This window comes from Sphingomonas sp. GM_Shp_2, assembly GCF_026540875.1.
GTDB classification, from domain to species: domain Bacteria; phylum Pseudomonadota; class Alphaproteobacteria; order Sphingomonadales; family Sphingomonadaceae; genus Sphingomonas; species Sphingomonas carotinifaciens.
Genome location: NZ_JALNUQ010000009.1, coordinates 1 through 57,081, shown reverse-complemented (window position 1 = coordinate 57,081; position 57,081 = coordinate 1). Strand labels below are relative to the sequence as shown.

Annotated in this window: 51 protein-coding genes and 3 tRNA genes (1 of these 54 only partly in view); 33 read left to right on the top strand and 21 right to left on the bottom strand. The window is 68.3% G+C overall.

The genetic code is table 11. The features are described 5' to 3' along the window. From treY to OXR08_RS05310, 10 genes are all read left to right on the top strand, one after another. A protein-coding gene (gene treY, locus OXR08_RS05355) for a malto-oligosyltrehalose synthase (protein WP_267348345.1) crosses the window boundary here: on the top strand, nucleotides 1–2,275 show its 3' portion. 113 nt of this gene lie to the left of the window's left edge; the window shows 2,275 of its 2,388 coding nt (coding positions 114–2,388); its start codon lies off the left edge, out of view; its stop codon occupies nucleotides 2,273–2,275. Nucleotides 2,276–2,284: 9 nt separating this feature from the next. Further along, the gene (locus tag OXR08_RS05350; protein WP_267348343.1) at nucleotides 2,285–3,247 is read left to right on the top strand and encodes an alpha/beta hydrolase; all 963 of its coding nucleotides are present in this window, start codon (nucleotides 2,285–2,287) and stop codon (nucleotides 3,245–3,247) included. Between the two features lie 10 nt (nucleotides 3,248–3,257). Beyond that, nucleotides 3,258–4,562 carry a nicotinate phosphoribosyltransferase gene (pncB, locus tag OXR08_RS05345; RefSeq protein WP_267348341.1) on the top strand — a complete coding sequence of 435 codons (1,305 nt, stop codon included), beginning with the start codon at nucleotides 3,258–3,260 and terminating at the stop codon, nucleotides 4,560–4,562. Then, nucleotides 4,559–5,128, top strand: a complete 570-nt coding sequence (locus tag OXR08_RS05340; protein ID WP_267348339.1) for a DNA-3-methyladenine glycosylase — start codon at nucleotides 4,559–4,561, stop codon at nucleotides 5,126–5,128. Before pncB ends, OXR08_RS05340 begins: the two co-directional genes overlap by 4 nt. A gap of 51 nt (nucleotides 5,129–5,179) precedes the next feature. Continuing rightward, nucleotides 5,180–5,368, top strand: coding sequence for a hypothetical protein (locus tag OXR08_RS05335; RefSeq protein ID WP_112383971.1), 189 nt, complete (start codon nucleotides 5,180–5,182; stop codon nucleotides 5,366–5,368). Nucleotides 5,369–5,509: 141 nt separating this feature from the next. Beyond that, nucleotides 5,510–6,139 carry a TIGR02281 family clan AA aspartic protease gene (locus tag OXR08_RS05330; protein WP_267348335.1) on the top strand — a complete coding sequence of 210 codons (630 nt, stop codon included), beginning with the start codon at nucleotides 5,510–5,512 and terminating at the stop codon, nucleotides 6,137–6,139. A gap of 45 nt (nucleotides 6,140–6,184) precedes the next feature. Further along, nucleotides 6,185–9,259 carry a PAS domain-containing protein gene (locus tag OXR08_RS05325; protein ID WP_267348333.1) on the top strand — a complete coding sequence of 1,025 codons (3,075 nt, stop codon included), beginning with the start codon at nucleotides 6,185–6,187 and terminating at the stop codon, nucleotides 9,257–9,259. 128 nt (nucleotides 9,260–9,387) lie between these two features. After that, nucleotides 9,388–10,242 carry a manganese catalase family protein gene (locus tag OXR08_RS05320; RefSeq protein ID WP_164727753.1) on the top strand — a complete coding sequence of 285 codons (855 nt, stop codon included), beginning with the start codon at nucleotides 9,388–9,390 and terminating at the stop codon, nucleotides 10,240–10,242. A gap of 116 nt (nucleotides 10,243–10,358) precedes the next feature. Beyond that, nucleotides 10,359–11,096 carry a Crp/Fnr family transcriptional regulator gene (locus tag OXR08_RS05315; RefSeq protein WP_112382307.1) on the top strand — a complete coding sequence of 246 codons (738 nt, stop codon included), beginning with the start codon at nucleotides 10,359–10,361 and terminating at the stop codon, nucleotides 11,094–11,096. Further along, nucleotides 11,089–12,387: an HWE histidine kinase domain-containing protein gene (locus tag OXR08_RS05310; RefSeq protein ID WP_267348329.1), complete on the top strand. Its 1,299-nt coding sequence runs from the start codon at nucleotides 11,089–11,091 to the stop codon at nucleotides 12,385–12,387. The genes OXR08_RS05315 and OXR08_RS05310 overlap by 8 nt, the downstream gene beginning before the upstream one ends. Here the strand turns inward: OXR08_RS05310 and OXR08_RS05305 are convergent. The 5 genes from OXR08_RS05305 to OXR08_RS05285 form a co-directional block, all read right to left on the bottom strand. Continuing rightward, nucleotides 12,366–12,791, bottom strand: a complete 426-nt coding sequence (locus OXR08_RS05305; RefSeq protein ID WP_267348327.1) for a response regulator — start codon at nucleotides 12,789–12,791, stop codon at nucleotides 12,366–12,368. The two genes, OXR08_RS05310 and OXR08_RS05305, sit on opposite strands and share 22 nt — an antisense overlap. Nucleotides 12,792–12,795: 4 nt before the next feature. Continuing rightward, entirely contained in the window at nucleotides 12,796–13,914 is a 1,119-nt protein-coding gene (locus OXR08_RS05300; RefSeq protein WP_112382310.1) for a histidine kinase dimerization/phosphoacceptor domain -containing protein, read from the bottom strand. Nucleotides 13,915–14,072: 158 nt separating this feature from the next. After that, nucleotides 14,073–14,148, bottom strand: a tRNA-Ala gene (locus OXR08_RS05295). A gap of 44 nt (nucleotides 14,149–14,192) precedes the next feature. Beyond that, nucleotides 14,193–14,268 (bottom strand) — tRNA-Ala (locus OXR08_RS05290). A 114-nt stretch (nucleotides 14,269–14,382) separates the two neighbouring features. Then, nucleotides 14,383–14,700, bottom strand: a complete 318-nt coding sequence (locus OXR08_RS05285) for a TIGR02300 family protein (protein ID WP_112382623.1) — start codon at nucleotides 14,698–14,700, stop codon at nucleotides 14,383–14,385. Between the two features lie 100 nt (nucleotides 14,701–14,800). On the opposite strand from OXR08_RS05285, the gene aroA reads away from it, so the two are divergent. From aroA to OXR08_RS05250, 7 genes are all read left to right on the top strand, one after another. Beyond that, nucleotides 14,801–16,135 (top strand): 3-phosphoshikimate 1-carboxyvinyltransferase, encoded by a 1,335-nt coding sequence (gene aroA, locus OXR08_RS05280; RefSeq protein WP_267348323.1) that lies wholly within the window; start codon nucleotides 14,801–14,803, stop codon nucleotides 16,133–16,135. Continuing rightward, entirely contained in the window at nucleotides 16,132–16,770 is a 639-nt protein-coding gene (gene cmk, locus OXR08_RS05275) for a (d)CMP kinase (RefSeq protein ID WP_267348321.1), read from the top strand. Before aroA ends, cmk begins: the two co-directional genes overlap by 4 nt. A gap of 426 nt (nucleotides 16,771–17,196) precedes the next feature. Next, nucleotides 17,197–18,906: a 30S ribosomal protein S1 gene (rpsA, locus tag OXR08_RS05270; RefSeq protein WP_112382313.1), complete on the top strand. Its 1,710-nt coding sequence runs from the start codon at nucleotides 17,197–17,199 to the stop codon at nucleotides 18,904–18,906. Nucleotides 18,907–19,044: 138 nt separating this feature from the next. Beyond that, nucleotides 19,045–19,323, top strand: coding sequence for an integration host factor subunit beta (gene ihfB, locus OXR08_RS05265; RefSeq protein WP_112382624.1), 279 nt, complete (start codon nucleotides 19,045–19,047; stop codon nucleotides 19,321–19,323). Between the two features lie 67 nt (nucleotides 19,324–19,390). Further along, nucleotides 19,391–19,474 (top strand) — tRNA-Leu (locus OXR08_RS05260). 59 nt (nucleotides 19,475–19,533) lie between these two features. After that, nucleotides 19,534–20,889, top strand: coding sequence for an ABC transporter substrate-binding protein (locus OXR08_RS05255; protein WP_267348317.1), 1,356 nt, complete (start codon nucleotides 19,534–19,536; stop codon nucleotides 20,887–20,889). A gap of 5 nt (nucleotides 20,890–20,894) precedes the next feature. Next, on the top strand, nucleotides 20,895–21,308 hold the full coding sequence (locus tag OXR08_RS05250; RefSeq protein ID WP_267348315.1) for a DUF4112 domain-containing protein: 414 nt from the start codon (nucleotides 20,895–20,897) through the stop codon (nucleotides 21,306–21,308). Nucleotides 21,309–21,317: 9 nt separating this feature from the next. Here OXR08_RS05250 and OXR08_RS05245 read toward each other — a convergent pair whose 3' ends face one another. The 7 genes from OXR08_RS05245 to rhmD form a co-directional block, all read right to left on the bottom strand. After that, nucleotides 21,318–22,031 carry a ribonuclease T gene (locus OXR08_RS05245; protein ID WP_267348405.1) on the bottom strand — a complete coding sequence of 238 codons (714 nt, stop codon included), beginning with the start codon at nucleotides 22,029–22,031 and terminating at the stop codon, nucleotides 21,318–21,320. A gap of 2 nt (nucleotides 22,032–22,033) precedes the next feature. Further along, complete coding sequence (locus OXR08_RS05240) at nucleotides 22,034–22,426, bottom strand: hypothetical protein (RefSeq protein WP_112382316.1); 393 nt, start codon at nucleotides 22,424–22,426, stop codon at nucleotides 22,034–22,036. Nucleotides 22,427–22,487: 61 nt separating this feature from the next. Further along, nucleotides 22,488–23,333, bottom strand: coding sequence for a carboxylating nicotinate-nucleotide diphosphorylase (gene nadC / locus OXR08_RS05235; protein WP_267348312.1), 846 nt, complete (start codon nucleotides 23,331–23,333; stop codon nucleotides 22,488–22,490). Nucleotides 23,334–23,402: 69 nt separating this feature from the next. Further along, nucleotides 23,403–24,308 carry an amidohydrolase family protein gene (locus OXR08_RS05230; RefSeq protein ID WP_267348310.1) on the bottom strand — a complete coding sequence of 302 codons (906 nt, stop codon included), beginning with the start codon at nucleotides 24,306–24,308 and terminating at the stop codon, nucleotides 23,403–23,405. 11 nt (nucleotides 24,309–24,319) lie between these two features. Next, nucleotides 24,320–25,069: an SDR family NAD(P)-dependent oxidoreductase gene (locus OXR08_RS05225; RefSeq protein ID WP_267348308.1), complete on the bottom strand. Its 750-nt coding sequence runs from the start codon at nucleotides 25,067–25,069 to the stop codon at nucleotides 24,320–24,322. After that, on the bottom strand, nucleotides 25,066–25,923 hold the full coding sequence (locus OXR08_RS05220) for a fumarylacetoacetate hydrolase family protein (protein ID WP_267348306.1): 858 nt from the start codon (nucleotides 25,921–25,923) through the stop codon (nucleotides 25,066–25,068). Before OXR08_RS05220 ends, OXR08_RS05225 begins: the two co-directional genes overlap by 4 nt. A gap of 17 nt (nucleotides 25,924–25,940) precedes the next feature. Further along, nucleotides 25,941–27,134: an L-rhamnonate dehydratase gene (gene rhmD, locus OXR08_RS05215; RefSeq protein ID WP_267348304.1), complete on the bottom strand. Its 1,194-nt coding sequence runs from the start codon at nucleotides 27,132–27,134 to the stop codon at nucleotides 25,941–25,943. Nucleotides 27,135–27,254: 120 nt separating this feature from the next. Here rhmD and OXR08_RS05210 point away from each other — a divergent pair, with 120 nt between their 5' ends. The 7 genes from OXR08_RS05210 to OXR08_RS05180 are packed head-to-tail and all read left to right on the top strand — an operon-like array spanning nucleotide 27,255 to nucleotide 35,249. Beyond that, entirely contained in the window at nucleotides 27,255–28,025 is a 771-nt protein-coding gene (locus OXR08_RS05210) for a (Fe-S)-binding protein (protein ID WP_267348302.1), read from the top strand. Further along, nucleotides 28,022–29,416, top strand: a complete 1,395-nt coding sequence (locus tag OXR08_RS05205) for a lactate utilization protein B (protein ID WP_267348300.1) — start codon at nucleotides 28,022–28,024, stop codon at nucleotides 29,414–29,416. Before OXR08_RS05210 ends, OXR08_RS05205 begins: the two co-directional genes overlap by 4 nt. Beyond that, nucleotides 29,416–30,033: an LUD domain-containing protein gene (locus OXR08_RS05200; RefSeq protein ID WP_267348298.1), complete on the top strand. Its 618-nt coding sequence runs from the start codon at nucleotides 29,416–29,418 to the stop codon at nucleotides 30,031–30,033. The genes OXR08_RS05205 and OXR08_RS05200 overlap by 1 nt, the downstream gene beginning before the upstream one ends. A gap of 39 nt (nucleotides 30,034–30,072) precedes the next feature. Then, a complete protein-coding gene (locus OXR08_RS05195; RefSeq protein WP_267348296.1) occupies nucleotides 30,073–31,689 on the top strand; it encodes an NAD(P)/FAD-dependent oxidoreductase in 1,617 nt (538 codons plus the stop codon). Then, nucleotides 31,686–32,228 carry a pseudouridine synthase gene (locus OXR08_RS05190; RefSeq protein ID WP_267348294.1) on the top strand — a complete coding sequence of 181 codons (543 nt, stop codon included), beginning with the start codon at nucleotides 31,686–31,688 and terminating at the stop codon, nucleotides 32,226–32,228. Before OXR08_RS05195 ends, OXR08_RS05190 begins: the two co-directional genes overlap by 4 nt. Further along, nucleotides 32,225–32,587 (top strand): hypothetical protein, encoded by a 363-nt coding sequence (locus OXR08_RS05185; protein WP_267348293.1) that lies wholly within the window; start codon nucleotides 32,225–32,227, stop codon nucleotides 32,585–32,587. The genes OXR08_RS05190 and OXR08_RS05185 overlap by 4 nt, the downstream gene beginning before the upstream one ends. Before the next feature lie 37 nt (nucleotides 32,588–32,624). Further along, nucleotides 32,625–35,249 carry a M1 family aminopeptidase gene (locus OXR08_RS05180; RefSeq protein WP_267348291.1) on the top strand — a complete coding sequence of 875 codons (2,625 nt, stop codon included), beginning with the start codon at nucleotides 32,625–32,627 and terminating at the stop codon, nucleotides 35,247–35,249. A 21-nt stretch (nucleotides 35,250–35,270) separates the two neighbouring features. Here OXR08_RS05180 and OXR08_RS05175 read toward each other — a convergent pair whose 3' ends face one another. Beyond that, nucleotides 35,271–35,741, bottom strand: a complete 471-nt coding sequence (locus OXR08_RS05175) for an Lrp/AsnC family transcriptional regulator (protein ID WP_162527073.1) — start codon at nucleotides 35,739–35,741, stop codon at nucleotides 35,271–35,273. Nucleotides 35,742–35,835: 94 nt separating this feature from the next. Between OXR08_RS05175 and phhA the strand changes: the two genes are divergently transcribed. Beyond that, complete coding sequence (gene phhA / locus OXR08_RS05170) at nucleotides 35,836–36,693, top strand: phenylalanine 4-monooxygenase (protein ID WP_267348287.1); 858 nt, start codon at nucleotides 35,836–35,838, stop codon at nucleotides 36,691–36,693. 252 nt (nucleotides 36,694–36,945) lie between these two features. Here phhA and OXR08_RS05165 read toward each other — a convergent pair whose 3' ends face one another. From OXR08_RS05165 to OXR08_RS05155, 3 genes are all read right to left on the bottom strand, one after another. Then, on the bottom strand, nucleotides 36,946–37,641 hold the full coding sequence (locus OXR08_RS05165; protein WP_112382329.1) for a carbonic anhydrase: 696 nt from the start codon (nucleotides 37,639–37,641) through the stop codon (nucleotides 36,946–36,948). Nucleotides 37,642–37,709: 68 nt separating this feature from the next. Next, complete coding sequence (locus OXR08_RS05160; protein ID WP_267348285.1) at nucleotides 37,710–39,047, bottom strand: ATP-binding protein; 1,338 nt, start codon at nucleotides 39,045–39,047, stop codon at nucleotides 37,710–37,712. Further along, the gene (locus OXR08_RS05155) at nucleotides 39,044–39,754 is read right to left on the bottom strand and encodes a response regulator transcription factor (protein WP_112382331.1); all 711 of its coding nucleotides are present in this window, start codon (nucleotides 39,752–39,754) and stop codon (nucleotides 39,044–39,046) included. Before OXR08_RS05155 ends, OXR08_RS05160 begins: the two co-directional genes overlap by 4 nt. 215 nt (nucleotides 39,755–39,969) lie before the next feature. Between OXR08_RS05155 and OXR08_RS05150 the strand changes: the two genes are divergently transcribed. Further along, entirely contained in the window at nucleotides 39,970–40,737 is a 768-nt protein-coding gene (locus OXR08_RS05150) for a class I SAM-dependent methyltransferase (RefSeq protein WP_267348284.1), read from the top strand. A 9-nt stretch (nucleotides 40,738–40,746) separates the two neighbouring features. Here OXR08_RS05150 and OXR08_RS05145 read toward each other — a convergent pair whose 3' ends face one another. Continuing rightward, a complete protein-coding gene (locus OXR08_RS05145) occupies nucleotides 40,747–41,274 on the bottom strand; it encodes a gamma carbonic anhydrase family protein (RefSeq protein WP_267348403.1) in 528 nt (175 codons plus the stop codon). 149 nt (nucleotides 41,275–41,423) lie between these two features. Between OXR08_RS05145 and OXR08_RS05140 the strand changes: the two genes are divergently transcribed. Then, nucleotides 41,424–42,353: a DUF808 domain-containing protein gene (locus OXR08_RS05140; protein ID WP_267348282.1), complete on the top strand. Its 930-nt coding sequence runs from the start codon at nucleotides 41,424–41,426 to the stop codon at nucleotides 42,351–42,353. Between the two features lie 246 nt (nucleotides 42,354–42,599). Then, nucleotides 42,600–45,089 carry an EAL domain-containing protein gene (locus OXR08_RS05135; protein WP_267348280.1) on the top strand — a complete coding sequence of 830 codons (2,490 nt, stop codon included), beginning with the start codon at nucleotides 42,600–42,602 and terminating at the stop codon, nucleotides 45,087–45,089. A gap of 4 nt (nucleotides 45,090–45,093) precedes the next feature. On the opposite strand, the gene OXR08_RS05130 is transcribed toward OXR08_RS05135, so the two are convergent. Further along, entirely contained in the window at nucleotides 45,094–46,023 is a 930-nt protein-coding gene (locus OXR08_RS05130) for an AEC family transporter (protein ID WP_267348278.1), read from the bottom strand. A 13-nt stretch (nucleotides 46,024–46,036) separates the two neighbouring features. Then, a complete protein-coding gene (locus OXR08_RS05125) occupies nucleotides 46,037–47,512 on the bottom strand; it encodes an FAD/NAD(P)-binding protein (protein WP_267348276.1) in 1,476 nt (491 codons plus the stop codon). A gap of 160 nt (nucleotides 47,513–47,672) precedes the next feature. Between OXR08_RS05125 and OXR08_RS05120 the strand changes: the two genes are divergently transcribed. From OXR08_RS05120 to OXR08_RS05100, 5 genes are read left to right on the top strand one after another with little or no spacing between them, the layout of a single operon-like run. After that, complete coding sequence (locus tag OXR08_RS05120; protein ID WP_205411590.1) at nucleotides 47,673–48,134, top strand: MarR family transcriptional regulator; 462 nt, start codon at nucleotides 47,673–47,675, stop codon at nucleotides 48,132–48,134. A 3-nt stretch (nucleotides 48,135–48,137) separates the two neighbouring features. After that, the gene (locus tag OXR08_RS05115) at nucleotides 48,138–50,060 is read left to right on the top strand and encodes an FUSC family protein (protein WP_267348272.1); all 1,923 of its coding nucleotides are present in this window, start codon (nucleotides 48,138–48,140) and stop codon (nucleotides 50,058–50,060) included. Further along, entirely contained in the window at nucleotides 50,057–50,290 is a 234-nt protein-coding gene (locus OXR08_RS05110; RefSeq protein WP_112382337.1) for a DUF1656 domain-containing protein, read from the top strand. The genes OXR08_RS05115 and OXR08_RS05110 overlap by 4 nt, the downstream gene beginning before the upstream one ends. Continuing rightward, the gene (locus OXR08_RS05105; protein ID WP_112382338.1) at nucleotides 50,287–51,159 is read left to right on the top strand and encodes an HlyD family secretion protein; all 873 of its coding nucleotides are present in this window, start codon (nucleotides 50,287–50,289) and stop codon (nucleotides 51,157–51,159) included. The genes OXR08_RS05110 and OXR08_RS05105 overlap by 4 nt, the downstream gene beginning before the upstream one ends. Next, nucleotides 51,156–52,580, top strand: a complete 1,425-nt coding sequence (locus OXR08_RS05100; RefSeq protein ID WP_267348268.1) for an efflux transporter outer membrane subunit — start codon at nucleotides 51,156–51,158, stop codon at nucleotides 52,578–52,580. Before OXR08_RS05105 ends, OXR08_RS05100 begins: the two co-directional genes overlap by 4 nt. Here the strand turns inward: OXR08_RS05100 and OXR08_RS05095 are convergent. Together OXR08_RS05095 and OXR08_RS05090 are read right to left on the bottom strand one after the other, a co-directional pair. Further along, nucleotides 52,577–54,877, bottom strand: coding sequence for a S9 family peptidase (locus tag OXR08_RS05095; RefSeq protein WP_267348266.1), 2,301 nt, complete (start codon nucleotides 54,875–54,877; stop codon nucleotides 52,577–52,579). The two genes, OXR08_RS05100 and OXR08_RS05095, sit on opposite strands and share 4 nt — an antisense overlap. Continuing rightward, on the bottom strand, nucleotides 54,847–57,081 hold a 2,235-nt coding region (locus OXR08_RS05090), incomplete at its 5' end, for a glycoside hydrolase family 2 TIM barrel-domain containing protein (RefSeq protein WP_267348264.1). The genes OXR08_RS05095 and OXR08_RS05090, both read right to left, overlap by 31 nt.

Genomic DNA, 57,081 nt, shown 5'->3' with positions numbered 1-57,081 from the left:
GCCGATCACCGTCGCGGCCAAGGGTTCGACCCACGGCTATGACGTGATCGATCCCACCCGGATCAATCCCGAACTGGGCGGCGAGGAGGCGTTCCGGTCGCTTGTCGCGGCACTGCGCGCGCGCGGCATGGGCGTCATCATCGACATCGTCCCCAACCATATGGGCGTCGCGGGCGGCGGCAATGCCTGGTGGAACGACGTGCTGGCGAAGGGACAGGACAGTCGCTACGCGCGGTTCTTCGACATCGACTGGTCGCACCGCCTCGTCCTGCCGATCCTGGGCGCCCCGCTTGCCGAGGTATTGGCGGACGACCAGATCGCGGTGGAAAGCCATGACGGCCGCGCCTGCCTCGTCGCCTATGGCGAACACCGCCTGCCCATCCGCGACGACGACCAGGCCGCCGCACGGACGCTCCCCCTCCCCGAACTCCTCGCCCGCCAACACTACCGCCTCGCCTCCTGGCGCACCGCCAACGACGAACTGAACTGGCGCCGCTTCTTCACGATCAGCGAGCTTGCCGGCCTGCGCATCGAAGACCCGGCCGTGTTTGAGGAAACGCATGCGCTCTACTTCCGCCTGTACGAAGAGGGCATGATCGACGGCGTCCGCATCGACCATGTCGACGGCCTGACCGACCCGGCTGGCTATTGCCGGATGCTGCGCGAACGGCTCGACGCACTGCCGCGCGCGGCGGACGCTCCGGCGGGCCCCGCCTATATCGTGGTGGAAAAGATACTTGCCGCCGACGAGCCGATGCCCACCGACTGGGGCGTCGACGGCACCAGCGGTTATGACTTCATGGAGGAGGTCGCCGCGCTGCTCCATGACCCGGACGGCGCGGAGCCCCTCGGTACGCTATGGTCCGAGATCAGCGGCGGCAGCGAGGATTTCGCGCCGGAGGAACTGCGCGCGCGACAGGACATGCTCGCCTGGCAATTCTCCGGGCAACTCGACGGATGCGTCGCTGCGTTCGTAAAGTTCGCCGGCACCGCAGCCGAAACCTCCGCGCACACGCCCGCCATGTGGCGCCGCGCCATCGAACGATTGCTCTGGGTCTTTCCGGTGTACCGCACCTATGGCCCCGATGCGCCGGCAACCGACAAAGCTATCCGGGCCGAGGCCCGTCGGCGCGTCCAGCGCTTCATCCCGCCCGGCGAGACCGCCATTCTCGAACAGGTGCTGGAGTGGCTGTCCGGCGAAGGCCCCGGCGATCCCGCATTGAAGGCGGAGGCGGTGCGTCGCTTCCAGCAACTCTCCGCCCCGATCGCTGCCAAGTCGGTCGAGGACACCGCCTTCTATCGCTATGGCCGGCTGCTCTCGCGCAACGACGTCGGCTTCGATGCCGCGCGTATGGCGCTCGATATCGCTACGTTCCATCACCGGATGCAGGGGCGCGCCGAACAGTTCCCGCGCGCGATGCTGACCACCGCCACGCATGATCATAAACGCGGCGAGGATGTCCGCGCCCGCCTGTCGGTGGTGAGCGCGGTGCCGCACCTGTGGCGTGATCAGGTACAGCAATGGCGCTACCTCACCCGGCAGGATGCCGAGGGTGTCGACCCGGCCGACTGGTACATGCTGATCCAGACGCTGTTCGGTGGATGGCCCGATGACGACGACCTCGCGACCTTTGCGGAACGCGTTCAGGGCTGGCAGGAAAAGGCTTTGCGCGAGGCCAAGCTGCGTTCGTCCTGGGAGGCACCGGACGAAGCCTATGAAGCACGCGCGCAAAAACTGGTGGAGGCGCTGCTCACCGAACCGACCGGTGCCGAGTTCCGCCGATCGATGGCCGATTTCATTCAGCGGCTCGCCCCCGCCGCCGATGCGACGGCTCTGGCACAGGCGGCGCTGCGCTGCACGGTGCCCGGTGTCCCGGACTGCTATCAGGGCAGCGAGGACCGCGACCTGAGCCTTGTCGATCCCGACAACCGCCGCCCCGTCGATTATGCGCGGTTGCAGCGTCTGCTGGATACCCGCGGCAGCGCCAAGCAGGCGCTGATCGCCGATCTGCTCGACCTGCGTCGCGAACAGGCCTTTGAGGGGTATCAGCCGCTTTCCGTCACCGGCACCCGGCAGGACCGGGTGATCGCCTTCACCCGGACGCTCGGCGCCCGCCGCTTTGTGTGCGCCATCGCGGTTCGCCATGCCGAGGCGCTGATCGATGGCGGGCGACCCGACTGGTGGGGCGATACCGCGGTCATGCTGGACGGCGAGGCCTTGTCGGCCGCCACCCTGTTCGCCGACGGCCCCGTCTGGCACCGGGTCGAAGGGTAAGGCGCCGATATGACCCGAAACCGTCCCCTGATCACCGGCGGCTTCGCCGCAGCGCTCGGTATGGCGGGACTGGCGGCCTATTCGCGCCATGTCGGTCGTGTCGCCGAAGCGCTCGTCCCACCGGACGGCGATTTCGCCGAGGTCGAGGGCGCGCGCCTCCATTATGTCGACAAGGGGCCCCGGGGTGCCCAAGCCCCCGTTATCGTGCTGATCCACGGACTTGCCGGCCAGATGCGCAACTTCAACTATGAGGTTGCCGACCGGCTGGCCGACACCCACCGTGTCGTCCTTCTCGATCGCCCAGGGTCGGGGCATTCGCTGGCCGCCCCCGGCACCCATCCCGGGCTCCGCGCGCAGGGGGCCCTGATTGCGGCGTTTCTCGATCGGCTGGAGATCGAACGCCCGCTGCTGGTCGGTCATTCGATGGGCGGTGCCGTGTCGCTGGCGGCCGCGCTGGCAGCACCCGGCCGGATTGGCGGCCTGGCGCTGCTTGCTCCGCTCACCCAGCCACAGCCCTTCGGTTCGGCTGCGGTGCAGGAGTTCTTCCGCGGTGGTGCCCCGCTTCGCCGGCTTGTCGCGCACACCATCGCGGTCCCGATCCTCCAGTTACGCAGTCGCCGTGCCGTGCGCCGCGCATTCATGCCGGAACATGCGCCGGACGATTTCGCCATTCGTGGCGGCGGCATATTGTCGCTGCGACCCGAGACGATCGACATCGCAGCCACCGAACTGGTCCATGCCAATCCGGACCTGAGCGAGATGGCCGCGCTCTACCCGACCCTGGATCTGCCGAGTGCGATCCTGTTCGGTGCGCAGGACGCGGTGCTGGACCCGGAAAGGGACGGCGCACCCACCGCAGCAGTGATCCCCGACTGTCGGTACGAGGTGATCGAGGGTGGCCACATGATCCCGGCAACCCAGCCGGATCGCATTGTGCGATTCATTCTGGACACGGCCGCCCGCATCCGCTGACAGGAATTTCATGGCGTTCACCGATATCGCGACCCGCGTCTGGGACCATGGCTGGCGGCTGGACCCCATCGTCCGCAGCCTGCTCGACACCGATTTCTACAAGCTCCTGATGCTGCAGATGATCCGGCAGCGTCATCCGGACGTACGCGCCACCTTCTCGCTCATCAATCGCACCACGCGCATCCGGCTGGCCGACGATATCGACATCGCCGAACTGCGTGCGCAACTCGATCATGCGCGAACGCTGCGCTTCTCGCACAAGGAACTGATCTCGCTGGCCGGCAACAGCTTCTATGGTCAGAACCGCATGTTCGCGCCCGACTTTCTCGCATGGCTCGCCCGCTTCCGCCTGCCCGAATATGATCTGCGCGTCGTCGATGGCCAGTTCGAGCTGCATTTCGAGGGGCTGTGGTGCGAAACCACGATGTGGGAGATCCCCGCACTCGCCATCGTCAACGAACTGCGCTCCCGCGCAGCGATGGCGGACAAGGGACGTTTCGCGCTCGACGTGCTTTATGCCCGCGCCAAGGCCAAGCTGTGGGACAAGGTGGAACGGTTGCGCGAACTACCCGACCTCGCCATCTCCGATTTCGGTACGCGGCGGCGGCATGGGTTTTTGTGGCAGCGTTGGTGCGTGGAGGCGTTGAAGGAGGGGCTGGGGGACCGTCTGATCGGGACGTCGAACGTCCTGCTCGCCATGGACAATGATCTGGAGGCGATCGGCACCAACGCGCATGAATTGCCGATGGTCGCCGCGGCCCTGGCGGACAGCGACGAGGAACTGGCGCAGACCCCCTACCGCGTCCTGCGCGAATGGCAGGAGCTGTATCAGGGCAATCTGCTGATCGTCCTGCCCGATGCGTTCGGCACCGCCGCCTTCCTCCGCGATGCGCCGCCCTGGGTGGCGGACTGGACGGGATTTCGCCCTGACAGCGCGCCGCCGATCGAGGGGGGCGAGGCGATACTCGACTGGTGGCGCACACAAGGCCGCGACGCCCGCCAGAAGCTGCTGATCTTTTCCGACGGCATGGACGTCGACAGCATCGAGCAGGTCTATCGCCATTTCCATGGCCGGGTGCGGATGAGCTTCGGCTGGGGCACCAACCTGACCAACGACTTTCGCGGCTGCGATCCCGACGGCGACGACGGTCTTTCCCCCATCTCTCTGGTCGCCAAGGTCATCAGCGCCAATGGCCGCCCGGCGGTCAAGCTGTCCGACAATCCGGCCAAGGCAACCGGCGCGCCCGAGGAAATCGCGCGCTATCTGCGCGTCTTCGGCGATGACGGGCGGCAGGCGCGCACCCCCGAGATATGACGCTGCCGGCCGATTTCTTCGCACGCGACGTGGTCACCGTCGCGCGCGCATTGATCGGCGTCACGCTGCTGGTGGACGGGGTCGGCGGCCCCATCGTCGAGACCGAGGCCTATGCCGCGCACGAACCCGCCTCGCACAGCTTCCGCGGCCCCTCCCCCCGCAATGCCGCCATGTTCGGACCGGTCGGCCACGCCTATGTGTACCGCATCTACGGGCTGCACTGGTGCCTGAACACGGTATGCGGCGCCCCCGGTAGCGCGGTGCTGATCCGCGCGATCGAGCCGGTGCACGGCATCGACCGGATGACCGCGCGACGCGGCGACATGCCGCTGCGCCAGCTTTGCGCCGGGCCGGGCCGGCTGTGCCAGGCCCTGGGCATCGGCGGCGCGCTGGACGGCCACAGGCTCGACGCCGCGCCCTTCGATCTGGTCGATGCGCCGTTGACGCCGGACCTGCACATCGGCCCGCGCATCGGCATCACCAAGGCTGCCGAACTGCCCTGGCGCTTCGGCCTAGCCGGCTCCCCGTTTCTCAGCCGTCCATTCCCCCGCGAACAAGCGTCTTGATCTTTTCGAAGCGACGCGGGAAGCTGTTCGAATAATAATAAGGATGCGAACATGGAGTGGATCAAGATTCTGGCGCTCGCCGCCATGGTCTATGGCGTGTGGGCGACGTACAAGGCGCTGGGGACGCCGGTCCGGTATCAGGGCCATCGCTACTTTCCCCAATCCGACGGCACCTTCAAGCGCTGGTATGGCGGGCGGCGTTTCGCCCCCAGCGAAATCGGGATGGCCGATCCGGGCTGATCGCGCCCGATCCACGAACGATTTCGGCCATCGACGGTCCGTACGCTCTGCCGAGGGCTGGCATTTGCGGGGCGCATCGCCATCTGTTGATGGACGCTGCAGCCGCCGCCTTGCCGTAGGATAGCCGATCCCGTGTTCGTGATGCCCGATCTGGGTCCCTATGGCCCCTTGTACCTGCTGCTCGCGGCCGTCCTGCTGGCCGGGGTGATCGTGCGGCGGGTGCCGATCCTGCGCACGATCGTCAACCTCACCAGTTGGGGACTGGTCGCGCTCGTGCTCTTTATCGCCATCGACCAGCGCGGCCGTTTCGATCCCTATTTCCAGCGCATCACCGAGCGGATCTTTCCAGACCAGCAACAGGTGGTCGGGGACGAGGTCCGCATCCGCATGTCGCCGGACGGGCATTTCTGGGCGCGGGCCACCGTCGACGGGGTGGAGCGCCGTATGTTGATCGACAGCGGTGCGACGCTGACCGCCCTGTCGGAGGATACCGCCGCAGCCGCCGGACTGGAGCCGCGCGACGAACTCGTCCCCGTGCTGCTCAACACCGCCAACGGCACGATCCGCGCCAAGACGGCGACGGTCGCCCGGCTTCAGCTTGGCGCCATCCGTGCAGGGGGACTGCCCGTCGTCGTCTCCCCCGCATTCGGGCGGACCGACATCCTCGGCATGAATTTCCTGTCCCGGTTGAAATCCTGGCGCGTGGAGGATCGCACGCTGATCCTGGTGCCGCATCATCCCCGGCCCGTCGCATCATCGACCCCGGCCTGACCGGTTACATTGACACGTTTTCTCGGGTTTAGCATGCGATCCTCCATGACAGTCCGCCCTTCGCACACCATCACCCTTTCACCCGGTACGGCCCGGCTGCTCGATGCCGCGGTCGCGGGCGGCCAGTATGACGGGGCGGATGCAGCCATCGCTGCGGCACTGGCCGGGCTCGGCCGGGCCACGCCCGCGCCGCAGGATTGGCTGCCGGGCGGCGGGGAATGTGGCGACCTGATCCGCGCGCGCGACTGGAGCGCGACGTCGCTCGGCCCGCGCGAGCACTGGCACCCGGCACTGCGCTCCACCGTGTCCAACATCATCAACTCGCCGATCGCGAAGGTGCTGATGTGGGGGCCCGACCACATCATGCTGTATAACGACAGCTACCGCGAGATTGCCGGGGCCCGTCACCCCCAGGCGCTGGGCGGCACGGTGCCCGGCATCTGGCCCGAGATCTGGGACTGGAACCGTCAGGTCCTCGCCGCCGGCTTCCAGGGCGAGGTCCTGTCCTATCGCGACCAGCGCATGGTCCTGACCCGCAACGGCATGGCGGAGGAGGTCGTGTTCGACCTGTTCTATACGCCCATCTATCAGGACGGTGCGGTCGCCGGCGTCATGTGCACCGTGCTGGACAATACGCCGCGCATCGTGGCGGAACGACGCCTGGCGGACAGCGAGGCCGAGTTGCGGATCATCACCGACTCGCTGCCGGTGCTGGTCGCCTTTGTCGACCGGGACGGCGTGTACCGCTTCGCCAACAGCTTCTATCAGGACTTTCTCGGCATCGCGCCGGAGCAGGTGGTGGGTCGCACCATCGCGCAAGTGCTGGGCGAGGAAAGTCATGCCGTCCGCCAGCCACTGATCGCCCGCGCCCTGGCCGGGGAGACGGTGGTCGCCGACGTGTCGATCCGCCACCGCGACGGTGGCATCCGCCGGGCCGAGACCCGTTACCTGCCCCGCCGCGGCGACGATGGCGAGGTTCTCGGCTTCCACGTCCTGGTCTTCGACGTCGACGAGCGCATTCGCCATGCCGCGGCGCTGGAACAGAGCAACGGCCGTTTCCGCGCGGCGATGGATGCGGTGCACGGCGTGCTGTGGACCAACAGCGCCGATGGCCAGATGCTGGGCGAGCAGCCCGGATGGGCGGCGCTGACCGGACAGGCCTTTGAGGAATATCAGGGCTTCGGCTGGGCGCAGGCGGTCCATCCCGACGACATGGCCGCCACCGTCGCCGCCTGGCGGACCGCGGTCGCCGAGCGGTCGATGTTCGTCCACGAACACCGCGTCTGCCGGCATGACAAGATCTGGCGCACCTATGCGATCCGCGCGCTGCCCATCTTCGGGGCGGACGGCGCCTTGGTCGAGTGGGTCGGCGTCCACACCGACATCACCGAGCAGCGCGAGGCGGAGCAGGCGCTGCGCGATCAGGCCTCGATCCTGGCGCGGCAGGTCCGTCACCGCGAACGCGCCGAGGCACAGCTACGTCAGTTGAACGAGACGCTGGAGGCCCGCGTCATCGCCGAGATCGCCGAGCGCCGGCAGGCGGAGGTGGCGCTCGCCCAGGCGCAGAAGATGGAGACGATCGGCAAGCTGACCGGCGGCGTCGCGCATGACTTCAACAATCTGTTGCAGGTCGTGTCGGGCAATCTCCAGCTTCTCGCCACCGACGTGCACGGCAACGAGCGTGCCGAGCGCCGCATCACCAATGCCATGGCCGGCGTCACGCGCGGATCGAAGCTGGCGGCGCAACTGCTAGCCTTCGGTCGGCGTCAGGCGCTCGAACCCAAGGTCGTCAACGTCACCCGCTTCGTGCAGGGGATGGACGACATGCTGCGCCGTGCGATCGGCGAGGGGATCGAGATCGAGACGGTCGTCGGCGGCGGGTTGTGGAACACCTTTATCGATCCGACGCAAATCGAGAATGCGTTGCTGAACCTGGCGATCAACGCGCGCGATGCGATGGAGGGTACCGGCAGGCTGACCATCGAACTCGGCAATGCGCATCTCGATGACGACTATGCCCGCACCCATGACGAGGTGGTCCCCGGCCAATATGTCATGCTCGCCGTGTCCGATACGGGCAGCGGGATGAGCGCGGAGGTGATGGCCAAGGTGTTCGAGCCGTTCTTCTCGACCAAGAGCGAGGGCAAGGGCTCCGGGCTTGGCCTGTCGATGGTCTATGGCTTCGTCAAACAGTCCGGCGGCCATGTGAAGATCTATTCCGAGATCGGGCACGGCACCACGATCAAGCTGTACCTGCCGCGTGCGATGGAAGCCGAGGATATCGAGGTCGCGGTCGATACCGGGCCGATCGCCGGCGGCACGGAAACGGTGCTGGTGGTCGAGGACGACGATGCGGTGCGCGCCACCGTGGTCGAGCTGTTGTCCGAACTCGGCTACCGCGTGCTGAAGGCGGTGGATGCGCAAAGTGCGTTGAGCGTGATCGAAAGCGGCATTCCGATCGACATGCTGTTCACCGACGTGGTGATGCCCGGCACGCTGAAAAGCCCCGAGCTGGCGCGCAAGGCGCGGGAGCGGCTGCCCGACATCGCGGTGCTGTTCACCTCCGGCTATACCGAAAACTCGATCGTCCATGGCGGCCGGCTCGACAAGGGGGTCGAGCTGTTGTCCAAGCCCTATACGCGCGAGGCGCTGGCGCGGAAGTTCCGCCACGTTCTCGCCAATCAGAGCCAGCGGCGCCTGGCCGAACGCCCGCGCATGCCCGCCACCGCGACACCGCTGGCGGACGGCCTCACCATCCTGCTGGTCGAGGATGACGAATTGATCCGGACCAGCACGGCCGAGGCACTGCAGGCGGGCGGCTTCGTCGTGGTCGAGGCGGGCAGCGCGGAGGAAGCGCTGACCGCGCTACAGACCGCGCCGATCGACGTGCTGGTCACCGACATCAACCTGCCCACCATGTCCGGGATCGAGCTGGCGCAGCGGGCACGCGCGGTGCGGCCGCTGGCGGGGATCGTCTTTGCCACCGGCGATGCCGCCGCCGTCCGCGACGCCATGCCGCCCGAGGCGATGCTGCTCACCAAACCCTATGGCGCGGACCGGATGATCGAGGCGATCCGCAGTGTCGCGGCGCGGCGCGAGCGGACCGGCGCGACCGTCTGAACATCTTCCACATCATCTTAGATCAATGACCTACGTTACTGATAAATAACGCAGCCATGCTGCGACTTCGCTTGGCGTAGACGGTTTATCCTTCGCACGGACGTGTGAAACGTTGCGGAGGACCACCCATGTATTATCACGACAAGCGGCTTCAGTATCCGGTCACCGTCGACAAGCCCGATCCCGCCTTTGCACGCATGCTGCAACAGGCGATCGGCGGCGTGGAGGGCGAGATCCGCGTGTGCATGCAGTATTTCTTCCAGGCCTGGGGCAACCGGGCGCCGACGCCGAAATATCGCGACATGCTGCTCCACACCGCGACCGAGGAGATCGGCCATATCGAGATGCTGGCGACCGCGGTCGCGCTCAACCTCGACAAGGCGCCTGCCTCGCTACAGGAAGAGGGTGCCGCCGACGGCATCGTGGGCGCGGTGATGGGCGGCGGCAATGGCCGCCACGCGATCGAGGGCATGATCCACAAGAACCTGCTGTCGACCGGTCTCGCCGCGATGCCGGTGGACTCCGACGGCGTACCCTTCAACATGAGCCACATCTATGCCAGCGGCAACATCGCCGCCGACATGTATTGCAACGTGGCGGCGGAAAGCACCGGGCGCGTGCTGGCGGTGCGCCTGTTCAACGCCGCGCATGACGAGGGCATGAAGAAGATGCTCCATTACATGATCGCGCGCGACACCATGCACCAGCAGCAGTGGCTGGCGGTGCTGGAGGAACTGGGCGGCCCCTCGGCCAACCTGCCGGTCCCCAACTCCTTCCCGCAAGGTATGGAGGATCAGGCGAACAACTACAACTTCTACGCCACCGCCGCCGACGGATCGGTGCCGGAGGGACGCTGGACCGATGGCCCGACCATCGATGGTCGCGGCGACTTCACCGTCTTCCAGAACAAGCCGCTGGGCGAGGAGCCCATCCTCGGCCCCGCCCGCCCCGACAGCGCGGCGCAAAGCCAGCAGATCGGGTGAGGTTGTGCGCGGCCCCCATCATCGGGGCCGCGCATTTCAGTTCATTCCCAAGCCATTAACCTATGTACGAGCGGCAGTTTCTGTGCCCTTCATGATCGATCGTGAAGGGACCTACCATGAATAACCCACTGATCCGGAAGCTGGAACAGTTCACGCGACTGTCCGGCTCGGACCGCACGATACTCGACGAATTGGCCAGCACCGGCATCCGCCGGCTCTCGGCCCGTCGCGACCTGGTTCGCGAAGGCGAAAAACCACGCGCGATCAATCTGATGCTCGATGGCTGGGCGTTCCGCTACAAGATGCTGGAGGATGGCCGGCGGCAGATCATCTCGTTCTTCCTGCCCGGCGACCTGTGCGACCTGAACATCTATCTGCTGCGCGAGATGGACCATTCCATCGCCGCGCTCACCCCGCTGACCTTCTGCGAAATCCCGCGCGATACGTTCGAACAGGTGACCGAGCGCCCGCGCATCGTGCAGGCGCTGTGGTGGGATTCGCTCGTCGCCGCCGCGATCCAGCGCGAATGGACGGTCAATCTTGGCCAGCGCAACGCGCTGGAGCGGATCTCGCACCTGATCTGCGAACTCTTTTTCCGCATCCGCGGCGTCGGCCTGAACGACGACACCAGCTTCTTCTGCCCGATCACCCAGAACGACCTGGCGGAAGCGACCGGCATGACCTCCGTCCACGTCAACCGCACCTTGCAGGAACTGCGCGGGCGCGGCCTCGTCCACTGGAAGGGCAAGCAGGTGGAGATACCGGACCTCGGGGCCTTGTGCCAACTGGCTCTCTTCAACCAGAACTACCTCCATCTCGACCGCGAAGGAGCGCATCTGGACGCCAATGACTGAAACGCTGCGCCTCCAGCCCGGTCCATCCCCCGAAGCCAGGACATGGCGCGTGCTGGCGCGTGCCGAGGCGGAGGGCTCGGATCTCTGGCAGGTGCTGGCCGATCAGATCGCCCGGTCGGGGCTGGCGGAGTCGGTTGCGGTGGCGGCGAACAGACCTGAGCCACAGTGGATCGCCCATACCGGCCCGTGGCGCCCGGCGGGGGGCGTCGCCCCGCCGCGCCTGCCCGACCGATGCGGCCTGCGGTCCGCCGAAGCGGCGGAACCGGCAGCTTTTCGGCCCGAGGGTTCGATCGACCGCGCCATATTGGTGGTTTCGCCTGGGGCCGCGTCGCAAACGGTCTGGCTGTTCGCGGACAGCTTCACGCCCGCCGCGACCACGCTCATCGTCCGGCTGGTCGAGGGGATTGCGGATGGCGATGATCCCCGCTGCGTGGTCGGTTACGGCGTCGACGGCATCCCCGTGGTGCGCGAGGTCAATGCCGCCTTCTGCCGCCGCACCGGTCTGGCCGTCTGGCCGGGAACGCCGTTGTCCGGCGTTTCGCCCCGCTTCCTTCAGATGGGCATGCGCAATCCGCTGACCGTGATGGTGGAGGGCTGGCCACAACCCTTCCGCCTGTTCGCCTGTCCCGTCGCCGGCGATCCCGAGCCTTTGGTGGCACTGGTTCCCGCACCATGCTGGGGAACATCGCCGACGCACGCCACCACCATCGCGACGCCGCAGCCGCGCGTCGATCATCAGCATCACGTCCGCAACATGCTCGCCGTCGTCCGCTCGATCGCGCGGCGGACGCGCAGCAGCGACGGCGAGGCCTGGGATCATCTGGACGGGCGCCTGAACGCCTTTACCCGTATCCAGGCGCTGATGACCTATGGCACCGACGACGCCATCGACCTGCACGCGATCGTCGACGACGAACTGCGCGTGCAACCCGGCGACCGGGTCAGCGTCAGCGGTCCCAGGGTCTGCCTGCCGCCGCGCATCGCGGAACGCCTCGGCCTCGCCATCCATGAATTGACCACCAATGCGGTGAAGTTCGGCGCGATGGGACAGGACGGCGGGCGGTTGGCGGTGCGCTGGACGGCCGGCGAGATGCTGACGCTGCACTGGCAGGAAAGCGTGATCGACCCCCTGCCCCCGCCCGGACCGCCGGGGTTCGGCACAGAACTGATCGAGGAGCTGCTACCCTATGAGTTGCAGGCCGAATGCACGCTGGACCTGCATGCGCGCGGCCTTTCCTGCACGATCACCATACCCCTGCCGCAGGGCGCTCAGGCGGGCAGTTCGCGATAAAGCCGCAAGGCGGCGGGCACCTGTTCCGGCGTCTCACCGCGTGCGATGGCGTAGGCGGCCTGCACGGCCGCGCCCAGGCTGCCGGTATGGAACGGCTTGGCGACGCAGCCGATGATCAGCGGATGGCCGCCATCCGCCGGACAATTGCCGCTGAGGAATATGCACGGCACGCCGCGATCGGCCAGCGCCGTGGCCGCCGTAATCCCGCTGTCGCCATCGGCCAGCTTCACGTCGCACACCACCAGATCGGGCCGATCCTGTTCGGCCAGGTCGAGCGCGCTGGCAACGGTATCGGCGATGCCGACCACCCGGTGCCCGTGCAGCGTCAACGCATCCTCGACCAGCATCGCGACCAGCGCCTCGTCCTCGATCACCAACAGGTCGAGCGTCCGCGCGTCGGTCATCAGATCAGCCGCGATCGGCATAGGGCATCACGACGACCAGCCGGTCGTCCCCTTCGGCATGAACGTCGGCGCGCACCTGATGCCGCAAGCCGGCGAACATCCGGGCGTCCGCACCGGACAAGGTATCTAGCCCCCACATAGCGCCGTCAAACGACAGGCGCATGGCTTCGTTCCCGCTGGGGCCGACGCTTATCCGTGGTTTGTCGCCATGCCGCTTCAACAGCGCGTGGAAAAGCAGCGCCGCCGCCGCGGCCTGTTCCACCGGCGCCTCGAACCGCCCGGCCACGGCGATGCCCGCCTCCGCGCCATGCACCTGCTGGAAAACCCCGGTGAACAGCGCCGCCAGATCGACCTCGCCCAGCCCGACCGTGTCGTAGAGCGGGCGATGGGCGCTCGCCAGCACCTGCAGCCGCTCGGTCGCCCGGTCGAGCGCCGCCCGCGCCGGCTGGTCGGCCTGGGCACGTGCATCGACCGCCACCAGCCCGATCGCCACCTGCAGCGCGTTACGCACCCGGTGGTTCAACTCCTCCAGCAACCGCGCCTGCGTCTCGATACCGGCCCGCAACGCTTCCTCGATGCGCAGGCGATGTTTCGCCAGGGCGACATAGTGGCAGATCGTGTGGAGGAACCGCAGTTCGTCCTCGGTGAACCGATCCGCCCAGCGCCGGCCGAAGCCCAGCGTACCCAGCAGGTCGCTGCCATGGATGAGCGGCGCACAGGCATAGGCATCCAGTCCCAGGTCGCGCACGAAGTCATAGAGCGAGTCGCTCGACCGCTGCACGCCGACCGCGTGAATGGCCTTTCGCGTGCTGGCGGCACAACCGCACACCGCCTGCCCCAAGGCCAGTTCGCGGCCGTGCTCGGCCTCCTGCGCCGTCAGCCCGCCATGCGCCTCCAGGACCAGGCGATCGCCCTCCAACCGATAGTTGAAAAAGACGTCCAGTCGCAATTCGGTACGGATCAGTTCGAAAAGTTCGTCGATCATCCGGGCGGGATCGTCCGCGCCCATCAATCGGTCGGTCACCTCTGCGATCAGCGTCAGATATCGCCGCGGAAGCGAGGGGTCGATCGCTGCATCGTCAGTCGGCGTAGCGGTGGTATCGTTCCACACAGGTCCAGCCATGGATGTGCGGATAATCCCATCGGGTCATGCTGCGCAACCGTTTCGACGAGAATAATTATCGAGCTATTGCAGCAGCTTGCCCGCATCTCGGCGCGAAAGCCGCCGTGCGGCATCACCGTCATAGGTCGGCGCGCGGCCGGATCGGGTCAGGATTGGAATGGTGGAGCCGAGGGGGATCGAACCCCTGACCTTCGCAATGCCATTGCGACGCTCTCCCAGCTGAGCTACGGCCCCGGTTTCGCGCGGAACCACGCGAAGATATGGTCGGACGGTCGGGATGGTGGAGCCGAGGGGGATCGAACCCCTGACCTTCGCAATGCCATTGCGACGCTCTCCCAGCTGAGCTACGGCCCCTTATCCGTCCGGGAGGCAGCCCAGTAGCGGGGCCGCCCGATCTTGGCAAGCGCCCTTTCGGGGCGCCTGCCAAGTTATCCACAATTATCGCGGATCAACCGCGATATCGGTCGATCAATGCTCGTCGTCTTCCTTGGACGCCTCGACGCCCAGATCGTCGTCACCGCCCAGATCGACCTCGTCATCGGCCGAGGGCTCTTCGTCCTCACCGGTGATGTCCAGATCCTCGTCGTCCCCGCCCAGATCGGAATCGGGCTTGGCATCGGGCTTGGCCTGCTCGAAGGGCAGCGGCTGCTTGGACTTCAGGATCGGTTCCGGCTCCCACTGCGTGCCGCAGTTGATGCAGGTGACGGGATCGTCCTTTTCGAGGTCGTAGAAACGCGTCGCGCATTTCGGGCACGTACGCTTCGTGCCCCATTCCGGCTTGATCATGCCGTTCAACACCTTTCGGATTGGGATTTCGCGGGAGGTTCCCCCACGAACTGGTGCGCGCCTTGCCATAGCGCAAGGCGGCTGTCAAAAGCCCGCGCCCATGGCGCATTCTTCTTCGCAACCCCGCACGATCGCATCCCGCGGCCCCTTGAACGGCACCGTCGCGGTACCCGGCGACAAGTCGATCAGCCATCGCTCGCTCATGCTCTCCGCGCTGGCGATCGGTGAAAGCCGCGTCGACGGCCTGCTGGAGGGCGAGGATGTGCTTGCCACCGCCGCCGCGATGCGGGCGATGGGGGCGGACATCGTGCGCGAGGACAGCGGCACCTGGCGTATCCACGGCGTCGGCGTCGGCGGGCTGCTCCAGCCGGCGGGCGCCCTTGATATGGGCAATTCCGGCACCTCGACCCGGCTGCTGATGGGTCTGGTCGCCTCCCATCCGATCACCGCCACCTTTGTTGGCGACCCTTCGCTCTCCGCGCGCCCGATGGGCCGGGTGATCGAACCGCTGGCCGAGATGGGCGCCAGCTTCTCGGATACGCCGGGCGGGCGCCTTCCGCTGATGGTGCGCGGCATCGCACCGGCAGTGCCGATCCGCTACACGCTGCCCGTGGCTTCCGCCCAGGTGAAGTCGGCGATCCTGCTCGCCGGGCTCAACACGCCCGGCGTGACCGAGGTGATCGAGCCGATCGCGACGCGCGATCATAGCGAGCGCATGCTGCGCGGCTTCGGCGCGGACCTGACCGTGGAGGATATGCCGGAGGGCAAGCGGATCGCGATCCGCGGGCAGGCGGAACTGCGTCCGCAGGCGATCACCGTCCCGGGCGATCCCTCGTCCGCCGCATTCTGGCTCGTCGCCGGCTCGGTCGTGCCGGGATCGGACATCACCATCACCAATGTCGGCATGAACCCGACGCGCACCGGTATCATTACCGCGCTGAAGATGATGGGCGCGGACATCACCGAGATCGCGCCGCGCACCGTCGGCGGCGAGCCGGTGGCCGATCTGCGCGTCCGCCATGCGAGCCTGACCGCGATCGAGGTGCCGCCCGAACTGACGCCGAGCATGATCGACGAATATCCCGTGCTGTTCGTCGCCGCCGCCTTTGCGACCGGCACCACCGTGGCGCGCGGCGCGCACGAACTGCGCGTCAAGGAGTCGGACCGCATCGCCACCATGGCCGCCGCCCTGAACGCCTGCGGGGTCACCACGCGCGAGTTCGAGGACGGCCTTGCCGTCGACGGATCGGGCGGCGATCCCCTGCCCGGCGGCGCGACCATCGCCACCAGGCTCGACCACCGCATCGCGATGAGCATGACGGTCGCGGCGCTTCATGCGCGAGCGGCGATCACGCTGGACGATGCCGCGCCGGTCGGCACCAGCTACCCGATCTTCTTCGCCACCCTCGATCGCCTGATGGGAACGGACGCATGATCATTGCCGTCGATGGACCCGCCGCCAGCGGCAAGGGAACGATTGCCAAGGCGCTCGCCCGCCATTTCGGCTTGCCGCATCTGGATACCGGGCTGCTCTACCGGGCGGTCGCCGCCACCGTTCGCCGGCTCGACCTCGACCCCACGCGCGAGGCGGATGCGGTCGCTGCCTGCGATTTCGACGAACTGACGCTGGCCGATCCGGCGCTGCGCGATGACGAAACCGGGCAACTCGCCTCGATCGTGTCGGCGCATCCGCTGGTCCGTGCGGCCCTCCTCCAGCGGCAGAAGCGGTTCGCGCATCAGCCTGGCGGCGCGATCCTGGACGGGCGCGACATCGGCACCGTCATCGCGCCCGACGCCGATGCCAAGCTGTTCGTGAAGGCCAGTCCCCAGGTGCGCGCCCGCCGCCGCCACGCCGAACTTGCCGGCCGCGGCAGCGAGGCGAGCTTCGACCAGGTGCTTGCCGACATCCGGGCCCGCGACGCCCGCGACAGCGCCCGTGCCACCGCCCCCCTCACCCAGGCCGCCGACGCCGCCGCGCTCGACACCAGCAACCTGACGATCGACGCCTCCGTCGCCCGCGCCATCGCTCTGGTCGAGGCCCGCCTCGCCGCCCGCGCCGCCGACGCCTGAGAGGCTGCTTGGAAATTGGCGAAAGAGCCAATTTCGGGCGGTGCCGGCCCGCTCCCCCACCCGACCTCCCATCAAGGATACTCTGTGGGAGGTCGGGTGGGGGAGCGGGCTGGCACCGCGAAATCCGCTCACAGCGCATTTCCAAACGGACTCTGAGTCCACGCCGGGGCCGACCTTGCCCCGGGCTCCGATTTGACGTATATCAATGGCATCCTGCGGGCTCGGACTCGCGGAGGCAGGCGCGTCGGGCATGGCCCCACGCGCCATTTTCGCATTGATGACCGAATGATCGTCGGTGCGGGCCTTTGCGGGAAAACGGTCCGTATGGATGCCGCATCGGCATGGGGCCGGCGCGGCAGTTTGTGGCCAAGACCAGCGGAACCAACCGCTTGGCCGGAAACGACCAACCAGGAACGTTAAACCCTTATGGCAACCCAGGTACAGCCCACCCGCGACGATTTCGCGGCGATGCTCGATGACATGTTCGGCGGCGCCGACAGCTTCGAGGGTCGCGTCGTGCACGGCACCGTGACCGCGATCGAAAACGACCTCGCCGTCATCGACGTCGGCTTGAAGTCCGAAGGCCGCGTGCCGCTCCGCGAGTTCGCCGCCCCCGGCCAGAAGGCCGATCTGAAGGTCGGTGACGAAGTCGAAGTCTATGTCGACCGCGTCGAGAACATGCATGGCGAAGCGATGCTCAGCCGCGATCGCGCACGCCGCGAAGCCGCATGGGACAAGCTGGAACTCGAATTCTCGAAGTCGGCCCGTGTCGAGGGCGTAATCTTCGGCCGCGTGAAGGGCGGCTTCACCGTCGACCTCAACGGCGCGGTGGCCTTCCTCCCCGGCAGCCAGGTCGACATCCGCCCCGTGCGCGACGTCACCCCGCTGATGGACATTCCGCAGCCCTTCCAGATCCTGAAGATGGACCGCAAGCGCGGCAACATCGTCGTGTCGCGTCGCGCCGTTCTCGAAGAAACCCGCGCCGAGCAGCGTTCGGGCCTCATCCAGAGCCTGGCCGAGGGTCAGATCATCGAGGGCGTCGTCAAGAACATCACCGATTACGGTGCGTTCGTTGATCTCGGCGGCATCGACGGCCTGCTGCACGTCACCGACCTCAGCTACAAGCGCGTCAATCACCCGTCCGAGATGATCAACATCGGCGACACGGTGAAGGTGCAGATCATCCGCATCAACAAGGACACGCAGCGCATCTCGCTGGGCATGAAGCAGCTCGAGAGCGATCCGTGGGACGGCGCGAGCGCGAAGTACCCGGTCGGCGCCAAGCTGTCGGGCCGCGTCACGAACATCACCGAATATGGTGCGTTCGTCGAGCTGGAGCCGGGCATCGAGGGCCTGGTCCACGTGTCGGAAATGTCCTGGACCAAGAAGAACGTCCATCCGGGCAAGATCGTGTCGACTTCGCAGGAAGTGGACGTGGTGGTGCTCGAGGTCGATCAGGACAAGCGCCGCATCTCGCTGGGCCTGAAGCAGGCACAGGCCAATCCGTGGGAGGCGTTCGCCGCCGCGCATCCGATCGGCTCGACCGTCGAGGGCGAAGTCAAGAACGCGACCGAGTTCGGCCTGTTCATCGGCCTGGACAACGATGTCGACGGCATGGTCCACATGTCCGACATCGCATGGGGCGTCTCTGGTGAAGACGCGCTGGCGCTTCACCGCAAGGGTGAGAGCGTCCAGGCGATCGTGCTCGACATCGATCCGGAGAAGGAGCGCATCTCGCTCGGCATGAAGCAGCTCGAGCGTGGCGGCCCCGTCGTCGGCAGCCCGGCAGCCGCCGGCGACCGCCTCGGCAAGAATCAGGTCATCACCGTCACCGTTCTCGAAGTCCGCGACGCGGGCCTCGAAGTGCAGGCGGGCGACGATGGTTCGACCGGCTTCATCAAGCGTACCGATCTGGGTCGCGACCGTGACGAGCAGCGCCCCGAGCGCTTCCAGGTCGGCCAGAAGTTCGACGCCATGGTGACCGGCTTCGACCGCTCCAAGAAGCCGACCTTCTCGGTCAAGGCGATGCAGATCGCCGAAGAGAAGCAGGCTGTGGCGCAGTATGGCTCGTCCGACTCGGGCGCGTCGTTGGGCGACATCCTGGGTGAGGCACTGAAGGCCCGCGGCCAGAAGTAATTTACCGTCGAGGCGGGCGTCTTGTGTCGTTATGGCACAGGGCGCCCGCCTTTTTTTATGGGTGAAGAGATTTTCATGCAGCAAAATATTCATTATAACGTTTGCATAAGGGGCTGATAATCGGAGGGGTTGTTGTCGATGATCCGGTCGGAATTGGTGCAAAAGATCGCGGGCGAAAATCCGGAACTCACGCCACGCGAAGTTGAGTTGATCGTGACGACGTTTTTCGACTCGATCATCCGGCGTTTGAGCGAGAATGGTCGCGTGGAACTGCGCGGCTTCGGCGCCTTCTCCACCCGCCCCCGCGATGCCCGCACCGGCCGGAACCCGCGCACCGGCGAACAGGTCGCCGTCGATGCCAAGCGGGTGCCTTATTTCAAACCCGGCAAGGAAATGCGCGCACGCCTGAACGTGTGACGGGTGGATGCCGATGTCGATCACGGCTTGACGCGCGCGCCGCGCTCGTCTTGGTCAGACATCGTGTGCGGGCGTGGCGGAATCGGTAGACGCTGCCGACTTAAAATCGGCTTCCCATGGAGTGCGGGTTCGAGTCCCGCCGTCCGCACCATTGCGGTCGCGCTGGCTCTTTTGTTCTCCGGCTGCGAGCGCCGCCGTGACAGCGGCCCGGTGATCGTCAGTGCCATCGGGCAGCCGCCGGCTGCCGGTCACCGCGATTGGCCGCAGCGACTGCTGGTCGACGCCACCGCCCAGGGGCTTGTGCGCTTCGATGCCGCTGGCCAGATCGAGCCGGGGCTGGCCGAGCGATGGATCGTCACCGACAATGGTGGCTCCTACATCTTCCGCCTGCGCGAGGCGAGCTGGGCGGATGGTCGCCCGGTGACCGCCGAACAGGTGGTGGATATCCTGCAGGGTCGCCTGCGCGCCGCGGCCGATCATGCGCTGCTGCCGTTCCTGACCGCGATCGACGAGGTCGTGGTGATGACGCCGCAGGTGATCGAGGTCCGCCTTGCGCGACCCCGCCCCGATCTGCTCAAGCTGTTCGCACAGCCCGAACTCGCCATCATCCGTTCGCGCACCGGTGGCGGCACCGGGCCGATGCGCGTCTCCGCGCTACGCTCCGCCGCTCCCCTCCTCCGCCCCATCTCCGACCCCACCCGCGCCGAACCCGAAGACAGCCCCACGCCCACGCCGGAGGAAGAGGTCAGCCTGATCGGCGAGCGGGCGTCGCTGGCGTTGGTACGGTTCGGGCGGCGGGAGTCGGATCTGGTGAGCGGGGGCACGATCGCCGACTGGCCGCTCGTCGCACTGAGCGGAGCGCCGCCGGCGACGGTGCGGCTCGATCCGGCGGCCGGTCTGTTCGGGCTGGCGGTGGTGCGGCGCGAAGGCTTTCTGGCCGATGCGGCGAACCGTCAGGCGCTGTCGCAGGCGTTCGACAGGGCGACGCTGGTGGCGAGCCTGGCGCGCGGGTGGGAGCCGATGGACAGGCTGCTGCCCGAGACGCTGGACTCGGGCGCGCCGCCGCAAGTGCCTGGCTGGTCGCTGCAAACGCTGGATCAGCGCCGCGCCGATGCGCGCACAAGGGTCGCCGGCTGGGGCAGCCCGGTGCGGCTGGCAATCGCCCTTCCCGACGCGCCGGGCACCCGGCTGCTTTATGCGCAGATCGCCGCGACCTGGCAGGCGATCGGCATCGGCAGCGTCCGGGTCAAACCCACCGAGCCGGCCGATCTGCGACTGGTGGATGCGGTGGCGCCGTATGACAGCGCGCGCTGGTATCTCGCCACCGCCTGCCGCCCGTGCAGCGAGGCGGCGCAAGCGGCGCTGGAACAGGCGCGGCTGGCCCCGACACTTGGCGACCGGGCACAGGCGCTTGCCGCTGCCGATATCGCGATGAACCAGGACGCGGCCTTTATCCCGCTGGCACGCCCACTGCGCTGGTCGCTGGTGGCATCGCGACTGCGGCAATGGCAACCCAATGCGCGCGCCTGGCATCCATTGAACCGGCTGCGTGCCGACACCAATTGATCGTCATGACCGCACGCATCGATCCCCGCATCTTCGACAGCCTTCCCATGGGTCGCGACGTGGCTTCGGTCCGGCGCCGGATCGAGGCGCTGGAGGCGGTGCTGGAGCGGATGTTCGTCATTCCCGGCATCAACCGTCCGGTCGGGCTCGACGTGATCGTCGGCCTGATCCCGGTGGTCGGCGATGTCATCGCGGCGGCCATGGGCAGCTGGTTGGTCTGGGAAGCACGCAACCTGGGGCTGTCCAGGTTCCAGATGGTGCGGATGATGGGAAATGTCGGCTTCGACGCCGTGCTGGGCCTGGTGCCGTTCGTCGGCGATGCGGCCGACATCTATTTCCGGTCGAACACCCGTAACCTGCGCATCATCAGGCGCCATCTGGACAAGCATCACCCCGCCGGCGTCGTGCTGGAGGGGTGAGCCGGTCGGTCAGCGTCCGCCGCGCCAGATCCTGAGCGACGACGAGGGGCTGACCCCGCCCTGATGCGCCGGGCAGCGCGTGTAGCGGAACGCGGTATCGAGGCAGATCCACAGTTCGTCCAGCCAGCCGTCACGGGTGGCGGTCACCCGCATCATGTCCGCCCGCAGGCCCGGATTGGCGCGTGCCATCGCCTGCGCAAAGCCCCCCGCGGTCAGGTCGCGCCGCGACAGCGCCTCCATGTCCGGATAGCGCAGCCGCCCGTAAAGCGCGTTGGACTGACGGAAGTAGCGCGCCGGGCTGTACCCGCTCATGCAGGTGCCATGCTTGGCCCATTCATGCTGCATCAACTGCGCCGACGGGGTCGCACAGATATGCCGGCGAACCACCGCAGCCGGGATTAGCCCGGTCGGGCGGCAATATTGCGGCCATGTTGCTCCCTTGCCGTCAGGCCAAAGCCCATGCAGCGTGAAGCCGAAGCGGTTGGCCGAGCCGCATTGAAACGACCCGCCATCGCCATGATCCCGGCAATATTGCGGGCTCCAGGTGATCGCCAGCGTATAGCTGCCGATCGGAACCACGCGGCGCGGCTGCTTGTCGGTGGGCAGGTCGGGCCGGATACGCTGCGGCGCCTGCGGCGCGGAGCAGCTATAGGCCTGCGCCTGCGCCGCGACCGGCGACAGCAGCGCGGCGGCGGCCAGCCCGCGCAGGATCATGTGCTTCATCGTCATGCCACAGCCTCCGCCCGGGCCCGGAACCAGGCGCGCGCATTGGGCCGGAACAGCAGCACCAGCCCGGCAAAGGTCAACAGCCCCTGCACCGTGTTGAGCACGCCGAGCAGCCCGATCGCCAGCACGCCGGTGGCGACCTGATACAGCAGCGACACCAGCCCCAGCACGGTGAGCGCCGCAAGCAGCCCCAGCGCCACCCGGCTGCCGCCCCGCGTCGTGCACAGGATCAGCAGGATATACAGGCCGACCAGAAAGGCGGTGATGCCCGCGGTCAGCCCCGCACCGTACAGCGCCACCATCTCGCTCCACGCCATCGCCGATGTTATGATCAGCAGCAGCGTCGCGGCGAGGTACAGCCACTCCGCCGATATGATTGCCTTGGGACGCACCCGGATAGTCTCCCTTGATTGATGGCGGACGATAGCGCCGCCGGACCGGAGCACGCAATCGTCAGAGCGCGGCGAAATCCAGTCCGATGTCGGCGGCCGGCGCGGACTGGGTCAGGCGGCCGACGCTGACATAGGTGACACCCGTCGCCCCGATCGCGCCGATCGTCTCCAGCCGGACACCGCCCGAAGCCTCGGTCGGCACGCGGCCACCTACCAGTGCCACCGCCTCCCGCAGCGTCGCGGGGTCCATATTGTCGAGCAGCAGGTGGGTGGCGCCGGCGGCGATCGCCGGCTCGACCTGGTCGATCCGGTCGACCTCCACGATGATGCGGGCGATGCCGGCGGCGCGCGCCCGCTCCACCGCCGGTGCGACGCCGCCTGCGACCGCGACATGGTTGTCCTTGATCATCGCCGCATCCCACAGTCCCATGCGGTGGTTCTGCGCACCGCCGGTCCGGGTGGCGTATTTTTCCAGCAGACGCAGGCCGGGGATCGTCTTGCGGGTGTCGAGCAGGATCGCGCCCGTGCCAACCAGCGCATCCACATAGGTCGCGGTCATGGTGGCGATGCCCGACAGATGCTGCACCGTGTTGAGCGCGGAGCGCTCCGCGGTCAGCATCGCCCGCGCGCGCCCCTCCAGCCGGAGCAGCGGCGTGCCGGGTTCGACGCGGGCGCCGTCCTCCGCCAGCCGCGTGATGGCGACCTCCGGATCGAGATGGCGAAAGAACGCCTCGGCCAGCCAGAGCCCGGCGACGACGATCGCATCGCGGCTCGCCATCGTGCCGACGAACCGCGCATCGGCAGGAATGACCGCGGCTGAGGTGATATCACCCGCCGGCCCCATATCCTCGGCCAGCGTGGCGGCGACGAATGCGTCCCGGTCGAATCCGGGCAGGTCGGGGGTCATGGCAGCGAACACCTATTGCAACTCTCGGGCCGTGCCGATGCCACGCGCGGACGGCCTGCGCCAGTCAGATCATAGCGCCAGCCCGACCCGGTAGATGCGATTGGCATTGCGGCCGAACAGGTCGCGCCGTTCGTCATCGCCGAAATCCGACAGGATGGCGTGAAGCGCGTCCATGTAGCGATCGATGGGCGCGAACAGCATGTCGGTGGGCGCGTCGCTGGCGACCATGCAACGCTGTGTCCCGAACAGGTCGATGGCCTGGCGGAGGAACGGGCGGACCTGTTCCTGCGTCCAGTCGCGCGCGATGAAGCCGAGGCCCGACAGCTTGATCGACACCTGCGGCAAGGCCGCAAGGGCGGCAAGGCCGGCGCGCCATGTTGCAATACCGTCCGGATCGGACAGCACCGGCATGCCCAGATGATTGACGATGACGGGCACCCGGGGATTGTCGGCGAACAGCGGCACCAGCCCCGCCATCTGCCCGGGATAGCATTGCAGGTCGAACGACAGGCCATGATCCGCCAGCTTCCCGAAGCCCGCACGCCAGCCATCGTCCCGCGTCAGGTCGCGCGGCGTGTAGCTGCGCCCGGCATCGGGGTGCCAGTTGACGATGTGCCGGATGCCGCGCACGCGGGGGTGCCGGGACTGGGCGGCCAGATGCTCGTCGATCGCGGGATCGTCCAGCGCGGCAAAAGCGACGATCGCGTCGGGCAGTCCCGACGCCCCCGCCACCTCCTCCAGCCACGCCGTCTCCGCCAGCGCATCGCCGGGGTCGGCCCCCGCATCAACATGCACCGCGCCGACGACCTGCCACCGCGCCAGCGCCGCCCGGTAGTCGGCGGCGCCGAAATCCTGCGCGATCGCGGCCACGCTGCCGTTCGGCCCGTCCTCGGCAAAGGGTGGGGTCAGCCATGGGTAGCGCAGGCGCGACAGGTCCCACAGATGGATATGCGCATCGAGAAAGGAAACCGTCATGCCCCGCGCCCTCAGAAGGTGGTTCGCCCGCCCGACGTGTCAAAGGTCGACGCCGTGGTGAAGCTGCATTCCTCCGACGCCATGAAACACACCATCGCGGCCGATTCATGCACTTCGCCCAACCGGCCCATCGGGATCTTGCCGCGCATGTAATCGACCTGACTTTGCGGCAGTTGCGCCAGGATCGGGCTTTCGAAGGTGGCCGGGGTCAGCGCATTGGCGATCACCCCCTTGCCCGCCAATTCCTTACCCAGCGACTTGGTCAGGCCGATCACCGCGGCCTTGCTGGCGGAATAGGCGGAGGCGTTCGGGTTGCCCTCCTTCCCGGCCACCGAGGCGACGTTGACGATCCGGCCATAGCCATGGTCCAGCATCAGCGGCACCACCGCGCGACAGCAATAGAACAGGCCGTTGACGTTGATGTCGATCACCCGTCGCCAGCTCTCCAGCGGATATTCGTGGACGGGTCCGGTCGCCCCGGTGATCGCCGCCGAGCAGACCAGGATGTCGACCCGGCCCAGCGCCTCCGCGCTCGATGCCGCCGCGGCCGCGACCGCATCCGCATCGGTCACATCGAGGGCCACGATATGCGTCGCGCCCGTCTCGGCCTGCGCCTCCGCCAGCCTGTCGGCATCGACATCCCACAAGGCGGCCGTTCCACCCTCTGCGATGATGCGGCGGGCGACTTCCTTGCCCAGCCCCGACGCACCGCCGGTGACGATCGCGGCGCGCCCCGTGAAGCGCCCGGGAAACAGGCTCATGCCGGCACCCCCTCGCCCAGGTCGCGCCAGGCGATCACGTCCTGCCGCTGCGTGCCGAGGCCTGCTATCCCCAGTTCCATGACGTCGCCCGCCTTCAGATACACGGCCTGCGGCTTCTTGCCCTCGCCGACGCCGGGCGGGGTGCCGGTGATCAGCAGGTCGCCGGGATACAGCGTGATGTAGCGGCTGACATAGGCGATCAGCTGGCGGATGGTGAAGATCATCGTGCGGGTGTTGCCGGTCTGCATCCGCTGGCCGTTCACGTCCAGGTGCATGTCCAAGTCCTGCGGATCGCCCACCTCGTCGGGCGTCACCAGCCACGGGCCGACGGGGCAGAAGGTGTCATGCCCCTTGCCCTTCGACCACTGCGTGCCCCGCTGCTTCTGGTTGAAGCGTTCGGACACGTCGTTGGCGAGCACATAGCCGGCCACGCGGTCCAGCGCCTCGTCCTCGGAGACATAGCGGCAGGTGCGCCCGATAATGACGCCCAGTTCCACCTCCCAGTCGCCATGGGAGGCGTCCTGCGGCAGCATCACGGGATCGTTGGGCCCGTTCAGGCTCGACACCGCCTTCATGAACATCATCGGCTCGGTCGGGATCGGCAGATTGGATTCGATCGCATGATCCTCGTAGTTCAGCCCGATCGCGACGATCTTGCCGATGCCGTTCACCGGCACGCCGTAGCGCGGGGCGCCCTCCACCACCGGCAGCGTCGCCGGATCGGCGGCGCGCGCGCGGGCCAGCGCTTCCACGGTGATGTCGTCGACCACGCCGGACAGGTCGCGGATCGTGCCGTCCTCGCTGACGAGGCCGGGCTTTTCCTGGCCGGGCTGGCCAAAGCGGCAAAGCTTCATGGCAATGTCTTTCGCAATCAGTGGGTGTAGGGGCGATGCATGGCGATGTCGCGGTTCAGCTCGACGCCGAAGCCGGGTGCATCCAGTGCGGAGGCGCGCAGGCGCCCGTTCTCCGGCACCGGCTCGCCCAGCAGTTGCGGCGCGAACATCGGCACCACCTCGGTCGGGCCGGGGTGCATCATCAGGAACTCGGCAAAGGGCGAGTTGTGGCGCGTCACCACGAAATGATAGCTGTAGACCGACGATCCGTGCGGCACGACCATCTTGCCATGCGCATCGGCCAGCGCGCTGATCTTCAGCAGTTCGGTGACGCCGCCGCACCAGCCGACATCGGGCTGGATGATGTCGCACGCGTCCATCTCCAAGAGCATGCGAAAGCCCCAGCGCGTCGCCTCATGCTCGCCGGTGGTGACCAGCATGCCCTTGGGCACGTTGCGCTTGAGCTGTTGATAGCCCCAATAATCGTCGGGGCTGATCGCCTCCTCGATCCATTTCAAGCCATGTTCGTGCGCGGCGATGGCGAGCCGGGTGGCATAGTCCACGTCCAGCGCCATCCAGCAGTCCCACATCAGCCAGAAGTCCGGGCCGACCCGCGCGCGCATCTCGGCCAGTTCGGCGATGTTCTTCTTCAACCCCTCGATCCCCTCGGCGGGGCCGTGGTGGAGCGGCATCTTGCCCCCGATGAAGCCCAGGTCCCTGGCGATGTCCGGCCGCGCGCCGGTCGCGTAGAATTGCAGCTCGTCGCGCACCGCACCGCCCAGCAGATGGTAGACCGGCTCCTGCCGGAGCTTGCCGAGCAGGTCCCAAAGTGCCAGATCGACGCCGGAAATGGCGTTCACCACCAAACCCTTGCGGCCATAATATTGGGTCGAGAAATACATCTGGTCCCAGATCTTCTCGTAATCGGTGGGCGCCCGCCCCTCCAGGAACCGCGCAAGATGCTTCTCGACGATATAGGCCGCCGGCTCGCCCCCCGTCGTTACCGCAAAGCCGATCGTGCCGTCCCCCGCCTCGATCTCCACCACCAGCGTGCCCAGCACGTTGATGCCGAAGCTCTGCCGGGACTGGCGGTATTCCGGATAGCGGCTCATCGGAGTGGCGATGTGGTCGTCGATCCAGTGTCCGGCGCCCTGGTCATGGTAATCGGCGCCGCCACCGCGCACGGTGAACGCACGAACATGCTTGATCTTGGGCAATTGCGCGATCGGCACGCTATGAACCTCCCCGTTTACGGATCGGGCCGCGAATGCGACCCTGACCTTGGAACTGGCTATTTCTCATTTTGTGGAATAGAGATCTAATTGATGGAAACTGCCACGTCAAACCCCGACATGGGCTCGCGCGTCGAAAAACTGACGGTGGCGCTGTTCGTTACCTGCCTGGTCGATGCGATGCGCCCGCAGATCGGCTTTGCCGCGCTGCGCACGCTGGCGGCGGCGGGCTGCGAGGTGGTGGTGCCGCGCGCGCAGACCTGTTGCGGACAGCCGGCGCTCAATTCCGGCGACCGCGCAACCGCGATCGACCTGGCGCGGCGGACGATCGCCGCGCTGGAGGGCTATGACCATGTCGTCATCCCGTCGGGCTCCTGCGCCGCGACGATCCGGGTGCATTACCCCGAAATCCTGCACGACGATCCCTTATGGTCGCCGCGTGCCGAGGCACTGGCCGCGCGAACCTGGGAGATCCTCGCCTATCTGGACGAGGTGCGCGGCTGGCGGCCCGACGCGGTATCCCTGCCCGCCACCGCCACCTATCACGACAGCTGCTCTGGGCTTCGCGAACTGGGCGTCAAGCGCCAGCCGCGTCGCCTGCTCGGCGCGGTCGCCGGGCTTTCGCTCAAGCCGCTCGCCGGCGAGGAGACCTGTTGCGGCTTCGGCGGCACCTTCTGCGTCAAATATCCCGCCATCTCCAACGCGATCGTCGGCGAGAAGGCGGCGGCGATCGATGCCGCCGGCGCGGACCTGCTGCTGGCGGGCGACCTAGGCTGCCTGATGAACATGGCCGGCAAGCTTCACCGCGAGGGCTCGCCCGTGCGCGCCTTCCACACCGTCGAGATACTGGCGGGCATGGGCGGCGGCCCGGCCATCGGGGAAGAGGCATGACCGGCTTCAAGACGCGCACCGCCGCCGCGCTGGCCGACCCGCTGCTGAAGGTCGCGGTGGAGCGCACCGCCGGCACCGCCGAGGCCAAGCGCGCGCTGGCCGTCGATGCCTTTGCCGGGTTCGAGGATGCCCGCACCCGCGCCGCAGCGATCAAGGACCATGTGATCGCCAATCTCGACACCTATCTGGAACGGTTCGAGACGAACGCGACCGCCGCCGGCGCCACCGTCCACTGGGCGCGCACCGCGGACGAGGCCTGCGCGATCGTGGTCGACCTGTGCCGCCGCGCCGGGGCAAGGACCGTCGCCCGCTCCAAATCGATGCTGGGCGAGGAGATCGGCCTGCCCCATGCGCTGGCCGAGGCGGGTATCCACCGGATCGAAACCGACCTGGCCGAACACATCATCCAGCTGGCCGACGAGCGTCCCTCGCACATCATCTGGCCGGCGATGCACAAGACGCGCGAGCAGGTCTCCGCCCTGTTCACGCAGCACCACCGCGCCCCCCATGTCGAGGAAACCGTGGCCGCGATGGCGGAAAGCGCCCGGCGCGAACTGCGCAGCGGCATGCTGGGCGCCGATGTCGGCATATCGGGCGCCAACTTCCTTGTCGCCGATACCGGCGCGATCTGCACCGTCACCAACGAGGGCAATGCCGAACTGTCGCTGGTGCCGCCGCGCATGCATATCGTGACGGCGGGGATCGAGAAGATCGTCCCCTCCATGGCGCATGCCACCCATATGCTGCGCCTGTTGTCGCGCTCCGCCACCGGTGCCGCGATGAGCCAATATACCACCTTCTACGCCGGGCCGCGGCGCGGAGGGGATCGCGACGGGCCGGAGGAAATGCACATCGTGCTGGTCGACAACGGCCGCAGCCGGATGCGGGACGAAGGACTGGCGGAAATGCTGCGTTGCATCCGCTGCGGCGCGTGCATGAACCACTGCGTGGTCTTTCGCCAGATCGGCGGCCATGCCTATGGCAGCACCTATCCCGGCCCGATGGGCGCGGTCCTGACCCCGGCGCTGGACGGGCTGAAGGGCAATCAGGACCTTGCCAGCGCCTGCACGCTCAACGGCAAGTGTCAGGAGGTGTGCCCGGTCAAGATCCCGCTACCGACGCTGCTGCGCGGCTGGCGCGAGCGAAGCTGGCGCGAGGGGCTGGAGCCGATGAGCGTGCGGCGGGGCATCGCCGCCTGGGCCTGGGTCGCGCGGCGCCCCGCCTTGTACCGGCTGGCGGTGGGCAGCGCGCTGCGGGCGATGCGGCTGACGGCGGGCGCAGGCGGCTGGGCGAGGCGCCTGCCGCTTGCCGGCGGCTGGACCGACCACCGCGACTTCCCCAAGCCGGCGGCAAAAAGCTTCATGGATCGCTACGGTGCGGGAGAACGCTGATGACCGCACGTGAGGCCATTCTCGGCGCCCTGCGCGGCGCCCCCGTCGATCCCGCACGGCTGGATGCGGAGGCCGCGGCGCTCGTCGCCCGGGTCGAGCGGCCCGCGGTCGACCCCGGCGCGCTGTTGCCCGCCTTTCTCGATCGGCTTGCGCAGCCGGGCCTCGGCGCGACCGTGGCGCCGATCGCGGGTTTCGACGCGCTCCCCGCTGTGGTTGTCGCCTATATGGCCGAACATGGCCTGCCGCGTGCGCTCTACCTGCCACCCGATCCACGGCTGACGGCGGCGGACTGGCGCGACTTCGACCTGCGCCCGTCCTCCGCACCCGACGAGGCGGTGGTGGTCGCCGTCGCGCGCTGCGGCGTGGCCGAAACCGGCTCTCTGGTCATGGAAACCGCACCCGCCGCGCCGATGCTGCCCAACTTCCTCGGCCTGCATCATCTGGTCGTCGTGCCACGCATCGTCGCCTATCTGGAGGATGCGCTACGCTCCATTCCAACACCGCGCGCGCATTACTGGATCACCGGCGTATCCGGCACGACCGATATCGAGGGCAGCTATGTCCGCGGCGCGCATGGCCCGCGCTTCCTCCACGTCCTGCCGCTGGATGGTGCCTGACCGATGGAAAGCCGCCACGTCCCGCGGTAAGGCGCGGCGATGATCCGCGTCACCGAACTCAAACTGCCGCTCCACCACCCCGACGAGGCGCTGGCCGCCGCGATCCGCCAGCGGCTGCGCATCACGCCGCGCGACATGATCCGCTTTGCGGTCGCGCGCCGCGCCCATGACGCGCGGGACAAGACCAACATCCTGCTCGTCTACTCGGTCGACGTCACGCTGAAGAACGAGGCGGCGGTGCTGGCCCGCTTCCGCAAGGACCGCAACGTACAGGTGACGCCGGACACGCGCTACCGCCCGGTCGGCACCGCCGCGCCCGACGCGCAGCGCCCGGTGGTGATCGGTGCCGGCCCCTGCGGCCTCTTCGCCGGGCTGATCCTGGCACAGATGGGATACCGCCCGATCATCCTCGATCGCGGCAAGGTGGTGCGCGAACGCACACAGGACACCTGGGGCCTGTGGCGGCGCAGCAAGCTGAACCCGGAATCGAACGTGCAGTTCGGCGAGGGCGGCGCCGGCACCTTTTCCGACGGCAAACTCTACAGCCGTATCAAGGACAACCGCCATCTCGACCGCAAGGTGCTGACCGAGTTCGTGAAGGCCGGCGCACCGCCCGAGATCCTCACCGAGGCGCATCCGCATATCGGCACCTTCCGCCTGGTGAAGATGGTCGAAAACCTGCGCCAGACGATCGAGGATCTGGGCGGCGAATATCGCTTCTCGACGCGCGTCGACGGGCTGGACGTGGAAACCGACGGCACCGGCCAGCGCCATATCCGCGGGCTGCACCTGCATGACGGCGGCTATCTGGCGGCATCCCGCGTCGTTCTCGCCATCGGCCACAGTGCGCGCGACACCTTCGCCATGCTCCACGAAGCGGGCGTCTTCGTCGAGCCCAAGCCCTTCTCGATCGGCGTGCGCATCGAACATCCGCAAAGCTGGATCGACCGCTCGCGCTTCGGCGCCGATGCGGGCCACCCGATACTCGGGGCGGCGGAATATCACATCTCGCACCACTGCTCGAACGGGCGCACCGTCTACAGCTTCTGCATGTGCCCGGGCGGCACCGTGGTCGCCGCCACCTCCGAGGAGGGCCGGGTCGCCACCAACGGGATGAGCCAGTATTCGCGCAACGAGCGCAACGCCAATTCCGGCTTCGTCGTCGCGATCGACCCGGCGCGCGATTATCCCGGCGATCCGCTCGCCGGCATCGCGCTGCAACGCCATTGGGAGGAACGCGCCTTCATCGCGGGCGGATCGAACTACAAGGCACCGGCGCAGCGTCTCGGCGACTTTCTCGCCGGGCGTCCCTCGACCACGCTCGGCTCGGTCGTGCCCTCCTACCGCCCCGGCGTGACGCCGACCGACCTCGCCGAATGCCTGCCCGACTTCGCGGTGGCGGCCATGCGCGAGGCGCTGCCCGTGTTCGGCCGCCAGATCGAGGGGTATGACCATCCCGACGTGGTGATGACCGGCGTAGAGACGCGCACCTCGTCCCCCGTCCGCTTCACCCGCGACGAAGGCTTGCAGAGCCTCAACACCGCCGGCCTGTTCCCCGCCGGCGAGGGCGCGGGCTATGCCGGCGGCATCCTTTCCGCCGCGGTCGACGGCATCAAGGTCGCAGAGGCGGTCGCGCGCAGCATGGCCGCGGCATGAGCCGGGTCATCCTGTTCAACAAGCCCTATGACGTGCTGAGCCAGTTCACCGACCGGAACAGCCCCAGCCCGCGCGCCACGCTGTCGGACTATGTGCAGGTGCCGCACGTCTACCCCGCCGGCCGGCTGGACCGTGACAGCGAGGGGCTGTTGCTGCTCACCGACGACGGCCGCCTTCAGGCCCGCATCGCCGACCCGAAGTTCAAGGCGCCCAAGACCTATCTCGTCCAGGTGGAGGGTATCCCGGACGACAATGCGTTGGCGGCCCTGCGCGGCGGCGTATCGCTGAAGGACGGCCCGACCCGCCCCGCCGAGGTCGAGCGCATCGACGACCCCGCGCTGTGGCCGCGCGATCCGCCGATCCGCGTCCGCCTCAGCATTCCCGACAGCTGGCTGCGCCTGACGATCCGCGAGGGTCGCAACCGGCAGGTCCGCCGGATGACCGCCGCGGTCGGCCACCCGACGCTGCGCCTGATCCGCTGGCGCATCGCCGACTGGACGCTGGCCGACATCGCGCCGGGCAGCTGGCGCGACGCATGAAGCTGTTCTTCGACGGCGGCCTGCGCCCGCATGGCATGGAACTGGCCGTGGTCGTCGGCGGACACAGCATCGTCCAGCAGGGTCTCGGCCCCGGCACCAGCATGGACGCCGAATGGCTGGCCCTGATCCATGCGGTGCGCACCGCCCATCGGATGAAGCTGACCGGCGCGGTCCTGCTCGGCGACGCCGCCGCCGTGATCGCGCAGGCGAACGAAACGCAGCGTATCCCGGCATCCTGCGTCGCCCACCACCATCTGTTCCAGACGATGGAAAAGCCCGGCGGCCGCCTGCGCATCCGCTACATCAAGCGTACGCAGAACCTCGCCGGCATCGCGCTTGCCCGGTTGCACGAACGCTGAATTTGCCGATTGCCGCATCTGCCGCCATGAAGCAGCCATGCATCTCGTCACCGACCGCCGCCGCCTGATCGCCACCGGGCTCCTGCTGTCCTCCTACGGCTGGGCCGGCGCGGCGTCGGCGCCGTCGCTCGCCGGCCCCGGCATCGCGCTGGCCCTCGCCCGCGCCCGCGCCGCGGCGATCTCCGACATCCGCTACGACCTCGCGCTCGACGTTACCGCCGCCGACCGCGCGACGGGCACCGTCACCACCAGTTTCCAGCGCCGCGCGAACAGCGGCGACCTGGTACTCGATTTCCGCGGGCCGCTGCTCAGCGACGTCATGGTCAACGGCCGTCCCCTTGCTGCCGACACCCGCCGCGACGGCCATCTGGTCCTACCGCAGCGCCTGCTCCGCACCGGCCGCAACAGGCTGTCGGCCCGGTTCGAGACGCCGATCGCCGCCGCGGGCGCGGCCATCATCCGCTTCCACGACGATACCGACGACCAGACCTATCTCTACACGCTGCTCGTGCCGTCCGACGCCAACCTGCTCTTTCCCTGTTTCGACCAGCCGGACCTGAAGGCCCGTTTCCGCTGGCACCTGACCACCCCGGCCGACTGGACCGCGATCGCCAACGGCGCGCTGGAGACGAAGACCACCACCGGCTCCGCAACCCGCTGGCAGTTCGCGGAAACCCAGCCCATTTCCACCTATCTCGCCGCCTTCTCCGCGGGCCCCTGGACGCACTGGACCTCCGCCCCCCCGAACGAACAGCCGATCACCCTCTACGCCCGCGCCTCCCGCCGCGCCGAGGTCGATGCCGAGGCCCAGATCGCCACCAATCGCGCCGCGGTGAACTGGCTCGCCGCCTGGTTCGCCGTCCCCTTCCCCTTCGCCAAGCTCGACCTGCTGCTCGCCCCCGCCTTCCCCTTCGGCGGCATGGAACATGTCGGCGCCGTCTTCTACAACGAGGACCGCTTCGTCTTTCGCGAGCCGCCGACGCTGCCTCAGCGCCTCGGCCGCGACCAGACCATCTATCACGAGATCTGCCACCAATGGTTCGGCGATCTCGTCACCATGCGATGGTTCGACGATCTGTGGCTGAAGGAGGGCTTCTCCACCTTCATGGCCGCACGTCTTCAGGCCGAGTTGCAGCCGGACAGCGATGCCTGGACCACCTTCTTTCTGTCGGTGAAGACGCAGGCCTATCGCGCGGACCAGACCAGCGGCACCTCTCCCCTGTGGCAATCGCTGGACAATCTCGACGCTGCCAAGAGCAACTACGGCCCGATCGTCTATTTCAAGGCGCCCGGCATCATCAAGCAACTGGCGTTCCTCGTCGGTGAGGACGGCTTTCGCCGCGGCCTCCACCTTTTTCTCCAGCGTCACGCCTATGCCAACGCGACATGGCAGGATCTGCTCGGCGCGGTGGGCGAGGCATCGGGCATGTCGCTGGAGGCGTTCGGCCGCCAATATGTGCTGCGCGCCGGCATGCCGCGCATCGACACGCGCCTTGCGCTCGACGGCACGCGTATCGCCTCGCTGCGGCTGGTGCAGCGCCCGGTCAGGACATTGCCGGGTGATCCCGGCGGAACATGGCCGATGAAGGTTCGCGTGCGCCTTGGCTATCATGACCGCGACGACGTGATCCTCGATGCGCAGTTCAGCGGCACCACCGCCGATGTCGCGGCCGCCGCCGGCCTGCCTGCCCCCGATTATGTCTGGGCCAATGACGGCGACCATGGCTACGGCCTGTTCCTGCCCGATGCGCGCACCACCGAGTGGATTGCGGCGCATGTCGGCACCGTCACCGACACCCTGCTGCGCGCGATGCTGTGGGCCGCGCTCTGGGACGTGGTGCGCGAGGCGGCGCTGCCCCCGGCCCGTTACCTGACGATCCTGCTCGATGCGCTGCCGGCCGAGCATGACGAGCAATTGTCGCGCACCATCCTGCTGCGCGGGGCCGCCGCGCTCGACATCTACCTGCCCGAGGCAAAGTCCGCGCCACTCCGCCCCCGGTGGGAGGCGGCGCTGATCGCGCGCATGGACGATCCCGCGCTCGGCTATGGCCTGCGCAAGGATGCGATGGACCGGCTGATCGCCACCGCCCGCACGCCGCTCGCCACGGACCGCCTGCGTGCGCTGCTCGCCGGCCGTGCCACCCTGATGGACAAGCCGGTCCGCCAGCCGACCCGCTGGGCGATCGTCCGCCGCCTGATCGCGATCGGCGCGACAGGTGCCGATGCGCTGTTCGCCGAGGAGCAGCGCCACGACCAGTCGTCGGAGGCGATGAAGGACGCCTTTGTCACTCGCGCCGCCACGCCGGCCCCGGCGGTGAAGGCCGAGTATTACCGTCGCTATTTCGACGATCCCGCCCTCAACGAAGCTTGGGTCAGCGAAAGCCTGGGCGCGTTCAACACGGTCGAACAGGCGGCATCGACGCTGCCCTTCCTCCGCCCCGCGCTGGAGCGGCTGGAATGGATACGCCGGAACCGCCGCATCTTCTTCCTGCCCGGCTGGATCGACGCGTTCATCGGCGGACAGGTCAGCCGCGAGGCGCTGGCCACGGTCGACGCCTTCCTGTCCGCGCAAAAGGCGCTGCCCATCGATGTCCGCCGCAAGATCCTGCTCGCCCGCGACGAGCTGGAACGGACGGTGCGGATCCGGGAAGCGGCAGCGTAGTAAGTCGGCGCGCCGCCACCCCTACAGGGGCAGGGCCGTCGTGTATTTCGTCATCGACAGCGCAAAGTGCGACGACGCGCCCGCGACCGAGGGGTGCCCCAGCAAGGTCTGCATCAGAAAGCCGTTATAGTCCGCCACATCGGCCACGACGATGCGGAGCAGATAATCCCATTCGCCCGACATTGAGAAGCATTCCACCACCTCCGGCCGTGCATCGACGAAGCGTTCAAACTCCTGCCGCGCGTCCATCGAATGGCTGCGGATGCGGACATTGCACAGCACGTTGACGCCGCGCCCCACCGCCGCCGGATCGACCAGCCGCACCGTCGCACCCAGCAGCCCGCTCGTCTCCAGCGCCCGCACCCGTCGCCAGCACGAGGCCGCGGAGGCACCGACCCGCTCCGCCAGATCGGCATTGGTCAGCGTCGCATCCGCCTGCAACAGCGCGACGATACGCCGGTCGATCGCATCCAGCGTGCGAGCCTCGTTCACGAACGGCACCCCATCCGAAATATCCTCTCACCAAACCGGCTTAAACTTGCCAGAATGATAGGCATTCATCGCGTATTTCTGCAACGATCCCGTCATGGCCGACGCAGAACTCATCCGCCCGGAGGGCACCGCCGCCGACTGGACCATCCCGCAAGGCTGGGACCGGTACACGCCCGAGGAACATGCCACCTGGGACACGCTGTTCGAGCGACAGGCCAGGATGCTGCCCGGACGCGTCACGCCCGAATTCATCGCCGGCCTCGACGTGCTGCGCCTGTCCCGCCCCGGCATTCCCGACTTCGAGGAACTGTCCGAACGGCTGACCAAAGCGACCGGGTGGAGCGTCGTCGCCGTGCCGGGACTGGTACCCGACGACGTGTTCTTCGACCATCTCGCCAATCGCCGCTTCGTCGCGGGCAACTTCATCCGCCGCCCGGACCAGCTCGATTATCTTCAGGAACCGGACGTCTTTCATGACGTGTTCGGCCATGTCCCCCTGCTCGCCAATCCGGTCTTTGCCGATTACATGCAGGCTTATGGCCAGGGCGGGCAGCGCGCGGGTGCGATGGGCGCGATCCAGCGCTTGTCGCGGCTCTACTGGTACACGGTCGAGTTCGGGCTGGTCCGCTCCGGCGGCGACCTGAAGCTGTACGGGGCGGGGATCGTCTCGTCCTTCACCGAATCGGTCTTCGCGCTGGAAGACCCCTCGCCCAACCGGCTGGGTTTCGATCTGAAGCGGGTGATGCGCACCAAATACCGGATCGACGATTTCCAGCAGAATTATTTCGTAATCGACAGCTTCGAGGATCTGCTCGACCAGACGCTGAACACCGACTTCGCCCCGCTTTACGCGGAGATGGCGAACGAACCGGATATCGAGATCGAGACGATCCTGCCGGAAGACACCGTCATCACCCGCGGCACGCAGGCCTATGCGCGGGGGAAAGGATAAGGTGTGGCCCTTCCCCGACAGGGAGAGGGCCACAAAAAAAAGGGCCGCCTCGCGGCGGCCCCAATAGGCGGGGGCTGTTATTCGGGCCGGTACGGGGAGGAATCCGCCCGGCCTCCTCTCCTATCTGGCTTTCCACCCTTCCAGTGCGGCAAACGCGATAATCACGGCCAGCACCAGCAGGGCACCTTGCAATTCAAGCGATGTCAAATCGAACTCCATCGATCGCATAAGTGTCTCCTGATCTTTCGAGGGTTATTCCGCGGCGTCCTGATACAGGAAGTCCGCCGCGAGACGGGGGGTAGCGGCAAGCGCGACGGGCAGCGGGCGATCCTCCCGCAGCGTCACGAAGCGACCGGTTTCGCCGTCCAGGCCCAGCACGCTGCCGGCATGGATGTCGATGAACCAGCCATGGAGCGCGATGTCGCCGCGTGCGATCCCCGCCGCCACCGACGGATGGGTGCGCAGATGCTGCAACTGCAACGCCACATTTTCCAGGCTGGCCGCACGGACCGCATCCCCTTCCGACATTTCCGGATAGGATGCGTGCACCACGCTGTGCGCCGCATGGCTGTGACGCAGCCACGAGGCGACGTTGGGCACACCGGCCAGCGTTTCGGGCTTCATCAGCGCCTTCATCGCGCCGCAGTCCGAATGGCCGCACACGATGATGTCGCGCACGCCCAGCACCGCCACGGCATATTCGACGGTCGCCGTCACGCCGCCATTGGCCTGTGCGAAGGGGGGCACGATGTTGCCCGCGTTGCGGCAGACGAACAGATCGCCCGGATCCGCCTGCATCACATGCTCGGGCACCACGCGGCTGTCCGCGCAGGAGATCATCAGCGCCTTGGGGCTCTGCCCCTGGGTCGTCAGCTTGTTGTACAGCGCGCTCTGGTTAGGGAACACCTGCTTTTCGAAGCTGAAAACCCGACCGATCACCTCGTTCATACCATACGCTCCTGTGCTCGTCGCATCAGGATATACGCACCGGACTTTGCTGCCGTGCAGCGGCTGCGTTACAAATTGTTGCTGCGCTGCGTCCTGGCGACGGGCAGGCAGATTTCGGCGCACAGCCCCCCTTCCGGCCGGTTCGCCAGGGTCAGCCGCCCTCCCTCGGCCTGCACCGTGCGCGTCACGATCGATAGGCCGAGGCCGAAGCCCACCGTGTCCCGCCGCCGTGCCGTGTCCAGCCGCACGAACGGCTCCAGCACCAGCGCCAGCGATTCCTCGGGAATGCCGGGGCCGTCGTCCTCCACCCGGATAAAGGTCGCCTTGGCCGTCGGCTCCAGCGTGATCGTCACCCGTTCGCCGTAATGCAGCGCATTCTCGACCAGGTTGGTCAGCGCACGCTTCATGCCGAACCGGCGCAGCCGCATGTCGAAATGATCCGGCCCCGCATAGGATACGTCGCGCCCGCGGTCGGCGGCATCGTCGGCCAGGTTGGCGCACAGGATCGCCAGATCGGCCAGCACCGGCTCCTCGGCCTCTTCCTCGCCGCCCAGGAACGCCAGCATCGACCCGACCATCGCCTCCATCTCGACGATGTCGTCGCGGATCGCGTCGCGCACCTCGGGCTCGGCCACGCCATCGGCGCGCAGCCGCAGCCGGGCGAGCGGCGTGCGCAGATCGTGCCCGACCGCGGCCAGCGAGCGGGTGCGCTCGTCCATCAGCCGGGTGATGCGCGCCTGCATCCGGTTGAACGCCGCGGTCACCCGCCGCACCTCGCCCGGGCCGCGTTCGGGCACCGGTTGCGGCGCGCCCGGCCCGATCTCGTCGGCGGCGCGCGCCAGCAGGCGCAGGGGTTGCAGGATGCGCCCGATCAGCGCGCCGCTGACCAGCATCAGCGCGATCGCCGGCACCAGCGCCAGCAGCACGCGGCCCAGTGCCAGGTCCCAGGTCTGGAGCGGCTCGCGCATCCGGAACAGCAGCCGGGTGTCGTCATCCAGGCGCAGGTCGCCCCCGATCATCGACCGCCGGCCGAGCGACCCCAGGCGCAGGTGCAGGTCGGTCGCCGCCAGGGTCGGCTCCCATTCGACGATCTGCTCGCGCATGCCGTCCAGCTCGGGCGAGATCGGCGCGCGCTCGGGGATCTCGACCGACCAGCGCACCGTGTAGCGATCGGTCGTCAGCTCGTCCGCCACCTCGTCCCGCTCGGCCGCCGGCCGCTCGTTCAGCACGCGCCTCGCCACCACCAGATGCTCCGCCAACCGCCGCGCCTCGTCATCGCGCACCGAGACCTGGCTCGCCTGCTCGTACAGAAAGGTGGACACCGCAAACTCGATCGTCACCGCCAGCAGCAGGATCGCCACGATCCGGCCCAGCACCCCCACCGACGGGCGCAGGAAGCGTGTCACTGCCGCTCGACCGGCACGTTCAGCATGTAGCCGACGCCGCGCACCGTTACGATCGGCGCGGCGCCGCCCGCACCGGACAGCTTGCGTCGCAAACGGCTGACCAGCACGTCGATGCTGCGGTCCGAACTGTCGCCGATCCGGGCTCGCGACAGCTCGATCAACCGCTCGCGCGCGACGATGCGCTGCGCATTGTCGAGGAACGCGATCAGCAGGTCGAACTCGGCACCGGTCAGCTCGACCAGCGCGCCGGTGGGCGAGATCAACTCGCGCCGCGCGATATTGGCGGTCCACCCGTCGAAGCGCAGGATACCCGCCTCGCGCGCCGTCGCTTCCTGATCCAGCGTGCCCCGGCGCAGCACCGCGCGGATGCGCGCGACCAGCTCGCGCGTGCCGAACGGCTTGGGCAGGTAATCGTCCGCGCCCAGCTCCAGCCCGACCACCCGGTCCATCTCGCTGCCCTTGGCGCTGATGAAGATGATCGGCACGTGATTGCGCTGGCGTATCTGGCGGCACAGGTCGATGCCGCTGGTGCCGGGCAGCATGATGTCGAGCAGGACCAGGTCGACCGTGCCGGTATCCAGTGCCTGCCACATTTCAGGCGCGGCATTGGCCAGGCGGACGGCAAAGCCGTTCTCCTGCAGGGCACGCGCGGTCAGGGTCCGGAGGGCGGGGTCGTCCTCGACGATCAGGATGGTGGGTGCGGTCACGCATCTACCGCTATTCACGCGGTTAACACAGGTCAACGGGCGGCGCGGCGGGATCGCCCATCCGGCCGATCGACGGCATCCTTTCGCGTCGATGGCGAGGAGGGCGGGGTACTCCATCTGCCGATCTCGCCCCCCGGCATGCGACGGGCGATAACCGGTGCCGGGCCGACGGGGGTGGGCCGCGACCGGATGCGATCCGGTGAAAAGGTGCAGGGATGATGCAGACGATCGGCACGGGCACGGGGTCGCTCCGGACCTTCGGCGACTGGGCGTTGCGGCAGATGGGGATCAGGGATTCGGTCGGTGCCGCGCATGTGGCGCTGCGCCGCTGGGGGTTGGCACCCTGGCGTCCGCTGGTGCCTGAGGAGAGCTTCGCCACCTGCATCGATGCCGCGCTCGACCGGCTCGTCGCGGCCGATCGGGATCATCAATTTGGCGATTACCTGGAATTCGGGGTCAGCCGGGGTACGTCGATGGCGGCCGTGTTCCACGTCCTGCGTCGCCGCGGCATTGACCAGAACCGCCTGATCGGCTTCGACTCCTTTGCCGGCATGCCGACGGGGTCGGAGGAGGAAGGCTGGGACGCCGGTGCCTTTGCCTCGCCGCTGCGCCTCACCCGCCGCCACCTGCGCACCAAGGGGGTCGACCTGTCCGCGATCACGCTGGTCAAGGGCTGGTATTCGGACACCCTGACCGCCACCACCCGCGCGAACCTGACCATGTCGAAAGCATCGCTGGTGATGGTCGATTGCGACACCTATTCGGCCTCTGCCCTGGCGCTCCGCTTTGCCGCGCCGCTCATTCGCGACCGCGCGGTGGTCGTGCTGGACGATTGGGGCTGGCGCGCCGCCGATGGCCAGCCGGGCCAGCGCGAGGCGTTCGTCGAGTTCCTGACCGACAACCCTACCCTGCGCGCCGCCCCCCTGCCCGCCTATTTCGAACATGCGCGCGTCTTTCTGGTCGAGCGGTACGAGCCGCACTGACGCAGTCGGTCAGCGCGTTACCTCTTCCAGTTCGGCGGCATAATGCGCGCCCCGCGCCGCATAATGCTCCGCCGACAGCCGCAGGCGGGCGATCGCGCCATCGTCCAGCGTGCGGACCGCGCGGGCCGGGCTGCCGACGATCAGGCTGCCGGCGGCAAAGGCCTTGCCCTCCGTCACCAGCGCGCCGGCCCCGATCAGGCAGTTCGCGCCGATCACCGCGCCGTTCAGCACCGTTGCCCCCATGCCCACCAGCACGCCGTCGCCGATCGTGCAGCCATGCAGGATGGCATGATGCCCGACGGTGCAGCCTGCCCCGATCGTCAGCGGACTGCCCGGATCGGAATGCAGCATCGTGCCTTCCTGGATATTGGTGTTCGCGCCAATCCGGATCGGCGTGTTGTCGGCGCGGATCACCGCGCGGAACCACACGCTGGCCCCCTCCGCCAGATGCGCGTCGCCGATGATGTCGGCGCCCGGCGCGATCCACACGCTCGGGTGCAGCGTCGGGCGGCGTCCGGCAATGGCGTAAAGCGGCATATCGCGGCGATCCTCGTCCCTGGCCCCGGCCCCTTGGCCGGTACGCCGGTATAGCCCCTTGCGCACCCCGCGCCACCGTTCCCGCATTTCGCGTGCAAGCCGCGTGGTTTGGCGATAGCGCAGCGGCTCCAACTATCAGGGGATGTTGAATGGCAGGGGGTCTGGTCGCGCTGCTCGACGATGTGGCGATGATTGCAAAGCTGGCAGCGGCATCGCTGGACGATGTCGCGGGTGCCGCCGGCCGCGCGGGGACCAAGGCGGCGGGCGTGGTGATCGACGATACCGCTGTCACGCCCACCTATGTCGTCGGCCTGTCGCCCGAACGCGAATTGCCGATCATCCGCAAGATCGCGATCGGATCGCTGCGCAACAAGCTGATCTTCCTGCTGCCCGGCGCCCTGCTGCTCAGCGCGTTCGCACCCTGGGCGATCACGCCGCTCCTGATGCTGGGCGGCGCCTATCTGTGTTTCGAGGCGGCCGAGAAGATCTACGAGGCGCTGTCCGGCCATGCCCATGCCGAGGAAGTCAGCGAGATCACCGATCCCAAGGAGCTGGAGGACCGGCAGGTTTCCGGTGCGATCCGCACCGACCTGATCCTGTCCGCCGAGATCATGGCGATCGCGCTCGGCGAACTGCCCGACCTGTCGATCCCGCTTCAGGCGATCGCACTGGCACTGGTCGGCATCGCGATCACGGTGGGCGTGTACGGCGCGGTCGCGATCATCGTGAAGATGGACGATATCGGCCTCCATCTGGTCAAGACCGGCGGCAGCGCCGCGCAGGGCATCGGCCGCGGTCTGGTAAAGGCCATGCCCGTGCTGTTGCGCGCACTGTCGGTGATCGGCACCGCCGCGATGGTGTGGGTCGGCGGCGGCATCATCGTTCACGGTCTGGAGACGTTCGGGCTCGGCGCGATCGCGCACACGCTGCACGACGCGGCGGAGGCGGCGGGCCATGCCCTGCCTTTCGTCCATGGCATCGTCGCCTGGGTGGTCAACGCGCTCGGCTCGGCGGTGGTCGGCCTCGTCGTCGGCGGCATCATCGTGTTCGGCCTGCACCTCATCCCGCGCAAGCATTGAGGGTCGGGATGGCGCCGGTCGGTGCCATTCTCGTAAAAGATTGCCGGAAATGGCCGCCGTCCGGATCGTCCATCCGCCGGCGGCCCTGTGCTTGTGCGCCGTCCGCCTGCGGTTCGATACCTTCCGCGCAGGCTGCACCGCCGCACGATCGATGGTGCACCGCAACCGGGCACCATTCATTTGTTAGGGGTTTCCGGTTTAAAGATCGAACCGGAACGGGTAGACGGATATCCGCAAAGGTAAAGCGTGCGACTGGCGATCTTGATGTTGATGGTTCTGCTCCTCGCTCTGGGGGCGACACCGGTCGCCGCCCGCGCGCCGGTGGTGGACCTGCATCGCGGCCTGTGCACCGCGACCCTGCCCGATGGCGCGTCGAACGCGGCGGTGGTGGCCGCGCCTTACGCCTGCGGGGCCGACGCGCCGCAGGACAGTCCGGAATGGCTATGGCTGCGGCTGGACGCCTCGCGCCTGCGTGACCTGCCCCCCGGCTGGCACCTGCTGGTCGATCAGACCCGCTTCGACCGTATAGCCGTGGTTGCAGGCGGTCGGAATGGCATGGGCCGCATCGAGCATTCGGCCCGTCAGCTGGCCGGCCACGGTGCCCCCGGCGGCGTTCTACGCTTCACCATCCCCCCGGCCGGGCGCGACATCGACCGCCTGTATCTCGGCTATCGCCGCATCGATCACCTGTCGCTGATGCGCAAGCTCAAGGGGATCCCGGCGGAGGAACAGCCGCGCGAGGATGCCCCGTGGCTGGCGCTGATGGGCCTGTTCGCCGGGGCGCTGTTGTCCGCCCTCGCCTATAACTCGGTCATCAACGCCGGGCAGCGCCAGAGCTTCCAGCGCTGGTACGTGCTGTGGGTCGCCAGTGCCTTCGCCTATGGCATGGTCTGGACGAACATGGCGGCCTATGTCTTTCCCGGTCTGGTCGGGCCGTTCGCGGTGCGCATCGATTACGCGCTGGTCGGCTTCATGATCGGCGCGGGCAACATGTTCTTCTTCACCGTGGTGGAGGATGGCTGCATCCCCCGCCGGTTCATCAGGGCCGGTCGCGCGCTGGCCGTGGCCGGTGCCGTGTCCGGCTGCATCGCCGCGGCCGATACGATATTTCCCGTCATGCCCACCGACCGGGCGCTGAACTATGTCATCGCCGCCACCGCCGTCCTTCTGGCGATATCCTGTGGCATCGCGATCCGGCGCGGCAGCCGCGTCGTCTGGTTCTATCTGGTCGGGTGGGGGCCGGTGATCGGCATGTTCCTGGCCCGGCTGGCGCGCAATCTCGGCATGGTGCCGCAAAACGATCTGGTCGACTTCTCCTCCTTCGGCGCGCTCGCCTTCGAGGCGCTGGTGCTGTCGCTCGCCATCGCCGATCGCTTCCGCCATCTGCGCCAGGCCCTGGCGATGGAAACGCAGCAGCGCGAGATCCAGCTCGTCGAGACCAAGGCGCTGCGCCAAGCCGCGCAGACCGACTTCCTGACCGGCCTCGGCAACCGCGCCGCCTTCCAGGACGCCACCCGCGCGCTGATCCACGACGGCGCGCCCTTCGCGCTGTACCTGATCGACGTCGATTATCTGAAGGATGCCAACGACCGGCTGGGCCATGCCGGCGGCGATGCCATGCTGCAACGCATCGCCACCGCACTGGTCGAGATCGCCGCCACCGTGCCCGGTGCGCATGTGTCGCGCATCGGCGGCGACGAGTTCGCGCTGCTCTTCCCTGGTTCGGCGGAGGTGGACACAGCGATGGCGGAACGCCTGACCGATCTTCAGGGTCGGCCATGGACCTATCTCGGCCAGACCCGCCCCATCTCGCTCAGCATCGGCTCGGCCCGCGCGCCCGACGACGCCACCGCCCCCGACCTGCTCTACCAGAATGCCGATCTGGCGCTCTACCATGCCAAGCGGCGCGGGCGCGGGCATCAATATCGCTACGATCCGCTGCTCCGCATCCTGCGCGACCTGCAGGTCGAGTTCACCCGCGATGCCGAGGCGGCGCTCACCCGCGGCGAGTTCCGCCTCGACCTGCAACCCATCGTCCTGCTCCCCTCGGGCGCATGTTGCGGTTACGAGGCGCTGCTCCGCTGGAACCATCCCGATCACGGGCTGATGCTGCCCGATCGCTTCGCCGACGTGCTGGTCGCCGAGAAGATCGGCGCGCGCATCCAGGATCATGTGCTGGACCTCGCCATGGGCTGGCTGCGCGACCGGCCGGACGAGATCCGCATGCTCAGCGTCAACTTCACCTCCGCCCAGCTCGCCGGCCCCCGCGCCGCGCGGCAGGTGCTCGACCGGCTGGCGGCCTACGGCGTGCCCCCGTCGTCCCTGTGCATCGAGGTGACCGAGCGGGTGATGCTCGACCGCGCCGCCGACACGATCCTGGAAACGCTGCGCACGCTGCACCGCGCCGGCATCCAGATCGCGCTCGACGATTTCGGCACCGGTTTTGCCAGCCTCGTCCATCTGCGCGACATGCCGGTCGACCGGATCAAGATCGACCGTTCCTTTGTCGCCGGGCTGGACGAGGTCGGCGGCGGCACGCTGGCGATCGTCCGCGCGATCATCGGGCTCGGCCGGGGCCTCGGCAAGATCGTGGTGGCCGAGGGGATCGAGACCCCGGCTCAGGCCGAGCGGCTTGTCGCACTCGGCTGCCATCTGGGCCAGGGCTTCCTCTACGGCCGTGCCGAGCCCCACCCGCTGCCCGCAAACGCGCCCACCTACCGGACGGTGCAGGCGTAGCGGCTCACCCGATCAGCATCCCGCCCGCGACCCCCACCACCGCCGCGACGAGGATCAGCGACACCGCGCTCGACGCCCCGATCAGGATCGCCGCCTCGCGCTTGTTCTTGTCGATCAGCGTGGCGAAGACGGTGATGTTCGCCGCGATCGGGAACAGCGCGACCAGACCGACGATGATCCGGTCCTGCCGGTCCAGCGTCCCCACCGCCAGCGCCTCGATGCCGAGCGCCAGCGCCAGCAGCACCGCCGCGCTCACCTGCCGCAGCGCCAGGATCTTGGCCAGCAATCGCGGCTCGGTTTGACCTTCGCCCGCCTGCCCCAGCCCCAGCCCGACGACGCCCATGCCCAGCACCGACACCGCCAGCGACACGCCCGGCTGCACCGTGTCCATCACGGCGGGCAAAGGCACCTCCCACACCCGCAGCACGATCGCCGCGATCATCGCATAGACGAGCGGCACGCGCAGCGCCTGCGTCGCGGCGCGCTTGCCGCCCACCTTGCTGCGCGCGATCAGATAATAGCCGATCGTGTCGCCATAAAGCGCGCTGCCCATATAGGCGCACACCACCGTCGATATCTCCGCCTCGCCGAACAGCGCCTTGACCACCGGGATGCCGAAAAACGCGACATTGAAGAAGGAAAAGGACGCCGACAGCAGCCGGGGGTCGAAATCCTCGTCGATCCGCTTCGACAGCCACCATGCCGGCAGGCTCATCGCAGCGGCGACCGCGAACATCAGCGGCGTGATGATCGCGATCTGCGCCACCTCCGCCTGTTGCACATTGCCCAGCACCAGCACCGGAATCAGCGCATAGACCAGCAGCCCGGAAATCCAGCGCGCCAGCCCGCCGGTATGCTTGCCGATCGCCCATCCGAACAGCAGCACGCCGTATAGCGGCAGCACATGGCTTGCGATCGCGCCCAAGGGGTTCATCGATCGGCCCTCATCAGCGCAGGTGCAGGATGTCGTCCACCGCCCGCGCGGCGGTTTCGACGTTGAACCACACCGAATTGGTGTCGCGCAGTTCGCCGTTCAGCAACTGCCCGACGCCGTAGAGCCGGGGCGATGCCGGATCGCGCGTCATGATGCGCCCCGATCCCCGATGCGCGCGCGCCCCGCCGACCGGGTGCGGCATCAGCCATTCGCGGCGCAGCAGGTCCGCGATCAGTGGCTCGCGCATTTCCTCCAGCGCCATCGCGGTGCCCGTCGCATTCACCACCACCGGCGCGTCATGATCCTCGCCATTTTCGAAAGTCGTGCGAAACCCGCCCCCTTCGCGCGCGCTGGTATCCACCACGCCGCCGCGGACCTGCAACTGCCCGCGGTCGAACGCCGCGCGGATACGCTCGGCATTCACCATCGGCATCACGAAGCGCATCGTCGCGAAATGCGGCCCCACCCATTTGCCGAACCGCTTGCGATCCAGCGGCCGCAACAGGTTCCAGATCGCGGTGGCGTCGTGCCGGGCGGCAGTCAGGATGCGCTGGAACGGCTCGTCCCCGCTCAGCGCCGCGTCGATATCCTCGCGCAGCCCCGCCGCCGCATCGCCGCCGCGCCGATCCACCGCACGCCAGTCGACCGCATGGCCGACCAGATCCTCCACCTCGCGCCGGAACAGCCGCACCAGATCGACCACCGAAAAGCAGCGCCCCCGCGTCCGCAACCGCCGGTGGATCGCCTCCAGCGTCAGGTGGCGGCGCTCATACCCGTTCTCCGGCGACGGTATCTCCACGCGCGGCAACATGCCGTCGCGCGACGCCATCAGGACGGGGCCCTCATGCCCCTCGTCCAGCAGCGTCATCAGCGTATCGATCGCGCTCAGCGAACTGCCCAGGATCGTCACCGACGCATCCCGCGCTATGCCCTTGGCCAGTCGCTCGGACGGCCAGGGAAAGTCGAAATAGCCGGGCTTGCCGTCCAGGTCGCCGAAGCGTTCCGCCTGCGGCGTGCCGATCGCCAGCAGCACGACGTTGGTCGCCACCTGCCCACCGCCGGCCAGCGCGACAGTCGCCCGCGCCGGATTACCGTCAATCCGCACCGCCTCGTCCCGGTGCTGCGTCACCGCGATCCCGGCGTCCTGCGCATCGGCCAGCGCACGGTCCAGCACATGGTTCAGATACCGGCGATACTCGCTGCGCCGCGCATAGACGACGCTGTCCGGCTCCAGTGGCTCGCGCGCCTCCAGCCAGCGGCGATAATCCCCGGCTTCATGGTCATATAATCCCATCAACCGGGATTCGGTGTTCAACCGGTGTCCCGGCTGGTCGGTGCCGAACGCCAGCCCGCGGGCCGGATCGTCCCGCTCGATCAACTGGAACGACACCCGCGTGTCCCGCTCATAGCGCAGCCGGGCCACCGCTTCGGCGAATGCCGCCACACCGCACGCGCCCATGCCGACAATCGTCACGTCCAGGGTCCGCAAATCCGCCACTCCTTCGCCGATCGCCCGAACACGAACATGGCCGCGTCCGGTGATCGAGGGCGAAGGGGTTCCGCCCACCTCGGCCCTAACTCACATTAGCGGCCAAACGATCCGGCCCTGTCGACATGGCCGACTTGCCGCAGCGGCAATAAATAGATAGATGGCTATCTATATGGTTTCTTCCGCCTTCATGGAGCGCCAGTTCACGGCGCTGCTCATGCCGCTCGCGCGCACCTATCGCCGTCACGTCGATCGCGGACTGGCGGCGATGTCGCTGTCCCACTCCACCGCACTTGCCGTGATGCTGCTCGGCCGGCTCGGCGACGGGGTGCGTCAGGGGACATTGGCCGAGGAACTGGGCGTGGAGGCGCCTTCGGTGGTGCCTATGCTCGATGCGATGCAGCGCGACGGCCTGGTCGAGCGCCGTGTCGATCCGCAGGACAAGCGCGCCCGCACGCTGCACCTCTCCCCCGCCGGCAAGGCGCTGGCCGCCAAGGCGGAGGTGGAATCCGCTGCGATCCGGGCGCGCCTGTTCGCCGGCATCGCGGCGGAGGATGTCGCGACGGCCGTGTGCGTGCTGGAACGGCTCTCGCGTGCCATTGCGGCGACGGACCAGGGCTGATCCATGCCGCTCGGCCGTCGTGAACTGATCTTTTCGGTCAACTGCTTCGCTGCCGCGATGCTGGCGCTGTTCGCCTCCTTCGCGCTCGGGCTGGAGCGCCCGTTCTGGGCGATGATGACGGTCTACATCACCAGCCAGCCGCTCAGCGGCGCCGTCCGGTCCAAGGCGGTGTTCCGGCTTGCCGGCACCATCGTCGGCGCCGCGGCCACCGTGATCCTGATGCCGCCACTGGCGAACAGCCCGGTGCTGCTCTCGCTCGCCCTCGCCGCCTGGGTCGGCCTGTGCCAGTTCGTCTCGCTGCTCGACCGGACGCCGCGTTCCTATCTCTTCCTGCTCGCCGGCTACACCGCCGCGCTGATCGGCTTTCCCAGCGTGTCGCACCCCGAAACCGTGTTCGACACCGCGGTCCTGCGTGCCGAGGAGATCGGCATCGGCGTCATCTGCGCCGCCCTGGTCCACGCCGTCGTCTTTCCGCGCAGCGTGACGCCGCTGCTCGCCGCCCGCGCAGCCACGCTGCTGGCCGAGGCGGAAAGCTGGATCGCCGACGCGCTTTCGCTCCATCCCCCCGCCCGCACCGCGCGCGAACGCCGCCGCATGGCCGCCGACGTCACCGAACTGCACGTCATGGCGACGCACATCCCCTTCGACACCGCCGCACGCCGCCCGACTCGCGCGCTCCTCGCCGCGCTGCGCCAGCGCTTCGCGCTCATGCTCCCCCTCGTCTCCGCGATCGAGGACCGGATGCGCAGCCTGGGCACCACCGACGGCATCGCCGACGAACTCGCGGCCGTCCGCACCCTCGCTGCGGGCGAGGGTGACGCTGCCGACATCCGCGCCCGCTGCCTCGCGCGCGCAGAGGCGCTCCCGCTTGCCGGCTGGGACGATCTCGTCCGCCTCAACCTGCTCCACCGCCTCGCTGAACTGGTTGACGCGCTTCAGGACGCGCGCGCGCTCACCCGTTCGCTCGACGATCCTTCCGCATACAAGATCACCGCCGTCCCCGTTACCGCCGCGCTCCACCGCGATTTCGGCCTCGCCGGCCTTTCTGCGCTCGCCACGCTCGTCGCGACGCTCGGCTGCTGCGCACTATGGATCGCCACCGCCTGGCCCGAGGGTGCCGTGGCCGCCATGATCGCTGCGGTCGTCTGCTGCCTCTTCTCGACGATGGACGACCCCATCCCGGCGCAGCGCAGCTTCCTGATCTGGACGATCGTGTCGCTGCCCGTCGCCGCCCTCTACCTGTTCGCCATCCTGCCGCGCGTCACCGATCCGCTGCTGCTCGTCCTGGTCCTTGCCCCCGTCATGCTGCCGATCGGCGCGTTCATGGCGCTGCCCCGCTGGTACGGCCGCGCACTGCCGCTGGCGATCGGGCTGGTCGGCGGGCTGGCGCTCACCAACCGCTTCGCCGCGGACTTTGCCGGCTTCGTCAACGGCAGCATCGCGCAACTCGTCGGGGTCGCCGCCGCCATGGCCGCGACGCGCCTGTTCCGCAGCCTGGGCGCCGGGACGATGGTCCGCCGCCTGCGCGCCGCCGGCCGCCGCGACCTCGCCGCCCTGCGCGACCAGCATTCGCCGGCCGCACTCGCCCGCTGGATCGCCCGCATGCTCGACCGGGTGGGCCTGATCGCCGCGCGCCTCGGCGACGTCACCGACGACGGCCGTGACGAGGCGGCCGCCACCTTGCGCGAACTCCGCCTCGGCGTCACCCTCGCGCAACTGGAGGATGGCCCCACCGGCAGCTTGCGCGCCGACATCGCCGCCCATGTCGCGGGGCGCCGCGACGCCGCCCCGCTGCTCGCCCGCCTCGACGATGCGATCGACACCGCCTGGCGCGACCATGCCCGCCCACTGCTCGCCGCGCTCACCGGCCTGCGCCGCAACGCCTTCCCCGACGCCGCCGCCTGGGTACCGGGACACGCCGCATGACCGGGGAAATCGCCATCGCCGGGGTGCTCGTCCACCCGCTGCTTATCGCCGCCGTTCTCGCCTTTGCCGCGGCCGAGCTTGCCGGCTGGGCGCTCGGCCGCCTCGGCCTCTACCGCTTCGTCTGGCACCGCGGCCTCTTCGACGTCGCCCTTACCGTCATCCTGTGGGCCGGCCTCGCTGCCATCCTCACCCACACCCCCCTCCCCACCGCCTTCGGCCTGTCATCATGAAAATGCTTCCCATTGTCCGTATCCTCGTCACGCTCGGCGTGGTCGCGCTCGCCGCGATCGGCGGCCAGCGGCTGTGGCGCCATTACGAGGAAGATCCCTGGACCCGTGACGGCCGCATCCGCGGCGACGTGGTACAGGTCGCACCAGACGTGTCCGGCCTCGTCACCGAGGTGCTGGTGCGCGACAACCAGCCGGTCGCGGCCGGCGCCCCGCTCTTCATCGTCGATCGCCCGCGCTACCGCCTGGCCGTGGCGCAGGCGCAGGCGGCGTTGACCGCGCAGCAGGTCCAGCTTGCCCAGGCCCGGCGCGAAGCGCAGCGCAACCGCACGCTCGGCGACCTCGTTGCGGGCGAGGTGCGCGAACAGGGCGATGCCCGCGTCGCGCAACTCGCCGCCGCCCTGGCGCAGGCGCGCGTCGCGCTCGACACCGCCCAGCTCAATCTCGCGCGCACCACCGTCCGCGCCAGCGTCGCGGGCACCGTGTCGAACCTCGGCATGCGCCCCGGCGACTACGCCACCGCCGGGCGGCCGATGTTTGCGATCATCGACCGCGGCTCGCTCCACATCGTCGGCTATTTCGAGGAAACGAAGCTGCCCCGCATCCATGTCGGCGATCCTGTGGCGGTTCGCCTGATGGGCGACGACCGGCCGATCCGCGGGCATGTGCAAAGCCTCGCCGCCGGGATCGAGGATCGCGATCGCAGCGCCGGCGGCACCCTGCTCCCCAACGTCAACCCGACCTTCAGCTGGGTCCGCCTCGCGCAGCGCGTGCCGGTGCGCATCGCGATCGATGCGGTGCCGCAGGGCACCTCCCTCGTCGTCGGCCGCACCGCCACCGTCGAGGTACAGCCGCAGGGTAACCGCGCATGACCGTCCGCGCTGTCCTCCCCGCACTCGCCGCCGCGCTGCTCACCGCCTGCACCACTGCCGGCCCCGATTATCACCGCCCGCCCGACGCCATCGCCGACAGGCCCCAGGCCCGTCAGGACTTCGTCAGCGGCGACGCCGCCGCCTTCCGCCCCGCCCCCGTCCCCGACCGCTGGTGGCAACTCTACCGCGACCCCGCACTCGACCGCCTGATCGCCGACGCCCTCGCCCACAACACCGACCTGCGCATCGCCGCCGCCAACATCGCCCGCGCCCAGGCCGCCGGCGATCTAGCCCGTTCCGATCGCCAGCCGCAGACCGCGCTGCAGGGTGCCGGCGCCTATGGACAGCGCTCCGCCGAGGAAGAACTGCTGCCCGGCGCCGCCCTGCCGGCCAATTTCGTCTATTCGGGCGGCGCCGCCGTCTCCTACCAGATCGACCTCGTCGGCCAGATCGCCCGCGCGGTGGAGGCCACCGACGCCGACCTCGCCACGACCCAGGCCGCCCGCGACGGGGTCCGCGTGGTCGTCGCCGCGGATACGACGCGCGCCTATCTCGCCGCCTGCTCCGCCGCGCGCGAGATCGCGGTGGCGGAGCGCGCGCTCGCCCTGCAACGCCGCACCACCGACCTTACCCGCCGCCTCGTGCGCGCCGGCCGCGGCATCTCGCTCGACACCACCCGCTCCGCCGCGCAGGAGGCACAGGTCCGCGCCACTCTGCCCGGCCTGCTCGCCGCCCGTCAGGTCGCCCTGTTCCGCCTCGCCACCCTCACCGGCCACCCGCCCGCACAGATCGACGCCGCGGCCGCCGCCTGCACCGCCGAGCCGACGCTCGACCGCCCGATCCCCATCGGCGACGGCGCCGCCCTCATCGCCCGCCGCCCCGATATCCGTCAGGCGGAATGGCGCCTCCACGCCTCCACCGCCCGGCTGGGCGTCGCCACCGCCAACCTCTACCCGCGCATCTCGCTCGGCGCCTCGCTCGGCTCGGTCGGCCTCGCCCGGAACCTCTTCGCCGGCGACACCTTCAAATTCTCCCTCGGCCCCCTCATCAACTGGGAGTTCCCCAACCGCACTCGCGTGCGCGCCCGCATCGCCGCGACACAGGCGGAGATCGACGCGGATTATGCCCGCTTCGACGGCACGGTGCTGGACGCGCTACGCGAAACCGAAAGCGCGCTCACCATCTACGCCCGCGACCTCGACCGTGCCGCGGCCCTGCGCGACGCCCGCGCACAGGCGGACCGCGCCGCGCGCGACGCCGAAACGCTGTTTCGTGCCGGGCGCAGCGGCTTCCTCCCCGTGCTCGATGCGCAGCGCACGGCGATCACCGCCGAACAGACGCTGGCCGCCGCCGAAAGCCGCCTCGCCGCCGATCAGGTCCAGCTCTTCCTGGCACTTGGCGGCGGCTGGCAACAGGGTTAGCGCGCGTTCCGGTTCGGCGTCTGCTCGCCCAGCAGCGTGCGGCGGAAGAAGTCATATTGCCGCCGCTGCGCATAGCGGACCGGCCCGGTCGTCCGCCCCGCCGCATGCTCGCCATTGGGCACCACCAGCAGCTCGAAATCCTTGTCCGCCCGGATCAGCGCATCGACCACCTGCATCGTCGAGGCGGGGTCGACGTTCGAGTCCTGCTCCCCCACCACCATCAGCAAGCGTCCCTGCAGCTTTGCCGCATGCATCACCCCCGAAGCGTCCAGATAGCTCTGGTCCACCGGCCAGCCCAGCCACTGTTCGTTCCACTCGATCTTGTCCATCCGGTTGTCGAAACACCCGGCATAGGCGACACCCGCCTTGTAGAAGTCGGGATGGAACAGCAGCGCGTTCAGCGTGCTCTGCCCACCCGCCGATCCGCCATAGATGCCGACGCGCGTGATATCGACCGCCCGGTCCTTCGCTGCCAGCGCCTTGATCCACGCGATCCGGTCGGGAAAACCGGAATCGTCCAGGTTCTTCCACGCCACGTCATGAAACGCCTTGGAGCGGTTCGCCGTCCCCATGCCGTCGATCATCACCACGACGAAACCCAGATCGGCGATCTGCTGCATCCCCATCGCCTTATCGCCGCCGGAAAAGCCACCGAACGGCCAGAAGCCCTTGGGCACAAAGCTGTCGTGCGGGCCGGCATAGATGTTCTCGATCACCGGATAGCGCTTGGCGGGATCGTAATCGCGCGGGCGCACCACCAGTCCCCAGATATCGGTGCGGCCGTCGCGCCCCTTGGCGACGAACGTCTCGGGCGGGCGGAAACCCGCCGCGGTCAGCGCGCTGGCATCGCCGCGCTCCAGCAGCGCGAGCACCCGGCCGCTATCCCCGTCGCGCAGTTCGGCGACCTCTGGCCGGTCGGTACGCGAGTGCACATCGACGAAGCGTGTCCCGTCGGGCGAGAAACTCGCCTCGTGCATCTCGTCGCCGTCCGTCAGGCGAACGAGGTTGCGCCCGTCGAAATCCACCCGGAACCAGTGCTTATGATACGGGTCTTCGCCCGGCGTCACCCCACTTGCCGAAAACCAGATGCGGCGCTTCGCATCATCGACATGCGCGATATCGCGCACCACCCAGTCGCCTTTGGTGATCTGCCGCTTCACCCGCCCGGTCGTGCCGTCGATCAGGTACAGGTGCCGCCACCCGTCGCGCTCGGACGCCCAGATCAGCTCGCGCCCGGCATCGTTGACGTCATGCAGGAAGCGCCGCTCGGCATGGACGAAGGTCTTCGTATCCTCCGTCACCGCGGCATGCGCCACGCCGCTATCCGCATCGACCGCGATGACCTTGGCCTGATCGAAGCCGCGCCGGAGATAGTCGAAGGCCACGCTGCGCCCGTCCTTGCGCCAGCGTAGATTGGACAGGGTATAGGCATTGGGGAACAGCGTATCGGCCACCTCCGTCCGCCGCCCGCTCGCGGTGTCGAAGATCACCGGCCGCTCCCGGTCCACCGCATCGCCGGGCTTGGGATAAAGCTGCTCGGCCAGCACCGGCTGCACCCGGCCCGGCGGCGCGGCGACGACGCGCGTAACGATCCGGCGATAGCCCGGCTGTACCCGGTACGCCGCGACATGGCGGCCATCCGGCGCCCAGGCGATGCTTTCGGGGTCGTAGAAGTCGCTCGCGCTGCCATCGGCGCTGCGCCAATGCTCACGCCCGCCGCCTGCATCGCGCACCACCAGATTATCGTCGATGACCAGCGCCTCCAGCCGCCCGTCGGGCGAGGCTTGCGGGTCGTTCAGCGCCGGCGCGCTCAGGTCGCGTACCACGCCGAAGCCGCGCGGCCGGTGTCGATCCACCAGCTTTTCGCACTGTGGTGCCACCAGCGTGCAGCGATAGGGTTGGTAGTCGATCATCGCGACGATCGCGGCCCGCCCGTCCTGATACGCGAAATGCTCGAACGGCAGGCGGAGCGGATCGACCGGCCGGTCCAGCACCCTGGCGAGCGCCGGCGCCAGCGCGGCGGCATCGAATGCGGGCCGCCTGCCTTGCGTCGTTGCATCGACATCGACGAACGCGAAGCCGCCCGCCACCGTCTTACGATAATGGAAGTGTCGCCCGTCGCCGTCCCACTCCGCCGGAAAAGCGATGTCGCGGGTCAGCCACTGCCACCGATCGCGCAAGTCGATCGAACGCTCGGTCGCGTCCTGTGCCCCGTCCGACGCCGGCGCCGCCGCCTGCATCAGCGACAACGCGATCAGCATCGCCTTCATCGTGCCGCCCCCAGCGTGAACGACCAACGTATCGGCTTTAGCGGCACCCGGTATTGCATGTGCGCCCGCCCATCCAGGCTCCACCCGGTATCGCCGCCGACACCCCCTTGCGCGGCATCGACCAGCAGCGTGCCGTCGCCATGCGGGCGGATGTCCGAGCTATGCGCCTTGCCGGCCGGCTGCATGGCCAGGTCCGCATAGGGAAACGCCAGCGCATTCACCGCCAGCGGCTGCGCGCCGGTCAGCTTCAGCCCCTGGCCGCCCTCGTCCTCCAGCACGATCCAGCGCACATCCTGCTTCGTCCCGCTCTCCTGCGGCCGGGCATAGCCGTGATATTGCTCGGCCAGCGTGCCGCCCCACTGGGCGATCAACCCGCTCGTCCGGCGGTCGACATAGGTTTCATGCGGCCCCCGGCCATACCAGCGCACCCGGTCGAGCGCGGGCGGTGTCCGGAACTGCAACCCCACGCGCAGCGGATCGGGCAGGTCGTCGCGGATCGGCGTGAACGTCACGTCCCCGCGCGCGGTGCCGTCCGCCGCCATCGTCCACCGCGTCTCCATCTTCACCGATCCCACGCCCATGTCGTGCAGCACAACAATGGCATCGCCCTCTGTACGCACCGCATCGACCCGCCGGTGCTCGCTGAACTGTTTCCACATCGCATGGCTGGTCGGCACGTTCGCGCCGATGTCGTTGTCGGTTGGCGCCCGCCAGAAATCGGGCGCGCCACCGGTCAGCAGCATCCGCCCGCCGCGCGCATAGCCGCGCAGCAGCCCGCTGGCTTTGTCCACCTCCAGCACCGCGCCGCCCGCCGCCAGCCGCAGCACCGCGCCCCCGTCGACCGGCGCCGCGCCCTGCGCGACCGCCGGCAGGTTCCGTGGCCCGGTCAGCGCGAACTGTTCCCAGCCGACCACATGTCCCGCATCGACCAGCGGGATCGCCCCCGCCTTCGCCCGCGCGCGCAGCACCAGCCGCCGTTCCGCCGCCGGATCGCGCGCCGCAGGCGGCGTCAGTTGCAGCGGGGCACGTCCCCCCGGCGCCACCACGGGCACCGGGATATTCCCCCGCGCCACCTCGACCCCGTCCTCCAGCATCGCCCAATCGAGCGTGTAGCCGGACAGGTCGACATGATCGTGCCGGTTCACCACGACATAGCCCGGCGCCATCCGCTCGAACCCGATCGGCGCATAGACCTTGGCCATTTCGTGATATTCCGGGTCGGGCGTGCGGTCGGACCGGATCACCCCGTCGCCCACCGGACTGTCGTCGCCGCCCTTGTTTTCGAAGTCCGGCCCTTGCGCCCAATAGTCGCGGCCCGCGGCGTCCTTGCGGATCAGCGTCTGGTCCACCCAGTCCCAGATGAAGCCGCCCTGCAACTTGCGGTGGGCGCGGATGGTGTCCCAATAATCCTGGAAATTGCCCAGGCTGTTGCCCATAGCATGGGCATATTCGCACAGGATCAGCGGCTGCTTGAATTCCGGCCGCACCGCATAATCGGCGATCTTCTCGATATCGTCGTACATGGGCGCGAAGATGTCGACATAGTCGTTCACCGGATGGCCCCAGCCGCTCATGCTGTGCCCCAGAAAGCTGACGAGCCGCGACGGATCGCGCGCCTTCACCCACTTGGCCGCCGCCTCGAAATTCGGCCCCGTTCCCGTCTCGTTGCCCAGCGACCAGAAGATGATCGAGGGGTGGTTCTTGTCCCGCTCCACCATGCGCTGCACCCGGTCGAGATGCGTGGCCTTCCATTCCGGCCTGTGGCCCAGCAGCACGCTCTCGTCCCCCGTCTGCTGGAACAGGCTGAGATAGCCGTGGCTCTCGATATCGGCCTCGTCCATCAGGTACAGACCGACCTCGTCCGCCAGCGCATAGATGCGCTCGTCATTGGGATAATGCGACAATCGCAAGGCGTTGACGTTGCCCGCCTTCATCAGTTCCAGATCGCGGCGCAGCGTGGCGTTGGACACGATCCGGATCGTGTGGGGGTCATGTTCGTGCCGGTTGACGCCGCGGATCATGATCCGCCGGCCGTTCACCCGCACCTCGCCGCCCGCGATCTCGACCGTGCGGAACCCGATGCGCCGGCTCGTCGCCTCGATCACCCGCCCCCGCGCATCGAGCAGTTCGACCAGCAGCGTGTAGAGCGACGGCGCCTCCGCGCTCCATGCCCGCACCCCTGCGATGTCGCCCGCCAGCGTCACCATGCGCTGCGCATCCGGCACCCCTTC

Excerpts from the sequence above, each read along its gene's own strand:
- OXR08_RS05350 (WP_267348343.1), top strand. The coding sequence starts at position 2,285 with ATGACCCGAAACCGTCCCCTGATCACCGGCGGCTTCGCCGCAGCGCTC.
- pncB (WP_267348341.1), top strand. The coding sequence starts at position 3,258 with ATGGCGTTCACCGATATCGCGACCCGCGTCTGGGACCATGGCTGGCGG.
- OXR08_RS05340 (WP_267348339.1), top strand. The coding sequence starts at position 4,559 with ATGACGCTGCCGGCCGATTTCTTCGCACGCGACGTGGTCACCGTCGCG.
- OXR08_RS05335 (WP_112383971.1), top strand. The coding sequence starts at position 5,180 with ATGGAGTGGATCAAGATTCTGGCGCTCGCCGCCATGGTCTATGGCGTG.
- OXR08_RS05330 (WP_267348335.1), top strand. The coding sequence starts at position 5,510 with ATGCCCGATCTGGGTCCCTATGGCCCCTTGTACCTGCTGCTCGCGGCC.
- OXR08_RS05325 (WP_267348333.1), top strand. The coding sequence starts at position 6,185 with ATGACAGTCCGCCCTTCGCACACCATCACCCTTTCACCCGGTACGGCC.
- OXR08_RS05320 (WP_164727753.1), top strand. The coding sequence starts at position 9,388 with ATGTATTATCACGACAAGCGGCTTCAGTATCCGGTCACCGTCGACAAG.
- OXR08_RS05315 (WP_112382307.1), top strand. The coding sequence starts at position 10,359 with ATGAATAACCCACTGATCCGGAAGCTGGAACAGTTCACGCGACTGTCC.
- OXR08_RS05310 (WP_267348329.1), top strand. The coding sequence starts at position 11,089 with ATGACTGAAACGCTGCGCCTCCAGCCCGGTCCATCCCCCGAAGCCAGG.
- OXR08_RS05305 (WP_267348327.1), bottom strand. The coding sequence starts at position 12,791 with ATGACCGACGCGCGGACGCTCGACCTGTTGGTGATCGAGGACGAGGCG.
- OXR08_RS05300 (WP_112382310.1), bottom strand. The coding sequence starts at position 13,914 with ATGGCTGGACCTGTGTGGAACGATACCACCGCTACGCCGACTGACGAT.
- OXR08_RS05285 (WP_112382623.1), bottom strand. The coding sequence starts at position 14,700 with ATGATCAAGCCGGAATGGGGCACGAAGCGTACGTGCCCGAAATGCGCG.
- aroA (WP_267348323.1), top strand. The coding sequence starts at position 14,801 with ATGGCGCATTCTTCTTCGCAACCCCGCACGATCGCATCCCGCGGCCCC.
- cmk (WP_267348321.1), top strand. The coding sequence starts at position 16,132 with ATGATCATTGCCGTCGATGGACCCGCCGCCAGCGGCAAGGGAACGATT.
- rpsA (WP_112382313.1), top strand. The coding sequence starts at position 17,197 with ATGGCAACCCAGGTACAGCCCACCCGCGACGATTTCGCGGCGATGCTC.
- ihfB (WP_112382624.1), top strand. The coding sequence starts at position 19,045 with ATGATCCGGTCGGAATTGGTGCAAAAGATCGCGGGCGAAAATCCGGAA.
- OXR08_RS05250 (WP_267348315.1), top strand. The coding sequence starts at position 20,895 with ATGACCGCACGCATCGATCCCCGCATCTTCGACAGCCTTCCCATGGGT.
- OXR08_RS05245 (WP_267348405.1), bottom strand. The coding sequence starts at position 22,031 with ATGAAGCACATGATCCTGCGCGGGCTGGCCGCCGCCGCGCTGCTGTCG.
- nadC (WP_267348312.1), bottom strand. The coding sequence starts at position 23,333 with ATGACCCCCGACCTGCCCGGATTCGACCGGGACGCATTCGTCGCCGCC.
- OXR08_RS05230 (WP_267348310.1), bottom strand. The coding sequence starts at position 24,308 with ATGACGGTTTCCTTTCTCGATGCGCATATCCATCTGTGGGACCTGTCG.
- OXR08_RS05225 (WP_267348308.1), bottom strand. The coding sequence starts at position 25,069 with ATGAGCCTGTTTCCCGGGCGCTTCACGGGGCGCGCCGCGATCGTCACC.
- OXR08_RS05220 (WP_267348306.1), bottom strand. The coding sequence starts at position 25,923 with ATGAAGCTTTGCCGCTTTGGCCAGCCCGGCCAGGAAAAGCCCGGCCTC.
- OXR08_RS05210 (WP_267348302.1), top strand. The coding sequence starts at position 27,255 with ATGGGCTCGCGCGTCGAAAAACTGACGGTGGCGCTGTTCGTTACCTGC.
- OXR08_RS05205 (WP_267348300.1), top strand. The coding sequence starts at position 28,022 with ATGACCGGCTTCAAGACGCGCACCGCCGCCGCGCTGGCCGACCCGCTG.
- OXR08_RS05200 (WP_267348298.1), top strand. The coding sequence starts at position 29,416 with ATGACCGCACGTGAGGCCATTCTCGGCGCCCTGCGCGGCGCCCCCGTC.
- OXR08_RS05195 (WP_267348296.1), top strand. The coding sequence starts at position 30,073 with ATGATCCGCGTCACCGAACTCAAACTGCCGCTCCACCACCCCGACGAG.
- OXR08_RS05190 (WP_267348294.1), top strand. The coding sequence starts at position 31,686 with ATGAGCCGGGTCATCCTGTTCAACAAGCCCTATGACGTGCTGAGCCAG.
- OXR08_RS05185 (WP_267348293.1), top strand. The coding sequence starts at position 32,225 with ATGAAGCTGTTCTTCGACGGCGGCCTGCGCCCGCATGGCATGGAACTG.
- OXR08_RS05180 (WP_267348291.1), top strand. The coding sequence starts at position 32,625 with ATGCATCTCGTCACCGACCGCCGCCGCCTGATCGCCACCGGGCTCCTG.
- phhA (WP_267348287.1), top strand. The coding sequence starts at position 35,836 with ATGGCCGACGCAGAACTCATCCGCCCGGAGGGCACCGCCGCCGACTGG.
- OXR08_RS05165 (WP_112382329.1), bottom strand. The coding sequence starts at position 37,641 with ATGAACGAGGTGATCGGTCGGGTTTTCAGCTTCGAAAAGCAGGTGTTC.
- OXR08_RS05150 (WP_267348284.1), top strand. The coding sequence starts at position 39,970 with ATGATGCAGACGATCGGCACGGGCACGGGGTCGCTCCGGACCTTCGGC.
- OXR08_RS05145 (WP_267348403.1), bottom strand. The coding sequence starts at position 41,274 with ATGCCGCTTTACGCCATTGCCGGACGCCGCCCGACGCTGCACCCGAGC.
- OXR08_RS05140 (WP_267348282.1), top strand. The coding sequence starts at position 41,424 with ATGGCAGGGGGTCTGGTCGCGCTGCTCGACGATGTGGCGATGATTGCA.
- OXR08_RS05130 (WP_267348278.1), bottom strand. The coding sequence starts at position 46,023 with ATGAACCCCTTGGGCGCGATCGCAAGCCATGTGCTGCCGCTATACGGC.
- OXR08_RS05120 (WP_205411590.1), top strand. The coding sequence starts at position 47,673 with ATGGCTATCTATATGGTTTCTTCCGCCTTCATGGAGCGCCAGTTCACG.
- OXR08_RS05115 (WP_267348272.1), top strand. The coding sequence starts at position 48,138 with ATGCCGCTCGGCCGTCGTGAACTGATCTTTTCGGTCAACTGCTTCGCT.
- OXR08_RS05110 (WP_112382337.1), top strand. The coding sequence starts at position 50,057 with ATGACCGGGGAAATCGCCATCGCCGGGGTGCTCGTCCACCCGCTGCTT.
- OXR08_RS05105 (WP_112382338.1), top strand. The coding sequence starts at position 50,287 with ATGAAAATGCTTCCCATTGTCCGTATCCTCGTCACGCTCGGCGTGGTC.
- OXR08_RS05100 (WP_267348268.1), top strand. The coding sequence starts at position 51,156 with ATGACCGTCCGCGCTGTCCTCCCCGCACTCGCCGCCGCGCTGCTCACC.